Annotated in this window: 26 protein-coding genes and 1 pseudogene (1 of these 27 running past the window's edge); 19 read left to right on the forward strand and 8 right to left on the reverse strand. The window is 75.3% G+C overall.

From position 1 onward, the window contains the following. A pseudogene (locus ABZW10_RS29615) lies at nucleotides 1-767 on the reverse strand (hypothetical protein); the annotation flags it as partial. Between the two features lie 290 nt (nucleotides 768-1,057). Between ABZW10_RS29615 and ABZW10_RS29620 the strand changes: the two are divergent. The 5 genes from ABZW10_RS29620 to ABZW10_RS29640 all read left to right on the forward strand — a co-directional run bounded on the left by ABZW10_RS29620 (nucleotide 1,058) and on the right by ABZW10_RS29640 (nucleotide 13,454). Continuing rightward, entirely contained in the window at nucleotides 1,058-7,225 is a 6,168-nt protein-coding gene (locus ABZW10_RS29620) for an RHS repeat-associated core domain-containing protein (RefSeq protein ID WP_355371787.1), read from the forward strand. Continuing rightward, complete coding sequence (locus ABZW10_RS29625) at nucleotides 7,222-8,334, forward strand: hypothetical protein (RefSeq protein ID WP_355371789.1); 1,113 nt, start codon at nucleotides 7,222-7,224, stop codon at nucleotides 8,332-8,334. Before ABZW10_RS29620 ends, ABZW10_RS29625 begins: the two co-directional genes overlap by 4 nt. A 180-nt stretch (nucleotides 8,335-8,514) precedes the next feature. Continuing rightward, complete coding sequence (locus ABZW10_RS29630) at nucleotides 8,515-11,259, forward strand: LuxR family transcriptional regulator (protein WP_355371792.1); 2,745 nt, start codon at nucleotides 8,515-8,517, stop codon at nucleotides 11,257-11,259. A 116-nt stretch (nucleotides 11,260-11,375) separates the two neighbouring features. Then, nucleotides 11,376-12,344 (forward strand): helix-turn-helix domain-containing protein, encoded by a 969-nt coding sequence (locus ABZW10_RS29635; RefSeq protein WP_355371794.1) that lies wholly within the window; start codon nucleotides 11,376-11,378, stop codon nucleotides 12,342-12,344. 108 nt (nucleotides 12,345-12,452) lie between these two features. Continuing rightward, nucleotides 12,453-13,454 (forward strand): alpha/beta hydrolase, encoded by a 1,002-nt coding sequence (locus tag ABZW10_RS29640; RefSeq protein ID WP_355371796.1) that lies wholly within the window; start codon nucleotides 12,453-12,455, stop codon nucleotides 13,452-13,454. Nucleotides 13,455-13,484: 30 nt separating this feature from the next. Here ABZW10_RS29640 and ABZW10_RS29645 read toward each other — a convergent pair whose 3' ends face one another. The 7 genes from ABZW10_RS29645 to ABZW10_RS29675 all read right to left on the reverse strand — a co-directional run bounded on the left by ABZW10_RS29645 (nucleotide 13,485) and on the right by ABZW10_RS29675 (nucleotide 21,985). Continuing rightward, the gene (locus tag ABZW10_RS29645) at nucleotides 13,485-14,213 is read right to left on the reverse strand and encodes a YoaK family protein (protein WP_355371798.1); all 729 of its coding nucleotides are present in this window, start codon (nucleotides 14,211-14,213) and stop codon (nucleotides 13,485-13,487) included. Then, on the reverse strand, nucleotides 14,194-14,730 hold the full coding sequence (locus ABZW10_RS29650) for a DoxX family protein (RefSeq protein ID WP_355371800.1): 537 nt from the start codon (nucleotides 14,728-14,730) through the stop codon (nucleotides 14,194-14,196). Before ABZW10_RS29650 ends, ABZW10_RS29645 begins: the two co-directional genes overlap by 20 nt. A 79-nt stretch (nucleotides 14,731-14,809) precedes the next feature. Further along, entirely contained in the window at nucleotides 14,810-16,678 is a 1,869-nt protein-coding gene (locus tag ABZW10_RS29655; RefSeq protein ID WP_355371901.1) for an amidohydrolase, read from the reverse strand. A 278-nt stretch (nucleotides 16,679-16,956) separates the two neighbouring features. After that, entirely contained in the window at nucleotides 16,957-18,969 is a 2,013-nt protein-coding gene (locus ABZW10_RS29660) for an FAD/NAD(P)-binding protein (RefSeq protein WP_355371803.1), read from the reverse strand. Nucleotides 18,970-19,102: 133 nt separating this feature from the next. Next, nucleotides 19,103-20,074 (reverse strand): quinone oxidoreductase, encoded by a 972-nt coding sequence (locus ABZW10_RS29665; RefSeq protein WP_355371806.1) that lies wholly within the window; start codon nucleotides 20,072-20,074, stop codon nucleotides 19,103-19,105. Continuing rightward, nucleotides 20,071-21,114 carry a DMT family transporter gene (locus ABZW10_RS29670; protein ID WP_355371809.1) on the reverse strand — a complete coding sequence of 348 codons (1,044 nt, stop codon included), beginning with the start codon at nucleotides 21,112-21,114 and terminating at the stop codon, nucleotides 20,071-20,073. The genes ABZW10_RS29665 and ABZW10_RS29670 overlap by 4 nt, the downstream gene beginning before the upstream one ends. Before the next feature lie 7 nt (nucleotides 21,115-21,121). Next, a complete protein-coding gene (locus ABZW10_RS29675; protein WP_355371812.1) occupies nucleotides 21,122-21,985 on the reverse strand; it encodes an SAM-dependent chlorinase/fluorinase in 864 nt (287 codons plus the stop codon). Between the two features lie 919 nt (nucleotides 21,986-22,904). Here ABZW10_RS29675 and ABZW10_RS29680 point away from each other — a divergent pair. The 14 genes from ABZW10_RS29680 to ABZW10_RS29745 form a co-directional block, all read left to right on the forward strand. Next, nucleotides 22,905-24,548 (forward strand): alkaline phosphatase D family protein, encoded by a 1,644-nt coding sequence (locus ABZW10_RS29680; RefSeq protein WP_355371814.1) that lies wholly within the window; start codon nucleotides 22,905-22,907, stop codon nucleotides 24,546-24,548. Between the two features lie 347 nt (nucleotides 24,549-24,895). Beyond that, on the forward strand, nucleotides 24,896-26,155 hold the full coding sequence (locus ABZW10_RS29685) for a helix-turn-helix domain-containing protein (protein ID WP_355371816.1): 1,260 nt from the start codon (nucleotides 24,896-24,898) through the stop codon (nucleotides 26,153-26,155). Nucleotides 26,156-26,332: 177 nt separating this feature from the next. Next, nucleotides 26,333-26,851, forward strand: a complete 519-nt coding sequence (locus ABZW10_RS29690) for a cobalamin-dependent protein (protein ID WP_355371818.1) — start codon at nucleotides 26,333-26,335, stop codon at nucleotides 26,849-26,851. Next, entirely contained in the window at nucleotides 26,848-28,197 is a 1,350-nt protein-coding gene (locus tag ABZW10_RS29695; protein WP_355371821.1) for a methylaspartate mutase, read from the forward strand. The genes ABZW10_RS29690 and ABZW10_RS29695 overlap by 4 nt, the downstream gene beginning before the upstream one ends. Further along, nucleotides 28,194-29,204 carry an asparagine synthetase A gene (locus ABZW10_RS29700; protein WP_355371824.1) on the forward strand — a complete coding sequence of 337 codons (1,011 nt, stop codon included), beginning with the start codon at nucleotides 28,194-28,196 and terminating at the stop codon, nucleotides 29,202-29,204. The genes ABZW10_RS29695 and ABZW10_RS29700 overlap by 4 nt, the downstream gene beginning before the upstream one ends. Next, nucleotides 29,201-30,466: a glutamate synthase-related protein gene (locus tag ABZW10_RS29705; protein WP_355371827.1), complete on the forward strand. Its 1,266-nt coding sequence runs from the start codon at nucleotides 29,201-29,203 to the stop codon at nucleotides 30,464-30,466. Before ABZW10_RS29700 ends, ABZW10_RS29705 begins: the two co-directional genes overlap by 4 nt. Nucleotides 30,467-30,683: 217 nt before the next feature. Beyond that, entirely contained in the window at nucleotides 30,684-35,435 is a 4,752-nt protein-coding gene (locus ABZW10_RS29710; RefSeq protein WP_355371830.1) for an amino acid adenylation domain-containing protein, read from the forward strand. A gap of 92 nt (nucleotides 35,436-35,527) precedes the next feature. Continuing rightward, on the forward strand, nucleotides 35,528-39,994 hold the full coding sequence (locus ABZW10_RS29715) for an amino acid adenylation domain-containing protein (RefSeq protein ID WP_355371833.1): 4,467 nt from the start codon (nucleotides 35,528-35,530) through the stop codon (nucleotides 39,992-39,994). 119 nt (nucleotides 39,995-40,113) lie between these two features. Beyond that, nucleotides 40,114-41,934: a non-ribosomal peptide synthetase gene (locus ABZW10_RS29720; protein WP_355371836.1), complete on the forward strand. Its 1,821-nt coding sequence runs from the start codon at nucleotides 40,114-40,116 to the stop codon at nucleotides 41,932-41,934. Then, entirely contained in the window at nucleotides 41,931-42,818 is an 888-nt protein-coding gene (locus tag ABZW10_RS29725; RefSeq protein WP_355371839.1) for a thioesterase domain-containing protein, read from the forward strand. The genes ABZW10_RS29720 and ABZW10_RS29725 overlap by 4 nt, the downstream gene beginning before the upstream one ends. Nucleotides 42,819-42,939: 121 nt before the next feature. Beyond that, on the forward strand, nucleotides 42,940-44,124 hold the full coding sequence (locus tag ABZW10_RS29730) for a cytochrome P450 (RefSeq protein WP_355371842.1): 1,185 nt from the start codon (nucleotides 42,940-42,942) through the stop codon (nucleotides 44,122-44,124). A gap of 226 nt (nucleotides 44,125-44,350) precedes the next feature. Beyond that, on the forward strand, nucleotides 44,351-44,563 hold the full coding sequence (locus ABZW10_RS29735) for an MbtH family protein (RefSeq protein ID WP_355371845.1): 213 nt from the start codon (nucleotides 44,351-44,353) through the stop codon (nucleotides 44,561-44,563). 8 nt (nucleotides 44,564-44,571) lie between these two features. After that, entirely contained in the window at nucleotides 44,572-45,570 is a 999-nt protein-coding gene (locus ABZW10_RS29740) for a TauD/TfdA family dioxygenase (RefSeq protein WP_355371904.1), read from the forward strand. A gap of 42 nt (nucleotides 45,571-45,612) precedes the next feature. After that, nucleotides 45,613-57,671, forward strand: partial view of an amino acid adenylation domain-containing protein gene (locus tag ABZW10_RS29745; RefSeq protein ID WP_355371848.1) — the 5' portion only. Its footprint extends 1,357 nt past the window's final position; the window shows 12,059 of its 13,416 coding nt (coding positions 1-12,059); the start codon lies at nucleotides 45,613-45,615; its stop codon lies beyond the right edge, outside the window.

A 57,671-nucleotide genomic window follows, 5' to 3' on the forward strand; every position in this document is an offset into this window, starting at 1 on the left:
ATCGGCGGCGGGCTGGTGAACACCGGGCGCCCGGCGGGGTCGGTGGCCTGCACGGCGCCGGTGGCCGCGTCGGTGGCGACCGTCACACCGACCGTGGACATCGTGTACTTGAGCGTCGCCAGCTCGGGGTTGGCCGCGGCCTGGGGCGTCTTGACGACCACCAGCTGCGAGAAGCCCTCGACCTCGGCCTTCAGCTGCACGTCGACGCCCGGCAGCACCTCGGCGTAGGTGGCGACGTTGCCGGCCAGGGTGGGCTGGGGCAGCGGCTTCGGCCAGGAGAGCGAGAGGGTGCGGCCGTCCTTCACGCCGGTCAGCAACGGGCCGGCGCCGCCGCCGGAGAACGCCACGGTCACCGACGCGGCCTTCGGCTTCACCGAACCGTCCGCCGCGAACTGCAGCGTCGGGTCGGTGGCCACCCAGGCGCCACCGCGCAGTACGCGCACCGGGGTCCCGTAGTGGCGCACCGAGAACGTGCCGTCCGGGTTGGCCCAGGTGTCCGACCGCTCGGTCCGGGCGGTCACCAGCTCGGCCGGCGCGTTGGTCGACCTGGCCTCCTTCAGGGCCTTCTCCTCGGGACTGACCGAACCGTCGTCCACCGGCGTCGTACCGGCGACCGCCGGCACACCCGGGGCACCCGGGGCGCCGGGAGCGGCATGCGCGAGGGAGGGCGGCACGACGACGAGGCCGACCGCAAGCCCCCCCGCCAACGCCAGGGCTATCGCCCCGCTCGGCCGCAGACCACTGCGGCCGTTCTGGGAAGAGATCACGCTGATTCCTTCTGGATGGTGGTATTTGCGCGAAGCGGTAGGACTCTATACCGCCCGGGCGACCCTCCCGGCCGTGGTTTCCGGAACGTCCCGGGTGACCGTGACCACCACTCATGGACAGGTGCTCGTACGAAGTCTGATGTTCATTCACCGGCAATGGGGAGCGTTACTGATCAATGGTCACACAACCGGACATCTCGCCCTTCATTGCGGGTTCACAATCCGGAGAATTCGTCTGTGCCTCTTGCTAGCCTTCGTCGGCTCATTCAGAATCTTCGGAGGGGACCGGAGTGAGAAACTCTGTTATCCGCTGGTTGGCGACCGCGGTCGCCACCACGGCGTTGATAGGCGCGCTACCGGGTTCGGCCGTCGCCGCCGGTTCGCGCGACACGAGGCCGGACCTGCCGGCTTTGCAGGACGTCAAGCCGGTGCCGGTCAAGCCGGTCCGGTTCGGCGACGAGAAGCGGCCGAACCAGGCCGCGACGACCGAGGGCCCCGCGCCCGCGGTCGTCTGGCCGGGTTCCGACCGCATTTCCGCGCGGGTGCGCGGTGTGGCCGAGGGGGCGCCCGGACCGAAAGCGAATTCCCTGCGGAAGCAGTCCGACGACGTACCGGTCGGACAACTGGGCGTCACGGTCGCCGACCGGGAGAAGGCCCGGGCGGCCGGAATCGACGGCGTCCTGTTCTCGGTGGCCGGGCCCGGCGCGGGCGCGGCGGAGAAGGTGGACGTCTCCCTCGACTATTCGTCCTTCGCCAAGGCGTACGGCGGTGATTGGGCGTCACGCCTCACCCTGGTGCGGCTTCCCGAGTGTGTGCTGACCACCCCGGACAGTCCGGAGTGCCGCACGACGGAACCGCTGGCCTCGGTCAACGAGCCGGTAAAGGGCACCGTCTCGGCCTCGGTGGACGCGCCGGCCCGCCCGGCCGCCACGGCGAAGGGCGCCTTCGCGGCCGCTCCGGCCGCGGCCGACGCCGGCGCGCCGATGGTGCTCGCGGCCACGGCCGGGGCCTCGGGTCCGGCCGGTGACTACAAGGCGACCTCGCTGCAGCCCTCGGGTTCCTGGACGGCCGGCGGCGCCACCGGCGGCTTCGACTACTCCTACCCGATCAGCATCCCCTCGGTGCCCGGCGGGCTGCAGCCCACCGTGGCGCTGGGGTACTCCTCCTCGTCCGTGGACGGCCGCACCTCCGCGTCCAACAACCAGCCGGGCTGGCTGGGTGACGGCTGGTCGTACGAGCCGGGCTTCGTCGAACGCCGCTACAAGGCCTGCAACGACGACCAGTCGGGCGGCACCAACACCGCCAAGGTCGGCGACCAGTGCTGGTACAACGACAACGCCGTGCTGTCGCTCGGCGACAAGCACACCGAGCTGGTCTACGAGGCCGGAAAGGGCTGGCACCCGGCGACCGACTCGGGCGAGAAGGTCGAGAAGCTCACCGGTGCGAGCAACGGGGACAACGACGGTGAGTACTGGAAGATCACCACGGTCGACGGCACCCAGTACTTCTTCGGACTGAACCGCCTACCCGGCTACCAGCCCGGCTCGGCGGAGACCAAGTCGGCGTGGACGGTGCCGGTGTTCGGCAACCAGTCCGGCGAGCCCTGCTACAACGCGGCGTTCGCCAACGCCTGGTGCCAGCAGGCCTGGCGCTGGCAGCTGGACTACGTGGTCGACCCGCGCGGCAACGCGATGGCCTTCTACTGGAACACCGAGTCCAACAACTACGCCCGCAACTGGAGCACGACGACCGGCAAGGGCACCGCGACCCCGTACGTGCGCGGCGGCTGGCTGGACCGCGTCGAGTACGGCCTGCGCGCGGACTCCGTCTACTCGGCCAAGCCGATGGGCGTCGTCAAGTTCGACGTCGACGAGCGCTGCCTCGCCGACTGCGGCACCTTCGACGAGGCCCACGCCAAGAACTGGCCGGACGTCCCGTTCGACCAGAACTGCAAGGACGGCGACGACTGCAAGTCCAACGCCTCGCCGACGTTCTGGTCCCGCAAGCGGCTGACCGCCATCAGCACCAAGGTGCTCACCGGCGGCGCCCACCAGGACATCGACACCTGGAACCTGGTGCAGAGCTTCCCGCCCTCCGGCGACGGCATCTCCACCCCGATGTGGCTGGCCTCGATCGCCCGCACGGGCAAGAGCAACGGCAGCATCCCGCTGCCGGCGGTCACCTTCGCGGGCGAGCAGATGGCCAACCGGGTGGACCGGACCGGTGACGGCCTCGCGCCGTTCGTCCGGCTGCGCCTGAACCAGATCACCACCGAGACCGGCGGCACCATCGGGGCGTACTACTCCCCGGAGGACTGCACCCCCACCAGCCTGCCGCCCTCGGACGGCAGCAACACCACCCGCTGCTTCCCGGTGAAGTGGGCGTACGAGGGCACCACCGCCAAGCTCGACTGGTTCAACACCTACGTGGTGACCAAGGTGGTCGAGAGCGACAACATCGTGGAGACCCCGGACAAGGTCACCGAGTACTCCTACCTCGACGGCGCCGCCTGGGCGAAGAACGAGGACGAGTTCACCAAGGCCGAGGACCGCGTCCACTCCGTGTTCCGCGGCTACGGCCGGGTGCAGACCCGCACCGGCGCCGGGTACGACGCCAAGACCCTCACCGAGACCCGCTACTTCCGCGGCCTCGACGGGGCCCAGGTCGCCGACTCCACCGGGGCCGTGGTCACCGACCGCCCGCAGTTCGCCGGCCAGGCGCGCGAGAAGGCCACCTACAACGGTGACGGCGGCGCGCTGGTCGCCGCCACCTCCTACACGCCGTGGCGCTCCGCCACGGCGACCGCGACCCGCGCCAGGACCGGCCTGCCGGCCCTGGAGGCGTACGTCACCGGCGTGGAGAAGGAGCGGACCCGCACCGCGGTGACCGGCGGCGAGCGCATCACCTCGCTGTCGCGCACCTTCGACCAGTACGGCCTGGTCAGCAGCGTCTCCGACCTCGGTGACGAGGCCGACGCCAACGACGACCGGTGCACCACGACCACGTACGCCCGCAACACCGCGGCCTGGCTGCTCGACCGGGTCGCCCGGGTCGAGACCGTCGCCGCGGCGTGCGGCGGCAGCGTCAGCCGCCCGGCCGACGTCATCTCCGACCAGCAGACCTTCTACGACGGGGCGACCGCGGCGGACGCCGCTCCGGTCAAGGGCCTGGCCACCGAGACCCGCACCGTCAACGGGGCGGGCAACGGCTACGACACCGTCTCCCGCACCGGCTACGACGCCTACGGCCGGGCCGTCTCGGTCTTCGACGCCTACGGCAAGGAGACCACCACCGCGTACACCCCGGCGGCGGGCGAGGTGCCCACCCAGACCGTCGTCACCAACCCGCTCGGCCACACGAGCACCACCGCCCTGGACCGCCGGGGCCAGGAAGTGGCCATCACCGACGCCAACGGCAAGCTCACCACCACCGCGTTCGACGCGCTGGGCCGGGTCACCAAGGTGTGGCTGCCGACCCGTTCGGCGGTCACCTACCCGGACTCGCCGAACTACGCGTACGGCTACCAGGTCCGCAACGACGGCGTGAACGTCATCAGCACCACCACCCTCCAGCACGACTCCACCTTCCTCACCCGGTACGTGCTGCTGGACGGCCTGCTGCGGACCCGGCAGACCCAGGAGCCGTCGCCGAGCGGAACGGGCCGGCTGGTCTCGGAGACCTCCTACGACACCCGCGGCCTGTCCTGGCGCGACTCGGGCAAGTTCTACGCCGACGGCGCCGCCGAGGGCGTCCTGGTGCTCGGCCAGGAGCTGAAGTACCCGGACTCGACCGACACCCTCTACGACGGCGCCGGCCGCGTCACCGCCGTCATCAGCAAGCGGTTCGGCGACGAGACCAAGCGGACGACCACCACCTACCACGGCGACGCCACCACGGTGGTCCCGCCGCAGGGGGCCGTGGCCACCACCACCTACGTCGACGGCCGCGGCCGCAAGACCGAGGTGAAGGAGTACACCGACCCGGCCCGCACCATGTCGCAGTCGGTGAAGTACGCCTACGACAAGCGCGGACGGCTGACCGAGACCAGCGACCCGGCCGGCAACAAGTGGACCACCGGCTACGACGTGCGCGGCCGCGCGGTGCAGACCGACGACCCCGACAAGGGACGGACCACCACCGTCTTCGACGCGGGCGACCGGCCGGTGGAGACCACCGACGCGCGCAACATCACCCTGCACACCGACTACGACGCGCTCGGGCGGCGCACCGCGCTCAAGCAGGGCTCGGCCGTGCTCTCCGAGTGGGTCTACGACACCGTGGCCAAGGGCCAGCTGTCGAAGACCGTCCGGCACATCGACGGCTCGGACTACGTGGTGGAGGTGACGGCCTACAACAGCCTGTACAAGCCGACCGCCAACCAGGTCACCGTTCCCGCCGCCGAGGGCGCCCTGGCGAACACCTACAAGTGGACCACCTCCTACAACGCCAACACCGGCCAGCCGATGTGGACCCAGCAGCCCGCCGCCGGCGGCCTGCCCCAGGAACGGGTCACCAACGCCTACACGCCGACCATGGGCCTGGCCGCGACCGTCTACGCGGGCAGTGACGCGATCCTCTCCTCCGCGGTGTACGACCACTACGGGCGCACCACCCGCGAGGAGTTCGGCGCGTTCGGCAAGCAGCTCTGGGCGTCGTACGAGTACGACGAGCACACCGGGGCGCTGACGCGGGCGGTCACCGACCGGGAGACCGCTCCGCAGCGCATCGACGACACCGGCTACAGCTACGACCCGGCCGGGAACGTCACCGCGATCACCACCAGCAGCGGTCAGGACGCCGCCCGGGTCACCGACCGCCAGTGCTTCACGCTGGACGGGCTGCGGCGGATCACCGAGGCCTGGACGGCCCGGGACGCCTGCACGACCGGCCCGCAGAACAACGTGGCCGGTCCGGACGCCTACTGGACGTCGTACACCTACGACGCGCTGGGCAACCGGAAGACCGAGGTCCGGCACGACAGCGCCACCGGCGGCGCCGGCGACGTCAGCCGCACCTACACCACCCCGGCCGCCGGCGCCGCCCGCCCGCACGCGCTGACCTCGGTCTCCGAGACCGGGCCGGGCGGCACCCGGGTCGACCAGTACGGCTACGACGCGGCCGGCAACACCACCGCGCGGCAGACCGCGAGCGGGTCGCAGACCCTGGAGTGGGACGCCGAGGGCCACCTGGCCAAGGTCACCCAGGGCGCGTCCGTCAGCAGCTACCTGTACGACGCCGACGGCGCCCGCTTCATCCGCCGCGACTCCACCGGCACCACGCTCTACCTCCCGGGCGGCAACGAGCTGCTGCTCCCGAAGAGCGGCCCGGTGGTCGGCACGCGCTACTACTCCGTCGGCAGCAAGACGGTCGCCGTGCGGACCGGGGGCGCGCTGACCTTCCTGCTGGCGGACCGCCAGGGGACGGCGACCGTCCAGGTGGACGCGCAGACCCAGGCGGTGACGCGGCGCAAGACCACCATCTTCGGCGGTCCGCGCGGTCCGCAGGCCACCGGCTGGTCCGGCCAGCGCACCTTCGTCGGCGGCACCCAGGACACCGACACCGGACTGACCCACATCGGGGCGCGCGAGTACGACCCGGTCAGCGGCCGGTTCATCAGCGTCGACCCGCTGCTGACCACCGAGGACACCCAGCAGCTGCACGCCTACGCGTACGGCAACAACAACCCCGTCACCTTCAGCGACCCGACGGGCCGGAAGATGTGCGCGGACAGCTGCGCGTCCGGCGAGGCCTGGGTCGGCATGAACGGCGTCTACCACGAGGCGCCGGCGCCGTCGACGCCTTCGCCGACCTGGGGGGTGGACCCCGGGCGGGTCGCCGCGGACACCGCGAGCGCGTACACGTTCCTCTACACCGAGGATGCCAACCGCCGCCGCAACCAGTACCGGGCCGCCGACCGGCTCGCCAGGGACACCGCGCGCGAGATGAGCACGAACTACGGCAGCAAGGCGGCCGCCCAGTGGGTCGTCGACGAGCGCAACGCGCTGCGCAGCCACTACCGGACCCCGTTCGAGGACTGGTACCTGCCGCGCAAGCGCGGAGAACGGGACTTCCCCACCTACGACGCGCTGCGGCAGCGCAAGTCGGACGTCGAGATCATCGAGAGCGCGGGAAAGACCAACCCCCGGGCGAACCAGCTGGCCAAGGTGTCCAAGATCGGCGGCCGGGCCATGCTCGGGCTCGACATCGGCATCGGCGTCTACGAGGTGGCGACGGCCCCCGAGGGCGAGAAGGTCCGCACCGCGGCCAGGGAGGCGGGCGGCATCGGCGGCGCCATCGCCGGAGCCAAGGGCGGCGCCGTGATCGGCGCGGCCGTCGGTAGTCTCTTCCCCGGTCCCGGTACGGCCATCGGGGCCGTCGTGGGCGGCGTCGGCGGTGCGATCGTCGGCAGCGCCGTCGGCCGGAAGATCGGCGGCTGGGTGGGAGGACTGTTCAAGTGACCGAGCCGATGCGGGGCGCCGACCCGACGGTGGCACTCCGGGAGGGCGACGACCTGGTCGTCGCCGAGCTGAGCGCGGGCGCGTTCGTCCGGCAGTCCCGGCTGCCGGGGTGCCAGACCCATGAGCTCCGCCCGTACCCGGTGCGGTTGATCCGCCACGACCACGGGGTGTCCGTGGTCGCGGCGGCCGTCGACGGCGGTGCTCCCGTGCACCACGCGGACTGCGTGGGCGGGGAGTTCACCACCCTCCCGGCCTCGCCGGCCACCGATCCCCAGCCGGGCCAGTACCGCGTGCTGCGGGACGGCTCGGCCGTGTTGGTCGGTGCGACCCGCAAGGAGACGCCGCTGGGCACCGTACGCAGTGTGCACCGGCTGCCCTGGGCGGCGACGGCCTGGGAGGAGGTTCCGGTCCCGGACCGCTACCTGGTCCTGGGCGCCACCAGCACGCCGACGGAGCCGCTGGTGCTGACCGGCGGCCGACTGGAGGCTCCGGACCGATCGGGCGAGCCCGGAAGGCTGCCCGTCCTGCTCACCCCGGCGCCCGCCGGGGACGGGTGGCGCGAGCTGGACCTCACCGGATGGGGCCGGCCCTCGGTCGGCTGGCGAGAACGGCTCGGCGGCGCGGGCGTGGACCCGTGCACCGGCGCGTTCGAGACGGCGGCCGGTGCCGGGGACCTCTGGTGCGCGGTCACCGAGTTCGGCGACTGGTGGGAGCACATCCTGCTCTACGGGGCGGATGCGGCCGCGCGGTCGTGGTCGTTCCTCCGCCTGTCGCACGACGGCCTGGCAGGGCGTCCCTCGGTCGCGGCGGACGGCATCACCGCCGTCTCCGCCTCCGGGCGGCTGCTGCGCTACACACGGGGGAGCCACCGGTGGAGCTCCTCGGACCTGCGTCCGGTGCTGCGGGGGCTGCTGCCCGGTGCCCCCGGTGCGGTCGTCACCGACGCGACGGTGACGGGGGACCGGCTGCTGCTCGCGGTCGGCCCTTCCGGCACGGAGCTGCCCAAGGCCACGCTCGTCTGCTCGCTTCCGCTGGACGGGTCGGCCGCCGAGACCGTGTACGACACGGCGGCGGATCCGGACCGCGAGGTGCTGGCCCTGATGTCCTGACACCCGCCTGACCCCTCGGGCCCCGCACCTCCGTCCGGAGGTGCGGGGCCCGAGTCGCTGGAAAGGGGTGCCGGCGGCGGGCGGAGCGCCCCCGCGCCCGCGGCGGGCGGGAGGGACCCGGACAGGCGATAACCTGGGGTCCGCCCGCAGGCGGGCCGACCGACCCCAGAGGAAAGCAGCGTGGCGCACGACAGGCAGGATCCGGCCCTGGTCGGGCGGCAGCGGGAGACCGAACTGCTCGCCGCCGCCCTCGACCGGGCCGGGAAGGGCACCGGCGGCGCGACCGTGCTGCTGCGCGGCGACGCGGGTGTCGGCAAGAGCACCCTGCTCGCCTGGACCGAGCGCACCGCGCGCGACCGCGGCTTCACCGTGCTGCGCGCCGTCGGCGCCGAGGCCGAGACCGACCTCGCGTTCGGCGCCCTGCACCAGGCCCTCTGGTCGCTGCTCCAGCGCTCCGACGCGCTCTCCGCCCACCAGCGGGACGCCCTGGAGAGCGCGTTCGGCGCCCGCTCCGGCACCCCGAGCGGCTTCGCCGTCGGCGCCGCCGCCCTCGCCCTGCTCGACGAGGCCGTGCGCACCGCCCCGGTCCTGCTGCTGCTGGACGACCTGCACTGGATCGACTCCTCCAGCGCCACCGTCCTCGGTTTCCTGCACCGGCGCTGCGCCGAGCTGCCGCTGGTGATCGCCGGCGCCACCCGCCCGGACGGGACGGCCACCCGGACCTGGTCGGCCGAGCCGGTCGACGTCCGGGCGCTGCCCCGGGCGGACGCCGCCGCGCTGCTCGGCACCTGCTACCCGGAGCTGGCCGGCGGCACCCGCGACCGGGTGCTCGCCGAGGCGGCCGGCAATCCGCTGGCCCTGGTCGAGCTGCCCCGCCAGCTGGCCGCCGCCCAGCAGCGCGGGGTCGCCCCGCTGCCCGAGCGGCTGCCGCTCGGGCGCCGGCTGGAGCGGATGTTCGCCGAACGGCTGGACGCGATGACCCCGGAGGCCGGCCGCCTGCTGCTGCTCGGCGCCCTGGCCACCGGCCCGGACCTCAGCAGCGGCGTGTGGCTGCGCGCCGTCCCGGACCGCGAGGTGCGGCAGACCCTGGAGCGGATCGAGGCGGACGGCCTGGCCCGGCTCGACGCCGCCGGGCAGCTGGTGTTCCGTCACCCGCTGGCCCGTACCGCCGTGGTCTCGGCGGCCTCCGACGCCGCGCGCCGCGAGGCCCACCGGACCCTGGCGGACACCCTCGCGCCCGACGACCCCGGCCGGCTGGTCCACGAGGCCGCCGCCGCGCTGCTGCCGGACGAGGACCTCGCGGGCCGCCTGGCCGAGGCCGGCCGCGACCTCGCCCGGCGCGGCGGCGACGCCGAGGGCGCGCTGCTGCTCGAACGCGCCGCCGTGCTCAGCCCCGGCTCCGGCGACCGCGTCCGCCGGCTCAGCTGGGCCGCCGTGATGGCCGCCCGCGGCGGGCAGCTGCGCCACACCGCCGCCCTGGTGGAGGAGCTGAAGGCCGGCACCGTCCCGCCGGACGTCGCGCCGGTGTTCGCCTACGCGGTGGTCTACGCCGACCAGAGCCACCACGTCGACTTCGCGTCCTCCGCCGCCCTGCTGCCGGCCGCCCTCGACACCATGACCGCGCCGGGCGCGGACACCTTCGGCGGGCTGGTCGAGCAGGCCTTCTTCAAACTGCTGCTGGCCGCCAGCTACACCGACGACCCCTGGGCCTGGCAGGCGCTGCAGCGCCACCGGGACGCCGTCTCCGAGGTGGGCCGGCTCTGCCTGCGCGCCTGGACGGAGCCGGGCCCGGGCGTCGCCGACGCCCTGCTGGCGGTGGCCGGGGACCTCACCGCGGAGCAGGAGGCCGGCGCCGCCTGGCTGCTGCTCTGGACCACCTCGGCCCTCGACTGCCCCGAGGCCGACCTGTGGCAGCGCTTCACCCGGCTGCACGGCTACGCCGGCCAGGGCTCGGTGGCGAAGGCCAAGAGCCACCAGGACTTCCTGCTCGGCGACTGGGAGCGGGCCGACGACTGCCTGCGCGAGGCGGAGATCGCCGAGGAACTCGGCTACCGCACCAACGCCCTGCTGTTCCGCCAGTACCACGCCGCCTTCCTGGCCGGGCGCGGCGACGAGGCCGGGCTGGACGCCGTCGAGCGGGCCGTGCGGCCGACCGCCGTCCGGGCCCGGATGCGGTTCGTGCTCGACCGCCTGACGCATCTGCGCGGGCTGGCCGCGCTCGCCCACCAGCGCCACGAGGAGGCGTACGGGCACTTCTGCGGGCTCCTCCCGGCGGGGCGGCCGGCGGGCTCCCCGCCCCGGCACCACGCGCTGGTGTTCGACCTGGTGGCCGCGGCCGTGCACGCCGGCCGGCGCGAGGAGGCGCTCGCCCACCTCGCGGCCGTCCGGCGGGCCCGCTCCGCGGAGATCTCCGGCCGGCACGCCTTCCTGGTCGCGGCGGCCACCGCGGTGGCCGCCGCGGACGAGGACGCCGACGACGCCTACCGCGCCGCCTACCAGGTGCCGGGCGCCGAGCGGTGGGCCTTCGACCTCGCCCGGCTGCGGCTCGCCCACGGCTCCTGGCTGCGCCGCCGCCACCGCTCGGGGGCCCGGGAGGTGCTGCGCACGGCCCACCACGTGTTCCGCCGGCTGGAGGCCGCGCCCTGGGCGGCGCAGTGCGAGGAGGAGCTGCGGGCGGCGGGCGACGCGCTGGTCCCGCCGCAGCGCGGACCGTCCGAGGCCCCGTCCGTGCCGGCCCTGCTGACCGGCCAGGAGCTGCGGATCGCCCGGCTGGCCGCGACCGGACTGACCAACAAGGAGATCGGCCAGCGGCTGCGGCTGTCGCCGCGCACGGTCGCGGCGCACCTCTACAAGATCTTCCCCAAGCTCGGGATCACCTCCCGCGCCGCGCTCGCCCACGCCCTCGGCCACCCGGTCGCCCGCTGAGCCGACCGCCGACGCGTAGTCAGTACGACAGTCAGATGACCTAACGCGGCGTTTGCCCTTTCGGTCAGGCTGATCGTGCAGGGACTTCGACGGAAGGCGGTCAGATGGGCGTGCGGGTGACGACCACCTCGGTCCCGGACGGCGAGAAGGCGGCGTACCTGGGCGGGGCCCTGTCGCGGACGCTGGTACCGCTCGAACTGCGCCCGCTCACCGGGCGGCCGTTCGACGGGCAGCTGGTCTCGCACCGGCTCGGCCACGTGCGGCTCTCCACCCTGGAGGCGGACGCCGCCCGCTTCTCCCGCACGGCGGCCCTGATCGCCCGGGCCCCGCGCAGCGAACCGCAGGTCGGCGTCGGCGTACAGGTCTCCGGCCGGGCCGTGCTGGTGCAGGACGGCCGCCGGGCCGAGGTGGCGGCCGGCGGGCTCGTGCTGTACGACACGGCCCGCCCGTACGCCTTCGACTACCCGGAGCGCTTCCGCACCCACCTGTTCCACCTGCCGCGCCGGCTGCTGGGCGTGCCGGAGCAGGACCTGCGGCGGGCGTCGGCGACGGCCGTCGGCCCGGCGGACGGGTGCGGACCGGTGCTGCTGCCGTTCCTGGACGGCCTGGCCGCCTCCGCGCACTCCTACCCCGTGCCGGTCGGCGACCGGCTGGCCGGCAGCCTCGCCGACCTGCTGAGCGCGCTGGTCGCCCAGCTCACCCTGACCCGGGCGGCGGACGGGCCGGACACGCCCAACGCGCAGCTGGTCCGCCGGGTGCGCTGGTACATCGACCGGCACCTGGGCGACCCCGAACTCGCGCCCGAGCCGATCGCCCAGGCCCACCACATCTCCGTCCGCTACCTGCACCGGCTGTTCGAGGGCGAAGGGGTGACGGTGGGCAAGCTCATCCAGCGGCGCCGCCTGGAGGAGTGCGCCCGTGAGCTGGCCCGGCGCGGACGCACCGCGCCGACGGTCTCGGCGGTCGCCCAGCGCTGGGGGTTCGTCAATCCGGCGCACTTCAGCCGGGCCTTCCGCGCCGCCTACGGGGTGCCGCCGCGGGACTGGCGCGCCGGGCGCGGGGCGGGAGCGGACCTGCCCGGCTGACCGACCTGCCCGGCTGACGAGCCGGCGCGCCCCCGGACCGCGCCCCCCGGCCCCGCAACCCCGGGCGGCTCCGCAGCGCACGACCGACCGAAAGCCAGGAGCGAAGAGTTGCCCGACCCCATCCCCTTCCCCGACCACGGGCCGGTGCTCGACCGGGCGCTCCGGGAGTTCCTGGCCGCCCGGGCGGCCGACCGGACCGCGGCGGAACCGCCGCACCTCTTCGCGCCGCCGCCCGCCGACGCGCCCGCGGCGGCTCCCGGCGACGGGACCGAACCGGACGATCCGGGCGCCACCACCGAGGAGTGGCTCGCGCTGCCCTGCGGTCCCACCGGGCGGGTGCCCGTCCAGGTGACCAGGCCGGCCGGCGCCGCCGATCCGTGCCCCGTGGTGCTGTTCCTGCCCGGCCTCGGCTGGTCGCCCGGCGACGCCACCGGCCACCGCCGGCTGGTCCGGGAGCTCGCCCTGGGCACCGACGCCGCCGTGGTCCACGTCGACTACGCGCGGGCGCCCGGCGCGCGCTACCCGGTGGCGGTCGAGCAGTGCTACGCCGTCCTGCGGTGGATCCGGGAGCACGGCCACGAGATCGGGCTGGCGGGGGAGCGGGTCGCCGCCGTCGGCGACTCGGCGGGCGCCAACCTGGTGGCCGCCCTGACCCTGCTGGCCGGCGAGCGCGGGGACGTCCGGCTGGTCCAGCAGGTGCTGGTCTGCCCGGTCACCGACGCCGACTTCGACACCCCGTCCTACCACCGCTTCGCCCAGGGCTACTTCCTGCACCGCGACCACATGCGCCGCTACTGGGACGCCTACCTGCCCGACGAACGGCGGCGCCGGGAGGCGACCGCCGCGCCGCTGCGCGCCACCCTGGACCAGCTCGCCGGGCTGCCCCCGGCCCTGGTGGTCACCGCCGAGGCCGACGTCCTGCGCGACGAGGGCGAGGCCTACGCGGCCCGGCTCCGGGCGGCCGGCGTCCCGGTGGTGGCGACCCGCTACCAGGGGACGGTGCACGGCTTCCTGCTGCTGGCCGGGAGCTGCCCGACCGGCACCGCGCGGGCCGCGATGATCCAGGTCGTCGACACCGTGCACGTCGCCCTGCACCGCCGCCCCTGGTGAGGAGCGGCGGTGCAGGGCGACGTGCGCCGCTCAGGAGACCGGCGGCGCCCAGGGGGCGTCCGCGGCCGAGAGCCGGCGGGCGCTGACGGCGGTGGCCAGCAGCAGCAGTGCGGCCAGGGCCAGCGCGACGGACGGCTGCCCGTGCAGGACCAGGACCGCACCCACCAGGCCGCCGAGCAGCATCGCGAGCGCCGACAGGATCCGGCGGCCCGGGCGGGGCCCGGCACCGCCCGCCGCCGGGGAGTCGGCGGCCAGGCCGGTCAGGGTGAGGGTGAGCACGGTGGTGGTGAGGTCGGGCACGCCGAGCCGGCGGGCCACCGCGTTCTGCAGACCCATGGCCAGGCCCAGCAGCACGATCAGCGGGTACCGGGCGTCGTCGCCGCCGACGACCGCGGCGGTGACGGCCGCCGCGGCCGTGAGGACGGTCTGGACGCCGCCGGCCAGGGCCAGCAGCCGGCCGCGGTGCGCCGCCGACCGTCCGGCCAGCCGCCCGCCGGCGAGCGCGCCCGCCAGGAAGGCCGCCGGCGAGACGAGCGAGGCGGCGGCGGACAGGCCCGGGGCGCCCGCGAGGGCGAACCCCAGGAAGACCACGTTGCCGGTCATGTTCGCCACGAACACGTGCCCGAGGGCGAGGTAGCTCACCGCGTCGACCACGCCGGTGGTGACCGTCAGCAGCAGCATCAGCGGCGGCAGCGGGCCGTGCCGGTCGGTGCGCGGCGGGGCGAGCGTCCGCAGGGCGTCAGTCAGCAGCGCGCGCACCGGCCGCCGCTCCCGCCGTCGCCCCCGCCGTCGGGGCCGTGCGGTGCAGGACGGCCCGCGTGAGCAGGCCGCTGACCGGGCCGAACACGGCGGCGGGGACCACCAGCCAGAGCGGCCAGGCGGTCAGGCCGACGGCGTGGTCGACCGAGAGGCGCCCGGCGCCGGTGAGCGCCAGCGCGCCGGTGACCACCACCAGCACCAGCGGGTACTCGTAGCCGTCGTTCTGCACCCAGAGCCCGTGCGGCACTTTGACGGTGATCGCCACCGTCATCACGCCCATGGCGACCATGGCCGCCAGCGGGGTGAGCGCGCCCAGGGCCAGGAACAGGCCCGAGCCGATCTGCCCGGCCCCCGCGGCGAGCGCGGTGAGCGTCCCGCCCCGGAAGCCGTCGTGCGCGAACTCCGCGGTCCCGCCGGAGAGTCCGTTGCCGCCGAGGCGGTGGCTCACCTTCTGCACGCCGTGTCCGGCGATGAGCAGGCCCACCACCACCCGGATGATCAGTAGTCCGGTATCCATCGTGTCCCGTTCCTGTCCCTGGTCCTGTTCCTGTTCCCGGCCCCGTCGTCCCGGCCGGCCGCGCTCGCCCGCCGAGGGCTCAGAGCACGAAGCACGGGTCGAACGGCAGCTCCCGCTCGACGGTGTGGCCGCGGGCGACGCGCCAGTCGCGCTGCAGCGCGGACTCGGCGACGACCTCGCCGAGCAGCTCCGCCTGACGGGCGCCGGTGGACCGGTAGCCGCCGAAGCGGGCGACCGGGCTCCACGCGGGGCTGATCGGCGGGAGCTCCTCGTCCAGGCCCTCGTACTCGGCCGCGGCGTGCACGATCCGGCCGCCGACCACGGTCAGCACGGACTCGATGTCCGGGATCTCGTGCTCGGGCACCGTGAAGAAGTCGTCGGACAGCACCGCGAGGTCGCCGTAGCAGCCGGGCCGCAGCACGCCCTTGACGTCCTGCTCGCCGGTGAGGGCCGCGCCCGCGGCGGTGTACATCGCGAGCGCCGTCGCCCGGTCCACCCGGTTCTGCGCCGGGCGCATCGCCAGGCCGCCGACCGTGCGGCCGGAGACCAGCCAGTGCAGGGCGACCCACGGGTTGTAGGAGGAGACCCGGGTGGCGTCGGTTCCGGCGGCGACGTTCAGGCCGCGGTCCAGCATCGCCCGGATCGGCGGGGCCTCGGCGGCGGCGCCGGCACCGTAGCGGCGGGTGAACGTCTCGCCCTGGAAGGAGAGGCGGTTCTGCACGGAGAGCGCGCCGCCGAGCCGGGCGATCCGGTCCAGGCTCTCCCGGGACACGGTCTCCGCGTGGTCGAACAGCCAGCGGTTGCCCTGCGGGAAGAGGCCCTCGGCGGCGAGCTTCTCGAAGACGGCGAGGTCGCGCCGGATGGTCTCGTCGTAGGTGGCGTGCAGCCGGAAGCCCCAGCCGTTCTCCATGAGCAGCCGGACGGCCTTCTCGAACTCGGCTTCGTAGGAACCGAGTTCGGGGCGGGGCTCGGCGAAGTTCTCGAAGTCGGCGGCGGCCCAGGTGAGGTTCTCGCCGGCGCCGTTGAGCCGCAGCCACTCGTCGCCGTCCTCCGGGCGGACCGTCTCGATCCAGCGCCTGAGGTCGTCCAGCTCCTGCCCGCCGGTCTGCGGGAACAGGTGGTAGGCGATGCGCAGCGAGAGCAGGCCCTCCCGGGCGAGCTCGGTCACCGTCGCGTAGTTCTCCGGGAAGTTCTGGAAGCCGCCGGCGGCGTCGATCGCGGAGGTCAGGCCGAAGCGGTTCAGCTCGCGCAGGAAGTGCCGGGTGGAGGCCTTGCGGTCCTCCGGCGGCAGGGCGGGGGCCTTGGCCAGCGTGGAGTAGAGGACCAGGGCGCTGGGGGCGGCCAGCAGCATGCCGGTGGGCTCGCCGCCGCGGCCCCGGACGATCTGGCCGCCCTTGGGGTCGGGGGTGGTCGCGTCGTAGCCGACGGCCTTCAGCGCGGCGCGGTTGAGGATCGCCGACTGGTAGAGGTGCAGCACGAACACCGGGGTGTCCGGCGCGGCCTCGTTCAGCTCGGCGGGGGTCGGCAGCCGGCGCTCGGCGAACTGCTCGGCCGACCAGCCGCCGACCACGCGCACCCACTGGCCCGAGGGCGTGCGGGCGGCCTGCTCGCGCAGCATCGCCAGCGCCTGGCGCAGCGAGCGCACGCCGTCCCAGCGCAGCTCCAGCACGTAGCTGAGGCCGCCCCGGATGACGTGCAGGTGCGCGTCGTTGAGGCCGGGCACGACGCGCCGGCCGAGCGCGTCCACCACGGTGGTGGACGGTCCGACGAACGGGGCGATGTCGGCGTCGTCCCCGACGGCGGTGATCACGCCGTCCCGGACGGCGAGGGCACCGGCCTGCGGGCGGCGGGCGTCCCCGGTGTGGATCCTGGCGTTGCGGACGACGAGGTCGGCGGCGTTCCCGGCGACATCCTCCTCCGTGCGGGGGACGATCCCGCCGACCGGCATGACAGACACCTCGAAAGCCTCCTGTGCTGGGGTGCGACCGCCGCCCGGAGTGGGCGGCGGAGAGAGGGGTGCGGCGGCCGGACGGGCCCGGGGGCCGGGCCCGTTCCTCCCACCGACGCTGAGACGCTAGTTCGCTGGTCCGGTGCCGAATCGGCCCACAGCGCACGGCCGCCGTCCCGCCAGCGCACCCCCGTTCCCGGCGTCCGGCGGGGCACCGCGAAAGCCCCGGCCCCCTCCGTCCGGCGGGACGGAGGGGACCGGGGCGGCGGTGGCCGGCGTCAGCCGGGGTGGACGGGCGTGCGCGGGGCGGGGCGGCGCTGGGCGGGGACCACGGCGACGGCCGGGCGCAGCGGGCGCAGCGCGAGGACGGCGCGCGCGATGGCGTCGGAGTCGCCCAGCGTCACCGAGTTGACGCCGGGTCGGATGCCGGCCGCGGTGACCCAGTGCACCGCCTCGGTGGGGACACCGTAGGCGAAGCGGCGCGGGTGCGCCCGCCCCTTCGCGTCGAGCAGGTGGTACGGCCGCTCGCTGACCGCCAGCCCGCCCGTCTCGTACCCGGGGCCGGTCGCGTCGGGGATCCGGTAGACGCCGGCCTGGCCGTCGTCCAGCAGTCCGCGCAGCAGGCGGTCGCCGGTGCGCCGCAGGTCGGGTTCGGGCAGCCGGGCCTCGACGAGGACGGCGGCGCGCAGCGGCGGTGCGTCGATCGCGGGGGAGTGGGCGGTGAAGGCGGGCGGGGTGCCGCGCGGGTCGAGGGCGATCCGGACGTCCGGGCCGAGCAGGTCGACCACCCCGGCCTCGATCAGGGCGCGCAGCTCGTCGATCCGGGAGGCCGGCGGGCCGATCGAGAGGAAGGCGTTCAGCGGGGTGTACCAGGACTCCAGGTCGTCGCGGTAGGAGGAGCCCTCGATGCCGCCGTGGTCGACGGCCAGCCGGATCTCGTTGCGCAGGTCGCGCAGCACGTCCAGGGCGGCCTTGAGCGGGCCGCTGAGGTTGCCGGCCCGGGCCTCGCGCACGTCGCGCTCCAGGCGCTCGACGATCCAGGCGCGGTGCTCGGCGCGGGAGGCGAAGCGCAGGCCCGCGTACGGGTGGGCGAGCGTGTGCCAGTCCCAGCGCTGCGCGGCGGGGATCCCGTGGCGGTCGAGCAGCGCGGCGGTGCGGGTGGGGCCGGCGGCGGCCAGGTACTCCTCGGCGAGCCGTTCGCCGTCCTCCGGGCGGCCGGCGGCGGCGAGCAGGGTGGCGTAGTAGACGGCCTCGACCTCGCGGGCGACCAGCGGCCACAGGTCGCGTGCGAAGCGCACCGGCTTGCCGGCGGCGGCCCGTTCGCGCAGCCGGGCCGCATGGTCCTCGGTGAGCAGCCGGGGGTGGTGGCGGCCGTGCGCGCCCTTCTCGTTCTCGCCGCGCGCGTGGTAGGGGACGCCGCGCCGCGAGCCGGCCAGGATCAGCGGCTCCTGCCCGGAGGGGTGGTAGACGAGCCGGCCGTCGCGTTCGGCGAACCGGCCGCCGCGGCCGCGGGTGAGCAGGGCGAGGTGGTCGAAGAAGTTGAGGCCCAGGCCGCGGAACAGGACCGGGCGGCCGGGCAGCAGGGCGGCGAGGTCGAGGTCGGCCGGGTTGGCGGGCGGCAGGTGGACGAGGCCGTGGGTGGCGGCGGCCCGGGTCAGGGTGCGTTCCGCGCCGGTGGGGCCGGTCGCCAGGTGGCCGAGGGCCAGCACCACCGCGTCCAGGTCGGCGATCCGGCGGCCGTTGGCGAGGACCAGCACCTGGGCGGCGCCGGGCACCGGGTCGGCGTCGGTCAGCCGGACGGCGCGGGTGCGGTGCTCGACGATCCGGCAGTGCGCCGGGGCGCCGGCGCGCACCCGGCGGTGGACGTCGCGCAGGTAGCGGCCGTAGAAGGCGCGGGTCGGGTAGGCGTCGGGGGTGAGCGCGCGGGCCTCGGCCCGCACCTGGTCGTCGTACTCGCCCGGAGCGCCCTGCGGGACGGCGGACTTGGCCCAGGTGTAGAGGCTGGGGCCCTCCTCGACCGGTCCGTCGATCGCGACGCTCGGGTCGGTGTAGGCGGTGACCTGCGAGGCCACGGTGTTCATCAGCAGCAGCCGGGACTGGTTGGTGCGCCAGACCCGGCCGGCGCCGGGCGGGTAGGGGTCGACGAGGTGGACGGTGAGGGCGGCGGCCGACGGGCGGGAGCGCTCGTTGGCCAGCAGGCGTTCGAGGACGGACAGGCCGCGCGGGCCGGCGCCGACCACGGCGATCCGGCGGTGGCGGGCGGCGGTCGGGCCGGGGGAGTGGGGAGCCATGGGTGAGTGTCCTCCCGTGCTTGGGGCCGTTCGGACCGGTTGTCGGGGCAGGTGACGCCCCGCCGGGCGCGGGCGGCGTCCGGCGGGGCGTCGGTCTTGGTGCCTACGGGTGCCTACGGGTGCCTGCGGGCGCCTACGGGTGGCGCAGCAGGATCTTGCCGAGGCTCTCCCGGCGCTCCAGCCGGGCGTGCGCGGCGGGGGCGTCGGCGAAGTCGAAGGTGCGGTCGATCCGGGCCCGCAGGGTGCCGTCGAGGAGTCCGGCGAAGAGGTCGCCGGTGCGGGCGGTGAAGTCCTCGCGGGTGAGCACGTGGTGGGTGAGGCTGGGCCAGGTGAGCTTCAGCGAGCCCTTCTGCACCAGCGTGAACGGGTCGATCGGGTCGGGCGTGCCGCTGGCCCGGCCGTAGACGACGAGGGTGCCGCGCGGGCGCAGCGAGTCGAGGCCGTCGAGGAAGGTGTCCTTGCCGACCGAGTCGTAGACAGCGTCGACGCCCGCGCCGTCGGTGATCCGGTGGACGGCCTCGCGGAAGTTCTCCCGGTCGTAGCGCACGACGTGGTCGGCGCCGAGTTCGGTGACCAGCGCGGCCTTCTCGTCGGTGGAGACGGTGCCGATGACGTGCGCCCCGGCGCGCTTGGCGAACTGGACCAGGAACTGCCCGACCCCGCCGGCGGCGGCGTGCACCACGACCACCTGGCCCTTGGCGATCGGGTGCGAGTCGTGCGCCAGGTAGTGCGCCGTGAGCCCCTGGAGCATCGCGGCGGCGGCCGTCCCGGAGTCGAGGCCGTCCGGCACGGTGGTCGCCAGCCGCACCGGGACCGTGACGAACTCGGCGTAGGCGCCGGGGAGTTCACCGTAGGCGACGCGGTCGCCGACGGACAGCTCGGTGACGCCGGGGCCGACGGCGTCGACCGTGCCGACGGCGTCCATGCCCGGGACGAACGGCAGGGCGACGGGGAAGACGCCCTGGCGGTGGTAGACGTCGACGTAGTTGACGCCGATGACCTCGGTGCGGATGCGGATCTCGCCGGCGGCGGGCTCGGTCACCGGGACGTCGTCGACCCGGAGCTGCTCGGGGCCGCCGGGGGCGTGGACGCGGATCGCCTTCATGGGGTGGTACCTCGGCTGTTCTGGTAGGCGGGTCGGGTGGGAACGGGCGGCGGCGGGTCGCCGTCGCCCGGGTCGTGGGCCGGCCGGGACGCCGGTGCGGGGGTGGCTGCCGGTGCGGAGAGGGTCGCCGGCGCGGGCGTGGTCGCCGGTGCGGGGCCGCGGGTCGGTGCGGGCCGGTTGGCGAGCAGTCCGCCGCCGATCATCAGCACCCCGCCCAGCAGTTGCAGCGGCGTCGGCGCGAGCCCGAGCGCCAGCAGGGCGACGAGCACCGTGAACGCCGGCTCCAGTTGCAGCACGCTCGCCGTCTCCCAGGGGCGCAGCCGCTCCAGCGCCAGGTGCAGGGTGACGTAGGCGAGGCAGAAGTTGGTGACGGCGAGCAGGAGTTGGAGCCCGAGCGTGCCCGCCGTCGGGTGCCAGCGCAGCGGACCCGGGGTGAGCAGCAGGACCGGCAGCAGCACCACCGCCGCCGGGACCAGCCGCCACAGGCCCAGTTGCAGCGCCGGCACCTTGGCCATCAGCGTCTTGGCGGGCAGGAAGGCGAGCCCGGCCAGCACCGCGCCCGCCAGTACCAGCAGGTCGCCGGTGCCGACGGAGGTGAAGCCCGCGCCGGGGTCGCGCAGCACGACCAGGACCCCGCCGGCCAGCGTGACCGCGAGCCCGGCCGACTGCCACCCGCGCAGCCGGTCGCCGAGCAGCAGCACGGAGGCCAGGACGGCCGTCGGGCCCTGGAGCTGGATGAGGAAGCCGCCGTTGACCGGGCTGGTCCGGCTCAGTCCGCCGATCACCAGGGCCAGCGACAGGCCGGTGCCGACCACCGAGACGAAGCCCAGCCGGATCCAGTCCCGCCCGGTCAGGCCACGCGGGACCAGCGGTCGGCGCCGTACCGCCAGCTGGGTGGCCAGCAGCACGGCGCCGATCGACAGGTTGAGCCCGGTGGTGAGCAGCGGGTCGATCTCGCGGGTGACCCGGTTGGCCAGCACGGCGCCGGCGCCGAAGAAGGCGGCGGTCAGCAGCGCGAATGCGTACCCCTGCGCGCGCACGGTGGGATCAGCGCACCTTCACGCGGACCGCGTGCCCGCGCTCGACCCCGTACCGGGCGGCGAAGTCGCCCTGGTTGAGGGCGAGTCCGAGCTGGTCGCGGCTGGCGATGTAGGCGAGCGGCTCGCCCTCGCCGGTCTCGCCGAAGGTGCGGCGCAGCGGGGTGGTGAGCCGGGCGCCGCCGATCTCGATCTCCAGCTCGGTGTCGAAGTCGATGCCCCGGGTGTCCAGGAATTCCCGGGTGATGCTCGTCCAGACGTTCCCGTAGTTCTTGTCGAGAATCGCCACCTCGCCGATTATCCAGTCGCCCTCGACGACCGGTTCGGCGATCTCCAGAAGGGTGATCCCGGCGGCGTCGATTTCCTCGCCGATCTCGCTGAACGGCACTCCGTTGGCGATGTGCGCGGCGGCCGAAATGACGATGTCGCGGCCGTAGAACGTCGGGTCGATGACGGGTCGGCGAACCTTCTCGGCGGTGATCCGGCGGACCTCGGCGACGCCCGCTTCCTTGACGATCCGGGTGAGCAGTCCGTTGTCGGGGGCGAAGTAGGTGTGCCCCTGGGGCGTGCGCACGCCGATCGCGTTGTCCTGGACGCCGGTGTGCGGGAAGGTGACGCAGGCGAAGACCGCCTCGGGCGGGAAGTAGCGGAACGAGTCGCGGATGTACAGGCCGGCCTCGTAGATGTCGAACGGCGTGACGTCGTGCGTGACGTCGACGATGTTGGCGTGCGGGGCGATGCTGAGCACCATGCCCTTGCAGATGCCGACGGCGTCGTCGACGAGCCCGAAGTCGGTGAGCAGCCCGACGATCGGTCGGGGCGTGAGCAGGCCGGGGCCGGCGGGGGTGGCGGGGGTACTGGCGGGAGCGGACATGCTGAACCCTTTCAGGATTACCGAAACGGGGTGGCGTGCATGGCTGTCCAGGATTTCCGGCGGTGAATCACCCGGGTAAAGGGCGGTTCAAGCGGCGCGAGATTGAAGCGAGGCTAGCACCCGGTCGGCGGCGAAGAAAGCGTGGGCTGTTTCGGCTGTATGAAGTCGTTCTGAAAAAGCGGAACGATACCGGCCGTTTGCCGGAATATTGGCGGACCGGAAATGTGTCCGCCCGGGGATTTCACCGGGCGGACGCGGACGGGGCGGGCGGGACCGCGTCGGCGGAACCGCCGAACCCGGCTGGTGGGTCAGGTTCATGACGGTGCGTCGGCTCCTGGTGCCCGATTTGCGGCCGGGCGCCGCGGCGTGATTGGCTGCGGCTCGTTCGCGGTCGTGATCACGCTCGGGACTCCCGCCGAACTCGCCTTCCGCTCAAGGTGATTGCCCTGACACGCCGGTCGGGGAGCGCTACGGTGGGCGGGCGTGCTCGGGGCGTTCCGGGGCGCTTTCGAGCGCTGGTCACCGGAGCCCGATCGAAGACCTGCCGGTCGGCGTCCGCACAGGCCGGGAGGCCGTGTTCGCGGACGGCCACCCGCTCGCGGTGGAGGGACGGGCGGCGCCCGCCCATCCGCGAGCGGGCAGGGCCGGCAGGCCGAGTGGGGCGGGCGGGTCCGCGCCGGCCGCCCCATTCGGTTGCAGACGCCGTGTCGGCCCGACGGTGCGGCGGCGCCGACGGCCCGTCGGCGGCGAGGGGGCAATATCGTCCGATTGCCCGATTCGGCTGCCGTCATCACCTGATGATCACTTCTGCGCCGGTGCCGCGATGCTCGCCGTACCGCAGGGTCCACTCCAATACCCTCCGTACACAGCCGGTGTCACCCGCCGGTCACGCCCAGCGTACGGAAGGCAGTCCATACCCATGGCCCGCACAGACGACCAGGCCTCGCACGACCAGCAGTTCCGGGAGGCCGCGACCCGGCTGGGGATCGGCCGTCGCCGCTTCCTGACCGTCACCTCGGCCGCCGCCGCGCTCGCGTTCACCACCAACCTGCCGAGCGCGCACGCCGCCGACGCCGAGATCGCGCCCCGCGCCCTGACCGAGAACCCGTTCACCCTCGGCATCGCCTCCGGGGACCCGCTCAGCGACGCCGTCGTGCTCTGGACCCGTCTGGCCCCCCGCCCGCTGGAGCCCGGCAACGGCCTGCCGCCCACCGGCGTGGTCAAGGTCGACTGGGAGATCGCCCGCGACGAGGCCTTCCGCAAGGTCGCCCGGCGCGGCACCGCCAAGGCCTACGCCGAGTTCAACTACGCCGTGCACGTCGACGTCGACGGCCTCGACGCGGACCGCGTCTACTGGTACCGCTTCAAGGTCGGCGGCTGGGTCAGCCCGGTCGGCCGCACCCGCACCTCCCCGGCGCGCGGCCGGAAGATCGACGAGGTCCGCTTCGGCCTGGTCTCCTGCCAGGCCTACGAGGACGGCTACTTCACCGCCTACAAGCACCTGGCCGACGAGGACCTGGACGCCGTCTTCCACGTCGGCGACTACATCTACGAATACGGCATCGACGCCGTCGGCGGCGACCGCAAGTACACCGACCGCACCCTGCCGGCGCTGTTCAACCACGAGACCACCAACCTGGAGGACTACCGCCTGCGGTACGCCCTCTACAAGCTCGACCCGGACCTGCAGGCCGCGCACGCCGCGCACGCCTGGTACGTCACCTGGGACGACCACGAGGTCGAGAACAACTACGCCGCGGGCATCCCGGAGAAGAACCAGTCGGTGGAGGCCTTCGTCGCCCGCCGCGCCGCCGCCACCCGCGCCTACTGGGAGAACATGCCGCTGCGCATGCCCAAGCCCGACGCCACCGACCTCAAGCTGTACCGCCGCCACCACTACGGCAAGCTGGCGCAGTTCGACATCCTCGACACCCGCCAGTACCGCTCCGACCAGGCCAACGGCGACGGCTGGCAGTTCCCCACCCCGGAGTCGGAGGACCCGACCCGCACCCTGATGGGCGCCACCCAGGAGCGCTGGCTGCTGGACGGCTTCCGCAAGTCCAAGGCGGTGTGGAACGTCGTCCCGCAGCAGGTGGTCTTCTCCCGCCGGAAGAACACCACCGCGGCGACCTCCAAGCTGTCCATGGACGCCTGGGACGGCTACCCGGCCGCCCGTGAGCGGCTGCTGGCCGGCGTCGAGGACATCGGCGTCGAGAACCTCGTCATCCTCACCGGTGACGTGCACGTCGCCTACGCGATGGACGTCAAGCGCAACTTCGACGACCCGGACTCGCGGACCGTCGGCGTCGAGATCGTCGGCACCTCGATCGCCAGTGACGGCGACGGCGAGGAGCACCCGGGCAACTGGGGCACCCTGACGGCGGCCAACCCGCACATGAAGTTCTACGACGGGCGGCGCGGCTACACCACGATCACGCTCAACGAGGAGCACGCCCGGGCCGACTACCGGGTGATCTCGCACATCACCCGCCCGGGCGGCACCGTCAGCACCGCCGCCTCCTTCGTCACCGAGGCCTACAACCCGGGCATGCAGCGCGTCTGACGCCCCGCCCCCGATCACCGGCCCGGTCGTACCGTTCCCCGATGCGGTACGCCCGGGCCGGATCCATGCCCGCCCCCGGAACCGCCTCGGAACCGCCCGGTCCCCGCCCCGTCCCCGCCCCCGGAACCGTCGTGCCCTTCTCGGGAGGGTTCGTGGACGATGCGGAGGTGTCGTGAACCTGCGGTGATCGGCCGTTGATCGGCCGTAGAGCAGGGCCGTGGACCATCTGCGGCAGGGGAACCCCGGGTCGACGGTCACCACCGCTCGGCGCCGCCCTCGGCGCGCCGGACGGCGGACCGAGCCCCTGGTCCCCGGTAGTTGGCCAACCCACGGAAGGCGGACGGAGCATGGACGGCGTTCACACCCTGCACTCGACGGCGGGCTTCGGAGAGCTGCTCAGGATCCGGCGCGAGCGCATCGGCCTGACCCAGCAGGTGCTCGCCGATCACGCGACCCTGAGCGTCCGGGCGATCCGCGACATGGAGAGCGGACGGGTGCAGCGCCCCCGGCAGGAGACGGTCCGGCTGCTGGCCGACGCGCTGCGACTGGAGGGCCGCAGCCGCACGGTGTTCGAGGCGGCCGCGCGCCGCCAGACGCTCGCCGAGGAGCCGCGCGACGAACCGGCCGCCCCGCCGGTGGCCCGCGGCGCGATCGTCGGCCGGGAGCCGGAGGTCGACGCGCTGACCGACGCCCTCGCCGTGCACGGCGACCGGCTGGTCACGGTGACCGGCCTCGGCGGGGTCGGCAAGACCAGACTCGTCCTGGAGGCGGCCTGCCGGCTGCACCGCACGGCCCGCTGGTCGGTGCGCTGGACGGACTGGGCCAGCCGGCCCGGCATGGGCCCCGAGCGCCGTGCCGAGCTGGCCCGGGCGATCGGCACCCGCCCCACCCTGCTGGTCCTGGACGGCGCCGACACCGGCGTGGAGCCCGCCCTGCTGGACGAGCTGTTCCAGCGCTGCCCGGGCCTGCGGGTGCTGATCACCGCCCGGGTCGCGCAGCCGCTGCCCGGCGGCCAGGTGATCCCGCTCGCCCCGCTGCCCACCCCGGCGCCGGAACTCGACCACGATCCGCTGGCCCTCGCCGAGGTGGGCGCCGTCCGGCTGCTGCTGTCCCATCTGCGCCGGCTGCGCCCCGGCTACCGGCTGGAGCCCGAGGAGGCGCCGGCGGTGGCCGCGCTCTGCCGCCAGCTCGACGGCCTGCCGGGCGCGCTGGAGCTGGCCGCCGGCTGGTCGACGGTGCTCTCCCCGCGCCAGCTGGTGGCCCGGCTGGCCGAAGGGCCGTTCCAGCTCGCCCCTCCGCCGGCCGGGTTCGGCGGACGCGGTGGGGTCGGCGAGGCCCTGGACGCGGCGCTCGACCGACTGACGATGGGCCAGCGCGACCTGCTGGCGCGGCTGGCCGCCGAACCGGGGGACTGGTCGGGGGAGGACGCCGTCGAACTGAGCGGGCGGCCCCCGCAGGAGTCGCTGGCCGCCGTGCACGAGCTGCTGGCGAGCGGGCTGATCCGCAGCGTCCCCGCCCGCGACGGCGTGCGGTTCACCGTGCTGAACCTGTGCCGCCGCCTGTTCGGCGCCGCCGGGGCGTACCCGGTGCTCGCGACGGCGAGCTGACACCCGTCGTTCGAGGCGCCCCCGTACCGCGCACCCCCGTCCCGCGCGCCGCCCGGGTGCGTCCGGGTGCCCGGGTGCCGCCGATACTGCCCGTCTCTTGCCGGGTGAGCTGCCGGTCCGCCCGCCGGATCCTCCCTAGCGTTCTGTCCATCACTCACCGACACAGAGGGTTGCGCCGTGGACCAGTTGGAGCAGCAGCGCGCAGCGGCCGAACCGGCCGGGCTGGAGGTCGTCGTGTCGACCATGGCCTCGGACTCGCACACCTGGAACCTGGTCTTCCTGCAACTGCTGCTGGAGGAGCTCGGCCACCGGGTCACCAACCTGGGCGCCTGCGTACCGGACGAACTGCTGGTGGCCGAGTGCCGCCGGGCCGCGCCGGACCTCATCGTGCTCAGCAGCGTCAACGGGCACGGCCACCACGACGGCCTGCGGGTGATCCGCGCGCTGCGGGCCTGTCCCGAACTGGGCCGCACGCCCACGGTGATCGGCGGCAAGCTCTCCATCGCCGGCCCCGGTGACCCGGACCGGCAGCGGTCGCTGCTCGCCGCCGGGTTCGACGGGGTCTTCGAGGAGGGCCGGTCGGTCGCCGACTTCCGCGCCTTCGTCGGCTCGCTGCCCACCGCCGGGTCGCCCGGCCCCGTCCTGCCCCTGCCCCTGTCCCTGCCCGTGGCGAGCGTCTCCCGGGTGCTGCGGTGAGCGCCCTCGCCGCCGCCGCGCCCGGCGGCTCCCGCCCCGCCAGAGCCGGGTTCGGCGCCTTCGTCGCCCGGGCCAGGGCCGCCGGCGCGCTGGTGGTCCAGCCCCGGATGGGCATGGCCGACCCGCTGCGGATGCGCGACGGCCTGCTCGCCACCCGGGGCGCGGACGCCGTTACCGTCGGCACCATCACCCTGGACAGCTACACCCGCACCGGCGACCTCGCCGCCGCCCGCCGCGCCCTGGCCGACGGGATCGGGCTGAACGGCTACCCGATCGCCGGCCACCCGGTGGACGTCACCCGGGCGGTGCTGCGCGGGGTCGCCGGCGAGGGCTTCCCGGTGCAGGTCCGGCACGGCTCGGCGCTGCCCGAGCACATCGTCCGCGCGCTGCTCGCGGTCGGCCTGGACGCCACCGAGGGCGGCCCGGTCTCCTACTGCCTGCCCTACAGCCGCACCCCGCTGCGCGAGGCGGTGGAGAGCTGGCGACGCAGCTGCGAACTGCTCGCCTCGATCCGCGAGTTCGGCGCCGAACCGCACCTGGAGACGTTCGGCGGCTGCCTGATGGGCCAGCTCTGCCCGCCGAGCCTGCTGATCGCGACGAGCCTGCTGGAGGCGCTGTTCTTCCGGCAGCACGGACTGCGCAGCGTCTCGCTCAGCTACGCCCAGCAGCCCGACCCGCGTCAGGACGAGGAGGCGCTCACCGTGCTCGGCCGGCTCGCCGGCGAGCTGCTGCCCGACGTCGACCACCACCTCGTGCTCTACGCCTACATGGGCGTCTTCCCGCGCACGCCCGGCGGCGCCCGGCTGCTGCTGGAGGACGCCGCCCGGCTGGCGGTGCGCACCGGGGCGGCCCGGCTGATCGTGAAGACGACCGCCGAGGCGCACCGGATCCCGACCGTCGCCGAGAACGTCCGGGCGCTGGAGACGGCCGCCGTGGCCGCCAACGCCGAGCCGTCGCGCCCGCCGCTCGCCGTGCCCGACACCGGCATCGAGGCGGAGGCGCGGGCCCTGATCGGCGCCGTGCTGGAGCTGGACGCCGACATCGGCCGGGCCCTGGTGCGCGCCTTCGCGGCCGGCTACCTGGACGTGCCCTACTGCCTGCACCCCGACAACGCCGGCCGGGCCCGCAGCTCGCTCGGCCCGGACGGGCGGCTGCACTGGTCGGACGTCGGCTCGATGCCGATCGCCGGCCTGTCCGGCGGCCCGCGTCCGCCGATCCTCGGCTCCTCCGACCTGCTCGGCGCGCTCTCCCACGTCCAGTGGAGCTACGACAGCCGCGCCGCCGACACCCCGGAACCCGCCCGAACACCCGCCGCACCACGAGAGTTGGGACTCACCACGCCATGACCACCGACGGGCCCACCCCCGCGACCGCCGCCGCGACGCTCCCGGACCCCGGCCGCCACCTGACCTCTCCGACCACCCGCGCCGCGCTCCGGCTCCAGCACCACCTGCTCTCCGCCGCCCGCGAGTACCTGCGCGGCCGGGGCTTCACCGAACTGCTCCCGCCGATCATCGGCCCGGTCACCGACCCCGGTTCGCGCGGCTCCAAGCAGGTCGACGTCGACTTCTACGGCCACCGCTACAAGCTGATGACCAGCGCGATCCTCTACAAGCAGGCCTCGCTGCTGGCCTTCGACAAGATCTTCTGCATCGCGCCGAACGTCCGGCTGGAGCCGCTGGAGACCGCCGGGACCAGCCGCCACCTGGCCGAGTTCCACCAGCTGGACGTCGAGATGGCCGGGGCGAGCCGGGACGACGCCGTCCAGCTGGTGGAGGAGCTGGTGGTGCACATGGTCGGCAGCGCGGTGCGCGAGCTGCCCAAGGAGTTCGCCGAACTCGGCCGCGACACCGGCGCGTTCGCCGAGCTGCTGAAGGGCTCCTTCGGCCGGATGCGGCACGCCGAGGCGGTCACCGAGCTGCGCGGCCTGGGCCACCCGCAGAGCCCGGACGCCGAACTCGACTGGGCCGGCGAGGCGTTGCTCTCGGCGCGGCGGGACCGGCCGTTCTTCGTCACCGACTACCCCAAGGGCTCGCGCGGCTTCTACGACCGTGAGAACCCCGAGGACCCGGGCCTGCTGCGGAACTTCGACCTCATCGCGGCCGAGGGCTACGGCGAGCTGTGCAGCGGCAGCCAGCGCACCAACGACTACGCCGAGATCGTCACCCGGATGCGTGAGACGGGGGAGAACCCGCAGAAGTACCGCTGGTACCTGGACCTGGTCCGCGAGGGCGTGCCCGGCAGCGCCGGCTTCGGCATCGGCGTCGAGCGGCTGACCCGCTACGTCGCCGGGCTGGACGCGGTCTGGCAGGCCAGCGCCTTCCCCAAGGTGGCCGGGGTGGTGTCGCCGTGAGCGACCTGAGCGCACCCGGCTTCCCGGAGGAGGAGGTCCGGCAGCGGGCCCGGGCCGGGACGGCGGCGGCCTTCCCGCCGCCCGGCAGCTACGGGCAGGTGCTGTTCGGCGCCGAGCGCCCGGCCGGCGGCGCCGGCTCGGCGGACGCGCCGGACGCCCTGGACGCGCTGCGGATCGTGCCGCCGGTGTTCGTGCCGCAGCGGCTGGCCAAGCTGATCGACCTGGGCCGCGAACCCGACTACCGGGACGTCGAACTCACCACCGCCATCGGCGGGTTCACCTCAGCCCTGCCGGTCTACGTGTCCGCGACCGGTTCCACCCGGGCGGCCGGCGGGGACCTCGGTCTGGCGCTCAGCCGGCAGGCGGGCGCGCTCGGCCTGCCGATGGTGATCGGCGAGAACGTCGTCCCGGTGAACGGCTACGGCCGGCTCGGCGAGGCCGCCGACCGGGCGCTGCTCGGCCGGCTGCGCGCCTATGCGGAGCAACTCCCCGACGGGCTGGGCGGGGTGGCCGTCCAGCAGTCCACCGAGGACGCCGATGCCGAGGTGTGGAACCTCCTCTACAGCGACCCGGCGGCCCTGCCGCTGCTCGAATCCGGGCGCCTGGCCTTCGAGTTGAAGGTCGGACAGGGCGCGAAGCCGGGACTCGGCGGGATGACCGTGCTGGACGCCGAGGCCGCCGCCCGGCTCGGCGACCGCTACGGCCTCGACCCGGTCTTCGGCGAGGACGGCCGGGTGCTGCGGGCCAGTACGCCGGGCACCTTCACGGCCGAGATCCTGCGCCAGCAGGTCCGGCTGATGCGCAACAACTTCCCCCGGGCCCGGGTCTGGGTGAAGCTCCACCCCGGCCGGGACGTCGCCGAGGCCGCCCGGGTGGCCGCCGAGGCGGGCGCGGACGCCGTCACCGTGGACGGCGCGGAGGGCGGCACCGGCTGGGCGCCGGGCGCCTTCCCGGCGCAGGTCGGGCTGCCGCTGGCGGAGTGCCTGCGCCGGCTGGCGGCCGCCGGGCCGCCGCCCTGCCTGCTGGTCTCGGGGCGGATGTGGGAGGGCGGCCGGGCGGTCAAGAGCCTGGCGCTGGGCGCCCGTGCGGTGGGCCTGGGCCGGGCGGCCCTGCTGGCCGCCGCCGAGGACCCGGAGGCGGGACTGATCCGCTTCACCGACTGCCTCGCGCTCGAACTGCGGCTGCTGATCAGCGCGCTCGGGAAGTACTCGCCGGCCGCGGTGGACCGCGCCGACGTGTGGTCCCCGGAATTCCCCGGATAGTTCCGGGCCGCCCGAAAACCGAAGAGAGCGAATTCCCGCAGAGCCCGCCGAGGCGCCCCCGTGCGCCCCGGCGGGCCCGTCGCGTTGCGCCAACTCCCGTGTGGAAAGCGGCAGTTGAAACTGCCGATGGTCTTCCGGAAGTTCTGCCGATCGGCGCCGGAAAGCCGCCCTATCGTCGAGATCACTGCCCGCAGCGTCGTCAATTCATCGGGGTTGGATGATGGAATCTAGCGGTTTCCCCTTCATATCCGTCGCGCGCCGGTTCCCGGACCGGCCGGCCGTACGGCTCGGCGACCGGACCGTCCGCTACCGCGAACTGGACGAACTGAGCGGCGCCCTCGCCGCCCGGATCGCCCCCGGGCGGACGGTGGCCGTCACCGGCCGCGACCGGCTGGACCACCTGGTCGGCCTGCTCGCCGCCCTGCGCGCCGGGGCCACCTGCCTGCCGCTGGACCGGGAGGCCCCGGAGGAGCGCAACCGCTGGATCCGCGAGGACGCCGGCGCCACCCTCGCCCTGGTCGACGGCGAACTGACCGAGCTCGCACCGTCCGGCGACGCACCGTCCGGCGACGCACCGTCCGGCGACGCACCGTCCGGCGACGCCGCGGCCGTACCCGCCCCCGGCTACCTCATCTACACCTCCGGCACCACCGGCCGCCCCAAGGGCGTGCACGTGCCGCTCGCCGCGCTGACCGGGCACCTGGCCGCGGCCGTCGACCGCTTCGGCCTGACCGCCGACGACATCGTGCTGCACCTCGCCCGCCCCACCGTCGACGTGGCCGTGGAACAGACACTCACCGCCCTGTCCGCCGGCGCCTGCCTGCTCGTGCCCGAGCAGCAGCTGCTCGGCCCGGACGCCCTGCTGGACCTGCTGGACGCCGAGGGCGTCACCGTGGCCAACCTCGCCGCCGGCTACTTCCAGGAGGTGGTGACGGCGCTGCGCGCCCGGGGCCGCGCCCCGCGCACCCTGCGCCTGATGATCTCCGGCAGCGACCGGCTCTACCCGGACACCGCCGCCGGCTGGTGGGCCGCCACCGGCGTGCCGCTGCTCAACGCCTACGGGCCCACCGAGACCGTGATCACCGCCACTGTCCACGAGCTCTCCGGTGCCACCCGGGCCGCGGACACCACCGACGTCGTCCCGATCGGTACCCCGCTCGGCGAGCGCCGCGCCTATGTGCTGGACGACCGGCTGCGCCCGGTCACCGCCCCCGGCGAGGCCGGCGAGCTGTACCTCGGCGGGCCGCTGCTCGCCTCCGGCTACCACGGCCGCCCGGGCCTGACGGCGGGCCGGTTCGTCGCCGACCCGTTCGCGCCCGAGCCGGGCGCCCGGATGTACCGCACCGGCGACGTCGTGCGCCGTGAGGGCCCGGACGCCCCGCTGGAGTTCGTCGGCCGGGCCGACCACCAGCTGAAGATCCGCGGCTTCCGGGTCGAGCCCGGCGAGATCGAGCAGCTGCTCGCCGCCCACCCCGGCGTCGCCGCCGCCGTGGTCGTCGCCCACGAGGGCCGGCTCGCCGGCTACGTCACCGGCGGCGCCCCGGACCCCGCCGCGCTCCGCGCCCACCTGGCCGAGCGGCTGCCCGAGCACATGGTCCCCGCCACCGTCACGGTGCTGGACGCCTTCCCGCTGACCGCCGGGGGCAAGATCGACCGCGCCGCCCTGCCCGAACCGCGCTCCACGCCCGCCGCCGCCCCGGCCGGCCGCCCGCTGCGCACTCCCGCCGAGCAGCTGATCGCCGCCGTCTGGGCGGACGTGCTGGGTGTGCCCGAGGTCGGCGCCGACGACAACTTCTTCCACCTGGGCGGCGATTCGCTCACCGCCGTGCGCGTGGTCGGCCGGGTCTTCGACGTCTTCGGCATGATCTCCCCGTACACCATCTTCGACGCGCCGACGCTGGCCGAGTTCGCCGCCGCCGTCACCGCCTCCGCCGGTGGCGAGCGCCCGCCGCTGACCCGGGCCGGGGCCGTCTCGGCGCCGCTGTCCCCGTACCAGCGCGGCCTCTGGTTCCTCGACCAGTGGAACCCGGAGGCGCCGACCTACATCGTGCCCTGGGTGTTCCGCTTCGCCGGCCCGGTCGACCCGGAGCTGCTGCGGCGGGCGCTGGACGGCGTGGTGGCGCGGCACGAGGCGCTGCGCACCACCTTCGAGTTGGCCGACGACGGCCCGCGCCAGCTGATCCACCCCGCCGTGGAGGTGCCGTTCACGGTGACCGACACCGAGGCCGGACGGGTCGACGCCCTGGTCGCCGAGGCCGCCCTGGTCCCCTTCGACCTGGAGCGCGGACCGCTGCTGCGCGCCCACCTCTACCGCACCGGTGCCACCGCCACCCTGCTGCTGCTCTGCCACCACATCGTCTGGGACGAGGGCTCGCTGCCCGTCCTGGAGGGCGAACTCGCCGCCCTGTACGAGGCACTGGCCGCCGGCCGCCCGGCCGAGCTGCCCGGGCCCGCCGTCCAGTACGCCGACTACAGCGCCTGGCTGTACGAGGACCCGGAGCACGCCGAACGCCAACTCGCCCACTGGCGCGAGCACCTGGCCGACGCCCCGACCGATCCCGCGCTGCCCACCGACCACCCCCGGCCCGAAGTGCAGGGCTTCCGCGGCGACTTCCACCGCTTCGCGATGCCGCGCCCGGTCGCCGAGGCCGTCCGCGCGCTGGCCCGCAGCGAGGACGCCACCCCGTTCATGGTGCTGCTGGCCGGCCTCGCACTCACCCTGCACCGCCGCACCGGGCAGCGCGACCTGGTGCTCGGCTCCCCGGTGAGCGTCCGCGGCCGGGCCGAACTCGACGCCCTGGTCGGCTACTTCGTCAACCTGCTGCCGCTGCGGGTGCGGATCGACGAGTCCATGGACTTCCGCGAGCTGGTCCGGCACGTCCGCGAGGTGGCGATCGCCGGCTACCGCCACCAGGAGGCGCCGTTCGACGACATCGCGGCGAGCGTCCTGGAAGGCCGCGAGGACGACCGCGCCGAGAACCGCAACCCGCTCTGCCAGGTGCTGCTGGAGCTGCACCCGCTGGACACCCGCCCGCTGACCGTCGGCGGCTTTGAGGTGACCCGGGAGCTGTACTCCAACCCGGTCTCCCGCTTCGACCTGTCGATCTCCGTCGACGACCGGGGCACCGACTTCACCGGCCGCTTCGAGTACGACTCCGACCTGTTCGATCCCGCCACCATGGCCGAGCTGTGCGAGGCCTGGCTCGGCACCCTGGCCACCGCCGTCGAGTCGCCCGTGCACGCCCTGTTCGAGGCCCGGGCCGCCGCCGCCCCGGACGCGCTCGCCCTCGTCTCCGGCGACGAGCGGCTCGGCTACGGCGAGCTGAACACCCGGGCCAACCGGCTCGCCCACCACCTGGCCGAGGCCGGGACCGGCCGCGGCGACACCGTCGCCGTGCTGGTCGAGCGCGGACCGGACCTGGTGGTCGCGCTGCTCGCCGCGCTCAAGACCGGCGCCGCCTACACGCTGCTCGACCCGGACTTCCCGGCCGAGCGGCTGGCCGGCGCGGTCGCCGACTGCGGGGCCTCGCTGCTGGTCACCCACCGCCGCGCGAGCCCGCCGTTCCCCATCGCCCGCCACCTCGACCTGGACGCCGAGGCCGCCGCCGTCGCGGCCCGTCCCGGCCACGACCCGGGCGTGCCGGTCACCGGCGACGACCTCGCCTGCGTGATGTTCACCTCCGGCTCCACCGGCCGCCCCAAGGGCGCCGCCGTGCCGCACCGCGCGCTCACCACCACCTACCTCGGCCAGGACTACGCCCGCTTCGGCCCCGACGAGGTCTGGCTGCAGTGCTCCCCGGTCTCCTGGGACGCCTTCGCCCTGGAGCTGTACGGCGCGCTCGCCTTCGGCGGCGTCTGCGTGCTGCAGCCCGGCCAGCGGCCCGACCCGCAGGCCATCGCCGAGCTGACCCGGCGCCACGGCGTCACCCAGCTCCAGCTCTCCGCCAGCCTGTTCAACTTCCTGCTGGAGGAGTTCCCGGAGACCTACGACGACCTCAAGGTGGCCTTCACGGCCGGCGAGCGGGCCTCCGTCACCCACGTCGGCAAGGCGCTCGGCCAGTACCCGGACCTGGTGGTCGCCAACGGCTACGGCCCGGTGGAGAGCCTGGGCCTGACCACCTGCCACCGGGCCACCGCCGAGGACGCCGCCGGCGCCGCCATCCCGATCGGCCGCCCGCTGCACGGAAAGGGCGTGCACGTCCTGGACGAGCGGCTGGAGCCCGTCCCCGACGGCACCACCGGCGAGCTCTACGCGGCCGGCGGCGGCCTCGCCCACGGCTACGTCGGCCGGCCCGGGCTGACCGCCCAGCGCTTCGTCGCCTCCCCGTTCGGCGTCCCCGGCGAGCGGCTCTACCGCACCGGCGACCTCGGCCACCGGCGCCCGGACGGGCTGCTGGAGATCACCGGCCGGATCGACGACCAGGTCAAGGTCCGCGGCTTCCGGGTCGAGCCCGGCGAGATCGAGGACGCGCTGACCCGCCACCCCGCCGTCCGGGAGGCCGCCGTCACCGTGCACGAGCCCGCCCCCGGCGACCACCGGCTCGCCGCCTACGTCACGCTCGACCCGGGCGCCGGCGGGGCCGGTCCGGAGGCGCTGCTGGACCACCTGGCCGGGCTGCTGCCCGAGCACATGGTGCCCGCCACCCTCGACGTGCTGGACGCGCTGCCGCTCAACCCCAACGGCAAGGTCGACCGCAGGGCCCTGCCGGCCCCCGCCGAGCGCCGCGCCGCCGCCCCGGCCGACCCGCTCACCCCGCACCAGCGGCTGGTCGCCGACGCCGTCCGGGCCGTCCTGGACCTGCCGGAGGACCTCGGGCCGGACGCCAACTTCTTCCGCATCGGCGGCAATTCGCTGGCCGCCGTGCGGGTCGCGATGAAGCTCTCGCAGCAGACCGGGACCCGGGTCCCGCCGCAGGTGGTGTTCCGCGGCCGCACCGTGGGCGCCATCGCCGAACGGCTGGCCTCGTGATGACGGCCCGCCCCGACACCCGCCCCCCGACCGTCCCCGGCACCCGTCCCGATACCCGCCCCGACACCCGTCCGACCGGAAGGAGCGAGGCCGTGAGCCCGTCCGCCGACCCCGGGACCGCGCCGGCCCGCACCGCGCCCGTCTCGGGCCTCCAGCGCGGCCTCTGGTTCCTCGACCGCCTCAACCCGCGGGCCGTCACCTACACCACCCCCTGGACGTACGACGTCACCGGTCCGCTCGACCTCGGCCTGCTCGCCCGGGCCCTGGACGCCGTCACGGCCCGCCAGGAGGTGCTGCGCACCACCTTCGCCCTGCACCCCGACGGGCCGCGCCAGACCGTCCACGACACCCTCGCCGTGCCGCTCGCCGTCTCCGATCTGCGGTCCCTCCCCGAGGCCGAACGGGCCGCCCGAGCCGAGGAGTTGATCGCCGAACGGGCCGCCGAGCCGTTCGACCTCACGGCCGGCCCGCTGCTGCGCGCCGAGGCGGTCCGGCTGGCCGACGAGCGCACCACCCTGCTGTTCGTCGTCCACCACATCATCTGGGACGGCTGGTCCGCCGAGCTCTTCGAGCGCGAACTCGCCGAGTCCTACCGGGCGTTGGCCGAGCAGCGGACCCCGGACCTGCCGGCTCTCACCACCGGGTACGCCGACTGGGCCGAGGAGGAGCGGCACACCTCCTACGAGGAGCACCTCGCCTACTGGAAGGACCGCCTCGACGGCGCCCCCGCCCTGCTCGACCTGCCCGGCGACCGCCCCCGGCCCGCCCAGCGCGGCGAGCGCGGCGCCACCGAGCACTTCGGCGTCGCCCCCGGCACCGCCGCCCGCGTCCGGGCGCTGGCCGAACAGGAGGGAGCCACCCCGTTCACCGTCCAGCTGGCCGCCTTCGCGCTGCTGCTGAACCGCTGGACCGGCGCCGACGACCTGCTCGTCGGCACCCCGGTCACCACCCGCAACCGCCCCGAACTCGCCGACCTTCTCGGCTACTTCGTCAACCTGCTGCCACTGCGCATCCGGCTCGCCCCGGACGCCACCTTCCGTACGCTGGTCACCGACCTCCAGGACGGCGCCTTCGACGCCTTCGGCTACCTCGACGTGCCGTTCGACCAGCTGGTCGACCATCTCGGCATCGCCCGCACCCCGCAGCACCCGCCGCTGGTCCAGGTGGTGTTCGGCGCCCACGGCGAGGACGACGCCCCGCTCGCCCTCGGCGCCGCCACCGCCCGGCGCACCGTCCGCTCCAACGGCACCAGCAAGTTCGACCTGACCTGGTCCGTCTTCGAACCCGCCGAGGAGGGCGGCGGCGGGCTGCGCGGCGAGGCCGAGTACAGCACCGACCTCTTCGACGCCGCCACCGTCCGCCGCCTCGCCGCCGACTACGCGGCCCTGCTGGACGCCGCCCTCGCCGACCCCGACGCCACCGTGCTGCGGCTCACCGCCGCCCCCGCGGCCGGGCAGCGGCCCCGCCCCGCCCGGCTCGACCCCGGCCACTGCCTGCACCACCTCTTCGAGCGGGCCGTCGACGAGCACGGTACGCGGCCGGCCGTCGACGACGGCGACGAGAGCCTGGACTACGCCGAACTCGACCGCCGCGCCAACCGGTTGGCGCACACCCTGCGCGCCCTGGGGGTGCGCCCCGGCGACCGGGTCGGCCTGCTGCTGGAACGCACCGTCGCCGTCCCCGTGGCGATCCTCGCCGTCCTCAAGACCGGCGCCGCCTACGTGCCCGTGGACCTCGCCGCCCCCGCCGACCGGGCCGCCCTGGTCTTCGGCGACACCGCCGTCACCGCCGTCCTCACCGACCGCCCCGACCGCGCCCCCGACGGCCCCTGGCAGACCCTCGACCTCACCGCGCGGGCCGCCGAGATCGCCGCCCACCCCGACACCCGTCCGCCCGCCGCCGGCCGACCCGGCGACCTCGCCTACCTGATCTTCACCTCCGGCTCCACCGGCCGCCCCAAGGGCGTCGGCGTCGCCCACGAGCACGTCAGCCGCCTGCTCGACTCCGGCCGCGACCACTTCGGCTTCGGCCCCGCCACCACCTGGACGCTCTTCCACAGCTACGCCTTCGACTGGACCGTCTGGGAGCTGTGGGGCGCGCTGCTGCACGGCGCCCGCCTGGTCGTCGTGCCCTACCTGACCAGCCGCTCGCCCGAGGAGTTCGCCGCACTCCTCGACGAGCGGAGCGTCACCCACCTGTGCCTCACCCCGTCCGCGCTGCGCCAGCTCGAACCGGCCCTGCGCCGCCGCCCCCGCGAACTGCCCGCACTGCGCTGGATCATGCTCGGCGGCGAGGCCCTGGACCCCGGCGTCGTCCAGCGCTGGCACGACCTCGACCCGCTGCCGCCCGCCCGGCTCTGCAACCTCTACGGCATCACCGAGACCACCGTCCACGTCACGATCCACGACGTCGCCGAGGGCGGCGCGGGCTTCGAACGCAGCCTCATCGGCGAGCCCATGCCGCACCTCACCGCGGCCGTCCTGGACGACTGGCTGCGCCCCTGCCCGCCCGGCGTCCCCGGCGAGCTGTACATCGGCGGCGGCAGCCTCGCCCACGGCTACTGGGGCCGCCCCGGCCTCACCGCCGGCCGCTTCGTCGCCGACCCCACCGGCCCGCCCGGCGCCCGCCTCTACCGCACCGGCGACGTCGCCAAGCGGCTGCCGGACGGCGGCCTGGAGTACGTCGGCCGCGCCGACTTCCAGGTCAAGCTGCGCGGCTTCCGGATCGAGCTCGGCGAGATCGAGAGCGCCCTCGCCGCCCACCCCGACGTCGACGCCTGCGTGGTGACCGTCCACGACGACCGGCTCGCCGCCTACGTCACCGGCCGCGCCCCCGAGGACCTGCGCGGCTTCCTCGGCCGCTCGCTGCCCGCGTACATGGTCCCGGCGAGCGTCACCGTGCTGGACGCGCTGCCGCTCACCGTCAACGGCAAGGTCGACCGGGCCGCGCTGCCCGCCCCCGGCCGCACCGCCCCCGGCCGCGCCGGCCGGCACGTCGAACCGCGCACCCCCGAGGAGGAGCTGTTCGCCGCGGTCTGGACGGAGGTGCTCGGGGTGCCCGGGATCGGCGTCCACGACGACTTCTTCCACCTCGGCGGCGACTCCATCCGCGCCGTCCAGCTGGCCGGCGCCCTGCACGACCGCGGCTGGCAGCTCTCGCTGCGCGACGTCTTCAACGCGCCGACCGTCGCCGCCCTGCTGCCGCTCGCCCGGCCCGTCGAGGCCGACCCCGACGCCGACCGGCCGTTCGCCCTGATCGACGAGGACGACCGCGCCGAGCTGCCGCCCGGCATCGTCGACGCCTACCCGATGGTCTCCATGCAGCTGTCGATGGTCTTCCACATGGAGGTCGCCGGCGGCACCGACAGCTACCACAACGTCAACTCCTACCGCTTCGGCGGCGAACTCGACGAGACCGCGCTGCGCCGCTCCGTCAACGAGGCGATGGCCCGGCACGCCGTGCTGCGCACCGGACTCGACCTCTCCGGCTACGGCGAACCGCTCCAGCTGGTGCACGGCACCCTGCCCGCCCCGGTGGAGTTCGCCGACCTGCGCGGGCGCAGCGAGCAGGAGCAGGACGCCGCGATCCGGGCCGTCTTCGCGCACCACCGCGACCGGCCGTTCGACCTCACCGCGCCCCCGCTGTTCCGGATCACCGTGCAGCGCCTGGCCGCCGACGCCTTCCAGCTCACCATCTCCGAGCACCACGCGATCCTCGACGGCTGGAGCTTCACCTCCCTGCTGACCGAGATCCTCGAACGGCACGCCGCGCTCGCCGCCGACCCGGTCTCCGCGCCCACCCCGCCGCCGCGCACCGCCTTCCGCGACTTCGTGGCCGTCGAACGGGCCGCGGCGGCCGACCGGGACTCGCTCGCCTACTGGCACCAGCGGCTCGACGGCGCCACCGGCCAGCTCTGGCCGGGCAGCGAGGACGTCCACGAGCTGCCGCGCACCGTCGAGCGGGTGCTGCCGGACGCGCCCGGGCAGCTGCGGGCCGTCGCCGACGCGCTGGCCGTCCCGGTCAAGTCCGTCGCGCTCGCCGCCCATCTGCACGCCCTCGCCCGCATCACCGGACGGCGCCGGGTCACCACCGGGCTGGCGATGAACGGCCGCCTCGAACGGCTCGGCGGCACCGAGGTGTACGGGCTCTTCCTCAACACCGTCCCGCTGGTCGCCGAACCGGGGGAGGACCTGGCCGCGCTGGTGCGCCACGTGCACCGCGAAGAGCTGGACATGATGCCGCACCGCCGGGTGCCGTTCGCCCGGCTGGCCCGGATGATGGCCGACACCGCGCTCGACAGCCAGTTCGGCTACCTGCGCTTCCACGCCCTCGGCCGGCTCAGCTCGGCCCGGATCGAGGACGGCCGGATCGGCACCGAACCCACCTACCGGCACGAGCCCAACAGCTTCACCTTCGGCGCCTCGCTGATCCAGGACCCGGTCACCCAACGGGTGCTGCTCGCCGTGGACCACCAGCGGGCGCTGGTCGACGACGCCACGGCGGAGGAGTTCATGGACGCCTACGCGGCGGCCCTGGCCGGCCTGGCCGCCGGGATCTGACGGGGCGGCGCCGGGCCCGATCGCGGGCAGGCTTCCGGGCCCGGCCGCCCCTCCCACCCCCCGACGTCGAGCACCGCCGTTCCCCCTTCCTTCCGCCCTTCACCGAGGAGTACCCCGCCATGACCACGTTCGCGGAGCCGGCCACCGTCGCCCCGTCCACCGTCACCGTTACCGCCACCGCCACCGTCGCCGCCACCGACCTGCTGAGCCGGCTGCGGGCCGCCGTCGCCGCCCACCCCGGCCGCCCCGCCGTGCACGCCGCCGACGGCAGCCTCGACTTCGCCGCCCTGGACCGCCGTACGGCCGGCCTGGCCGCCGCCCTGCGCGCCGCCGGTGTCCGGCGCGGCGACCGGGTCGGCGTCCACCTCGCCCGCACCCTCGACCTGCCGGTCGCGCTGCTCGCCGTCTGGCGGGCCGGCGCCGCGTACGTCCCGCTGGACCCGGCCTACCCGGCCGAGCGGATCGCCTTCATGGCCGCCGACGCCCGGCTCACCGCCGTGGTCAGCGCCGACGCGGCGCCGCCGGTCCCGGCCGGGGTGGCGGTGCTGCGCCCGGACGCCGAGGCACCCGCCGTCGCGCTGGACGCCCCGCACCCGCTGGACCCCGCCTACGTCATCTACACCTCCGGCTCCACCGGCCGCCCCAAGGGCGTCGAGGTGCCGCACGCCGCCGTCGCCGACCTCGCCGCCGGCCTGGAGGGGATCGGCGCCTACCGGCCCGAGCCGTCCGTCGTCGCCTGGAACGCCAGCGTCTCCTTCGACGCCTCCGTCCAGCAGTGGATCCGGATCTGCCGGGGCGACACCCTGGTCGTCGTCGACGACGCCCGGCGCGCCGACCCGGCCCGGCTGGCCGAGCTGCTCGCCGAGCACGCCGTCACGGACCTCGACCTGACCCCGTCCCACTGGCAGCTGCTGCGCGAGCCGCTGCTCGGCGGCGACGCGGCCGTCCCGCGCCTGTTCATGGGCGGCGAGCCCGTCCCCGAGCGCACCTGGCGCGAGCTGGCCGACGGCGGCGTCGAGGCGTTCAACCTGTACGGGCCCACCGAGTGCACCGTCGACGCGATCGCGGCCCGGATCACCGGCCCCGGCCCGCACCTGGGCGAGCCGCTGCCCGGCGTCCGGGTGCACCTGCTGGACGAGCGGCTGCTGCCGGTCACCGAGCCCGGCGCGGTCGGCGAGCTGTACCTCGGCGGGCCCGGCCTGGCGCACGGCTACGCCGGGCAGCCGGGGCTGACCGCCGGACGCTTCGTCGCCGACCCGTTCGCCCCCGGCGAGCGCGTGTACCGCACCGGCGACCAGGCCCGCCGCTCCGCCGACGGCCTGCTGGAGTACGTCGGCCGGGTGGACCGGCAGGTCAAGCTGCGCGGCTTCCGGATCGAACTCGGTGAGGTCGAGCACGCGGTCGCGGCGCTGGACGGCGTCACCGCCGCCGCCGTCACCGTGCACGAGCCCGCGCCCGGGGACACCCGCCTCGCCGCCTACGTCACCGGCCCGTCGGCGGAACCCGCCGCCCTGCTCGCCGCGCTGCGCGCCGCCCTGCCCGCGCACCTGGTGCCGGCCACCGTGACCGTGCTCGACGCGCTGCCGCTCACCCCGAACGGCAAGGTCGACCACCGCGCCCTGCCCGCGCCCGTCGCCGAGCCGGCCGCGGCGAGTTCCGGCGGGGGAGTGGCGGAGCAGGTCGCCGAGGTGTGGCGCACCGTGCTCGGCGTCCCCGAGGTGCTGCCGACCGACGACTTCCTCACCCTCGGCGGCCACTCGCTCGCCGCGCTGCGCGTCGTCCACCTGCTGCGCCGCAAGCTCAACGTCGAGCTCCAGCTGCGGCACCTGCTGGACGCCGCCGACCTGGCCGCCTTCACCGCCGCCGTCCAGCACGCCACCACCGCGGCCCCGGCCCCCGCCCGCCCCACCCTCACCCCCCGCCGCCCGGCCGTCCGATGACCACCCCGACCACCGACCCCGCCTCCCGTCCGCCCGTCGCGGCCCGGCCGCCGATCAGGCCCCGGCCGCGGCCGGACACCGGTGCCGTGCCGTACCGGCCGGCCCCGGCGCGTGCCCGGGCCGTGCCCGCCACGCGGCCCCGGACCGAGGGGGACTGGTTCCTCCTTCCCGCCCCCCAACCCGCTGGCCCCGTACGGCTGTTCTGCTTCCCGCACGCCGGCGGGGACGCCACCGCCTTCACCCCGCTGGCCCGGGCGCTCGCGCCCGCCGCCGAGGTCTGGGCGCTGCGCCCGCCGGCGCGCGGTGGCCGGAGCCGTGATCCGATGCCCGCCGACTTCGCCGCCCTGGTCGAGGCCGTCGCCGGGGCCCTCGCCCCGCACCTCGGGTCCGGTCGCCGGGCCGCCTTCTACGGGCAGAGCTTCGGTGCCCTGCTCGCCTACGAGGTGGCCCGGGCGCTGCCCGCCGACCGCCGCCCCGAACTGGTGGTGGTGGCCGGGGCGCCCAGCCCCGCCGAGTGGACCGAACGCGAGTCCAAGGACCTCGACGCCGCCGAACTCCTGCGCCTGACCGGCCTGGAGGAGCTGGTCCGGGCCGATCCGGAGCTGGTCGAGCTCGCCCTCGGCGGCATCCGCACCGACCTCGCGGTCAGCGCCACCTACCGGTACCGGCCGCACCCGCCGATCGGCTCCGCGCTGTACGCGCTGGCCGGCGCGGACGACCCGATGCTCGCCACCACCGGCCTCACCGGCTGGGCCGCCCACACCGGGGGCGCCTTCGGTCACCGGGTCCTGCCCGGCGGACACCTGCTCGCCACCGTCGACCGGCCCGGCCCGGTCGATCTCCTGGCCTCCCTGCTGGCCTCCGGGCCGGGGCCGTCGTGGTGACCACCGTCTCCGCCGGTCCCCTCCCGATCCCGCTCTCCGCTTCCCTCCCGACCTCCCTCCCGACCTCCCTCCCGAACGGCCGCCGCCCGGCCGACCCCACCACCACCGAGGAGCAGCCGTCATGGTGACCACCACTTCCGTCGACCTCACCGACCCCGCGCTCTGGGCCCGCCCCGACACCCCGGAGCTGGTCGCCGAACTGCGCGCCGCGGCGCCCGTGCACCGCACCGACACCGTCGACGACGGGCCGATCTGGTCGGTGATGACCTACCGGGAGTCGGCCGAGGTGCTGCGCAACGCGGCCGTGTTCAGCTCGGAGTCGGGTTCGCTGCTCGGCGCGGGCGTCGGCAACGTCCCGGTCGGCTCGGGCCGGATGATGGCCCTCACCGACCCGCCCCGGCACCGTGAACTGCGGGCCCCCGCGAACCCGTTCTTCTCCAAGGGCGGGGTGCGCGGCGCCTCCCGCTCGATCGCCGACCGGGCCGCCGAGCTCTTCGACCGGGCGGTCGAGCAGGGCGAGGCGGACCTCGTCGACGTGGTCTCCGCGCTGCCGCTGGCCGTCATGTGCGACCTGCTGGACGTCCCCGAGGAGGACCGCGACATGGTGGTCCGGGTCTGCGACGTGGCGTTCCTCGGCGCCACCCCGGAGGAACGCCGGGCCGGGCACCAGCAGTTGATCCCCTACCTGCTGCACCAGGTGATGCTGCGCCGCAGCGACCCGCGCGACGACCTCATCTCGATGATGGCCACCTACAAGGTGAAGGGCCGGCTGCTGCCGGTCGAGGACGTCGTGCTCAACCTGGACAACATCGTGGTCGGCGGCGTCCAGACGGTCCGCCACACCGCCGCGATGGGGCTGCACACCCTGGTCAACCGCCCCGATCTGTGGCGGCGGCTGCAGCGCGGCGAGGTGTCCATGGACTCCGCCGTCGACGAGCTGCTGCGCTGGACCTCGGTCGGGCTGCACACGCTGCGCACCGCCACCCGGGACATCGAGCTGGCCGGGCGGCAGATCCGCCGCGGCGACCGGGTCGCGGTCTGGGTGTGGTCGGCCAACCGCGACCCGGAGGCCTTCGAGGCGCCCGAGGAGATCCGGCTGGACCGCTCGCCCAACAAGCACCTGGCGCTGGGCCTGGGCGCCCACTACTGCATCGGCGCGCCGCTGGCGAAGACCGAGCTGAGCGCGCTGTTCACGGCGGCGCTGGAGAAGGCGTCGGCGATCGAGCCGGCCGGTCCGGCGGAGTTCAACCGCTCGATCATCAACTTCGGCCTGGACCGCTTCCCGGTCCGGCTCACCCCGCGCTGAAGCCCCCGCCGAAGTCCCGCCCGCAGCCCGCGCCGAAGCCCGCGCCGAAGCCCCCGCCGAAGCCCCACCCGCCCCCGGTTCGACCCCTGCATCGAGGCCCGCGCAGGAGGACGGCAGTCCCGTAACTGCCGCTCTCCTGCCGGGCCTCGTGCCGCTTCCGGGCCCGCCGCGCCCCTACCTTCGAATCACCGCACCACGACCGCCACACCTCACCGAGGAGACCACCGTGAGCAACCCGTTCGAGGACGACAACGCCGGCTACCTCGTCCTGGTCAACGACGAGAACCAGCACTCGCTCTGGCCGGTCTGGATCGACGTGCCGGCCGGCTGGACCACCGTCCACGGCGAGGCCCCCCGCCAGGAGTGCCTGGACTGGATCGAGGCCAACTGGACCGACATCCGCCCGGCCTCGCTGGTCGCAAGCCTCGACGGCCGGTGAGCGCCGCCATGGTCACCTGGGAGCTGAACCCCGGCCGTCCGGCGCTCGCCCACCTGCCGGCCGTCGCCGACCTCGCCGAGGGCACCGCCTGGCTGCGCGCGCACGAGGCCGAGCTGACCGCCGCGCTGCACGAGCACGGCACGATCTTCCTGCGCGGCCTGCCGGTCGCCGCCACCGAGGACGTCGCCGCCGTGCGCGACGTGCTGATCCCCGAGCCCACCCCGTACCGCGAGAAGGCCACCCCGCGCAGCGACTTCGGCAACGGCGTCTTCTCGTCCACCGACCTGCCGCCCGCGCTGCCGATCCGGATGCACAACGAGAACAGCTACACGCTGACCTTCCCCGGCCGGCTGCTGTTCGCCTGCCTGGTCGCCCCGGAGGCCGGCGGCGCCACCCCGACGGCGGACGTCCGCAAGGTGCTCGCCGCGCTGCCGCCGCACCTGGCCGAGCGCGGCCGGACCTCCGGCTGGACGCTGAACCGCAGCTACTCGGACTACGTCTCGCTCGGCTGGCGGACCGCCTTCGCCACCGAGGACCGCGCCGAGGTCGAGCGCTACTGCCGGGAGAACGGCATCTCCTGGGAGTGGACGGCGGACGGCAACCTGCGCACCAGCCAGCTGCGGCCGGCCACCATCCACCACCCGCACACCGGCGAGGAGGCCTGGTTCAACCACCTGGCCTTCTGGAGCGAGTGGTCGCTGGACCCGGACATCCGGGAGGCCATGGTCGAGGAGTTCGGCCCGGACGGCCTGCCGTTCAACACCGGTTTCGGGGACGGCGAGCCGCTCACCCGCGAGGACGTCGACGCGCTGAACGCCGCCTACGAGGCCGCCACCGTGCGCGAGACCTGGCAGGTCGGCGACGTGATGCTGGTCGACAACGTGCTCTGCGCGCACGGCCGCGACCCGTACCGCGGCGACCGGAGGATCGCCGTCGCGATGGGCCGCCCGGTCGACGTCCTCGACTGCCGCCCCTCGGTCCTGCCGACCACCGCCGTCGCCGCGTGACGGCGCCCTCCACCCGCCCGTGACGTGAGCAGAGGAAGCACCGTGATCCCGGTTTCGTACGCACAACAGCGTCTGTGGCTGATCGACCAGATCGAAGGGCCGACCGCGCTCTACAACCTGCCGTTCGCGGTCCGCCTGCGCGGCCCGCTCGACACCGCCGCGCTGCGCGCCGCGACGGCGGACGTGGTCGCCCGGCACGAGGCCCTGCGCACGGTGTTCCCGGTGGACGGGGAGGGCGTGCCGGTGCAGCACATCCTGCCGTCGGCGGAGGCGGAGATCGCCTTCGCGACGGTGGAGTGCGCACCGGCCGACTACCCGGCCCTGCGGGACGCGGAAGCCGCCCACACCTTCGACCTGAGCACCGAACTCCCCATCCGGGTCACGGTCTTCTCGCTCACCCCGTCCGACGGTCCGGCCCCCGAGCACGTGCTGCTCGTGGTGCTGCACCACATCGCCGGCGACGGCTGGTCGCTCGGCCCGCTGCTGCGCGACCTCGCCGCCGGCTACACCGCCCGGCTCGCGGCCACCGAGCCGCTGTGGGAGCCGCTGCCGGTCCAGTACGCCGACTACGCCCTGTGGCAGCGCGAGCTGCTCGGCGACGAGTCCGACCCCTACAGCCTGATGAGCCGTCAGCTCGACCACTGGAGAGGCGTGCTGTCCGGCCTGCCGGAGGAGCTGGAGCTCCCGGCGGACCGCCCCCGCCCGCCGGTGCCGACCGGCGCCGCCGACGCCGTCCCGTTCACCCTCGCCCCCGAGCTGCACGCCGCGCTCGCCGAGCTGGCCCGCGGCCACCGCGCCACCCTGTTCGCCGTCCTCCAGGCCGGCCTGGCCGCGCTGTTCACCCGGCTCGGCGCCGGCACCGACATCCCGCTCGGCACCGGTGTGGCCGGCCGCTCCGACGAGGCGCTGAGCGACCTGGTCGGCTTTTTCGTCAACACCCTGGTGCTGCGCACCGACACGTCCGGCGACCCGTCCTTCAGCGAACTCCTGGGCCGCGTCCGGGAGTCCCAGCTGGACGCCTTCGCCCACCAGGACGTGCCGTTCGAGCGGCTGGTCGAGGAGGTCAACCCGGCCCGCGCGCTCGGCCGCCACCCGCTGTTCCAGACCCTGCTGGTGCTGCAGAACCACGAGGAGGGCGAACTCGGCCTGCCCGGCGTCGAGTCGGCGCCCGAGCCGCTCGGCCTGCGGGTCGCCAAGTTCGACCTCAACATCGGCGTCACCGAACGCCGCGGCCCCGACGGCGCCCCGGCCGGCCTGGAGGGCTCGGTCGAGTACGCGGCCGACCTCTACGACCGCGCCACCGTCAGCACCCTGTTCGCGCGCTTCGGCCGGCTGCTCGCCGCCGCCGCCGCCGACCCGCTGGCCCCGATCGGCACCCTGGACATCCTCGCCCCCGCGGAGCGCGCCCGCCTCGCCGAGGAGTGGAACGCCACCGCCGCGCCCGTCCGCACCGGCTCGCTGCCCGCCCTGTTCGCGGCCCAGGCGGCCCGCACCCCGGACGCGGTCGCCCTCGCCCACGACGGCGGCGAGGTCGGCTACGCCGAGCTCGACGCCCGCGCCAACCGGCTCGCCCACCACCTGATCGGCATGGGCGTCGGCCCCGAGTCCCCGGTCGCCCTGCTGATGGAGCGCTCGGTGGACCTGGTGGTCGCCACCCTCGCCGTGCTCAAGGCCGGCGGCTGCTACGTGCCGATGCACGCCGGCCTGCCGCCCGAGCGGATGACGGCGCTGCTCGCCGACACCGCCGCGCCCGTCCTGCTCACCGACCGCGCCGAGCCCGGCTTCGCGCACACCGCCACCGTCGTGCGCCCCGGCGACGAGGCCGACGCGCCCGCCCACGACCCCGCGCTGCCCGTCCACCCGGACCGGCTGGCCTACATGATGTTCACCTCCGGCTCGACCGGCACCCCCAAGGGCGTCGCGGTGCGCCACCGCGACGTCGTCGACCTCGCCGACGACCGCCGCTGGCGCGACGGCCGGCACGGGCGGATCCTGCTGCACTCCCCGCACGCCTTCGACGCCGCCACCTACGAGCTGTGGGCGCCGCTGCTGCACGGCGGCACGGTCGTCGTCGCCCCGCCCGGCACCCTGGACGCCGCCGCCCTGCACGCCCTCGCCGTCCGCCACCGGGTCAGCGCGGTCTTCCTCACCAAGGCCCTGTTCGACCTGGTCGCCGAGCAGGCCCCGGAGACCTTCCGCGCCCTGCGCACGGTCTGCACCGGCGGCGAGGCGGCGTCCGGCACCCTGCTGCGCCGGGTCCTGGACCACTGCCCCGACCTGCTGCTCGCCCACGTCTACGGCCCCACCGAGGCCACCACCTTCGCCACCCACCACCACCTGCTGCCCGCCGACCTGGACGGCGCCCGGGCACCGATCGGCCTGCCGCTGGACAACATGCGCGCCCACGTCCTGGACGCCCGCCTTCAGCCGGTGCCGCCCGGGGTCCCCGGCGAGCTGTACATCGCCGGGGCGGGCCTGGCCCGCGGCTACTGGCGCCGGGCCGCGCTGACCGCGGAGCGCTTCGTCGCCGACCCGTACGACAAGGGCGGCCGGATGTACCGCACCGGCGACCTGGTGCGCCGCCGGGCCGACGGCGCGATCGAGTTCCTCGGCCGCATCGACGGCCAGGTCAAGCTGCGCGGCTTCCGGATCGAGCTCGGCGAGATCGAGGCCGCGCTCTCCCGCCACCCCGCCGTCCGCCAGGTGATCGTCGTCCCCCGCGAGGACCGCCCCGGCGACACCCGGCTGGTCGGCTACTGCGCCGTCCTCGACCCCGCCGACGGGCCCGAACTCGCCGCCGATCTCAAGCGGTTCGCCGCCGACACGCTGCCCGGCTACATGGTGCCGTCCGCCGTCGTGGTGCTGCCCGCCCTGCCGCTGAACGCCAACGGCAAGGTCGACCGCCGCGCCCTGCCCGCCCCCGACCTCGGCGCCGACGCCGACGGCCGCGCCCCGCGCGACGAGCGCGAGCGGGCCCTGTGCACGCTGTTCGGCGAGATCCTCGGCCTCGACGGCCTCACCATCGACGACGACTTCTTCGCCCTCGGCGGCCACTCCCTGCTCGCCACCCGCCTGGTCGGCCGGGTGCGCGCCGAGCTGGGCGCCGAACTCGCCATCGGCGACCTCTTCCAGGCCCCGACCGTCGCCGCGCTCGCCGCCCGGATCGCCGGCGCCCCGGCCCGCCCCGCGCTGCGCCCCGAGCCGCGCCCCGCGCACCTGCCGGTCTCCTTCGCCCAGCGCCGCCTCTGGTTCCTCGGCAAGGCCGAGGGCCCCGGCGCCACCTACAACGTCACCCTCGCGCTGCGGCTGACCGGCCCGCTGGACACCGCCGCCCTGGACGCCGCCCTCGGCGACGTCGCCGCCCGCCACGAGTCGCTGCGCACCGTCTTCACCGAACGCGACGGCGTGCCCCACCAGCGGGTGCTGGCCGCGCCGCCCGCGCCGCTGCTCACCGTCACCGACCGCCCCGCGCAGGACCTCGTCCACCACACCTTCGACCTGGCGACGGACGTCCCGCTGCACGCCTACCTGCGCCCCGAGGGCCCGCAGGAGCACGTCCTCACCCTGGTGATGCACCACATCGCCAGCGACGGCTGGTCGCTGCGCCCGCTGTTCCGCGACCTCGCCGAGGCGTACACCGCCCGGCTCGCCGGCACCGCGCCGTCCTGGCAGCCGCTGCCGGTCCAGTACGCCGACTACACCCTCTGGCAGTACCGGCTGCTCGGCGCGGACAGCGACCCGCACTCGCTGCTCGCCGACCAGCTCGCCCACTGGCGCGAGGCCCTGGCCGGCCTGCCCGACGAGCTGCCGCTGCCGCTGGACCGCCCGCGCCCGCCGGTGCCCACCCACCGCGGCGACGTCGTCGAGCTGGAACTCGACGCCGCCCTGCACGCCCGGCTCGCCGCCCTGGCCGCCGAGCACGGCGCCACCCTGTTCATGGTGCTCCAGGCCGCCTACGCCACCCTGCTGCACCGCTTCGGGGCCGGCGACGACCTGCCGATCGGCACCCCGCTGGCCGGCCGCCTGGACACCGCCCTGGACGAGCTGGTCGGGTTCTTCGCCAACACCCTGGTGCTGCGCACCGACCTCGGCGGCGCGCCCACCTTCGCCGAGCTGCTGGGCCGGGTCCGGGAGGCCGACCTGGCCGCCTACGCCCACCAGGACGTGCCGTTCGAGCGGCTGGTCGAGGAGCTGAACCCGGCCCGCTCACTGGCCCGGCACCCGCTGTTCCAGGTGATGATCGCCTTCGACAACACCGCCGGCGGCGGCCCCGCCTTCCCCGGCACCCGCGCCGCCTACGAGCCGCTCGGCCTGCCCACCACCGCCTTCGACCTCACCCTCAACCTCTCCGAGCGCCACCACCCGGACGGCAGCCCGGCCGGGCTCTCCGGCGGCCTGGAGTTCGCCGTCGACCTGTTCGACCGCGCCACCGCCGAACGGCTCGCCGCCGCCCTGGTCCACCTGCTCGCCCAGGCCGCCGAGCAGCCGCACCGCCCGGTCGCCGAGCTGGACGTGCTCGGCGCGGCGGGCCACGCGGCGCTCGCCCGCTGGCACGACACCGCCCGCCCCGGCGGCGACGTGCTCGTCCCGGCCGCCTTCGCCGCGCAGGCCGCCGCCACCCCCGGGGCCACCGCGCTGACCTTCGGCGACGTCCGGCTGAGCTACGCCGAACTGGACGCCCGCGCCAACCGGCTCGCCCGGGGCCTGGCCGGCGCCGGGGTCGGACCCGAGTCGCTGGTCGCGCTCGCGCTGCCCCGCTCGGCCGAGTCCGTCGTCGCCGTGCTGGCCGTGCTCAAGGCCGGCGCCGCCTTCCTGCCGCTGGACGCCGAGTACCCGCGCGACCGGCTCGCCCACATGCTCGCCGACGCCCGCCCGGCCGCGGTGCTCAGCACGGACGCCTGGCCGCTGCCCGAGGTGCTGGACGGCCTGACCGTGCTGCCCGCCGACGCCGCCGTCTGGGCCGGGCTGCCCGCCGACGCGCCGCTCCCGCCGATCGGCCCGGAGAACGCCGCCTACGTCATCTACACCTCCGGCTCCACCGGCCGCCCCAAGGGCGTCGTGGTCCGCCACGGCGGCCTCGCCAACCTGCTCGCCTTCCACCGCACCGGCACCGTCGCCGCCGCCGAACAGGCCCACCCCGGGCGGCGGTTCACCTTCGCCCAGACCGGCTCGCTGTCCTTCGACACCGCCCTGGAGTCGCTCCTCTGGATGGTCGCCGGCCATCAGCTCCACCTCGTCGGCGACGAACTGCGCCGCGACACCGCCGCGCTGGTGCACCACCTCGCCCGCACCGGCGCCGACGTGCTCGACGTCACCCCCGGCCACGCCGAGCGGCTGATCGAGGAGGGCCTGCTCGACACCTGCCCGCCCGCCCTGATGATGGTCGGCGGCGAGGCCCTCGGCCAGCAGCTGTGGAGCGCGCTGGACGCCGCGCCCGGCACCGTCGTGCTCAACATGTACGGACCCACCGAGTGCACCGTCGACGCGCTGCACCACCGCCTCGACGGCACCGCGCCCCGCCCGCTGATCGGCCGCCCGCTGCCCAACCTGCGCGCCCACCTGCTGGACGCGCGGCTGCGCCCGGTGCCCGCCGGGGTCCCCGGCGAGCTGTACCTGAGCGGCGCCGGCCTGGCCCGCGGCTACCTCGGCCGCCCGGCGCTGACCGCCGAGCGCTTCGTCGCCGACCCGTCCGCGGACGGCGCCCGGATGTACCGCACCGGCGACCTCGCCCGCCGCCGCCCCGACGGCTCGGTGGAGTTCCTCGGCCGCACCGACCATCAGGTCAAGGTCCGCGGCTTCCGGATCGAACCCGGCGAGATCGAGGCCGTCCTGGCCGCCCACCCCGCCGTGCGGCAGGCCGCCGTGCTGCCGCACCGGGACGACACGGCCGGCACCCGGCTGGTCGCCTACCTGGCCACCGACCCCGGCGCCGACCCGGCCGAGCTGCGCGCCCACGCGGCCGCCGCGCTGCCCGACTACATGGTCCCGGCCGCCTTCGTCACCCTGGAGGCGCTGCCGCTCAACGTCAACGGCAAGCTCGACCGGGCCGCCCTGCCCGCCCCAGACTTCACCGCGAGCACCGGCGGCCGGGCCCCCCGTTCACCCCGCGAGGAGATCCTCTGCGGCCTGTTCGCCGACGTCCTCGGCCTGACCGGCGCCGTCACCGTCGACGACGACTTCTTCGCCCTCGGCGGCCACTCGCTGCTCGCCACCAGGCTGCTCAGCCGGGTCCGCGCCACCCTCGGCGCCGAACTCGGCATCCGGGACGTCTTCGAGGCGCCGACCGTCGCCGGCCTCGCCGAACGCCTGGACGGCGCCGCGGCCCGGCCCGCCCTCGTCGCGGCCCGCCGCCCCGAGCGGCTGCCGCTCTCCTCCGCCCAGCGGCGGCTCTGGCTGATCGACCGGATGGAGGGCCCCAGCGCCCTCTACAACATGCCGCTCGCGCTGCGCCTGACCGGCGAACTCGACCACGCCGCGCTCGGCGCCGCGCTGGCCGACCTCGCCGCCCGGCACGAGAGCCTGCGCACCGTCATCGCCGAGCACGACGGCGAGCCCTACCAGCACATCCTCGCCGAGGCCGCCGTCCCGGTCGAACTCCTCGACTGCGCACCGGAGTCCGTCGAGGCCGAGGTCGACCGCGCGGCCCGCCGCCCGTTCGACCTGGCCGCCGAGCCGCCGGTGCGGGCCACCCTGCTCCGGGTCGCCGAGCACGAGCACGTCCTGGTCCTCGCGCTGCACCACATCGCCGGCGACGGCTGGTCGATGGGCCCGCTGCTGCGCGACCTCGCCGAGGCCTACACCCTGCGCCTCGGCGGCGAGCGGCCGGTGCGCGCCCCGCTCGCCGTCCAGTACGCCGACTACGCGCTCTGGCAGCGCGAGCTGCTCGGCGACGAGACCGACCCGCAGAGCCTGCTCTCCCGCCAACTCGCCTACTGGCGCGACACCCTGGCCGACCTCCCGGAGGAGATCGCGCTGCCCGCCGACCGCCCGCGCGGCGCCCGGGCGGGCCACCGCGGCGAGCGCGTCGCCCTGCCGATCGACGCCGAGCTGCACCGCTCGCTGGTCGCGCTCTCCCGCGAGCACCGGGTCACCCTCTTCATGACCTGCCAGGCCGCGTTGGCCGCGCTGCTCACCCGGCTCGGCGCCGGCACCGACGTGCCGATCGGTTCGGTGGTCGCCGGCCGCTCGGACGAGGCGCTGGACGACCTGGTCGGCTTCTTCGTCAACACCCTGGTGCTGCGCACCGACACCTCGGGCGACCCCTCCTTCGCCGAACTCCTCGGCCGGGTACGGGAGACCGGCCTCGGCGCCTACGCCCACCAGGACGTGCCGTTCGAGCGGCTGGTCGAGGAGCTCAACCCGGCCCGCTCGCTGGCCCGCCACCCGCTCTTCCAGGTCGCGCTGGTCCTCCAGTCCACCGGTGAGGGCGAGCTGACGCTGCCCGGCCTGGGCGTCGAGGCGCTGCCCTCGGACACCGGGGTCGCCAAGTTCGACCTGAACGTCACCCTGGAGGAGTTCCTCGGCCCCGACGGCGCGCCCGCCGGCATGGACTGCGCGCTCGACTACGCCACCGACCTGTTCGACCGGGAGACCGCGCAGGCGATCGCCGCCCGCTTCGGCCGCCTGCTGGCCGCCGTGGTGGCGCGGCCGGATCGGCCGATCGGCCGGGCCGACCTGCTGGACGGGCACGAGCGCTCCCAACTCCTGGGCGGCCACCGCCCGTTGCCCGAGAACCTGCCGCTCGTCCCGGCCGCCTTCGCCGAGCGGGTCGCGGCCGACCCGGAGCTCACCGCCCTGGTCCACGGTGACCTCCGGCTCAGCTACGCCGAACTGGACGCCCGCGCCAACCGGCTCGCCCACGGCCTGCTGGCCGCCGGCATCGGTCCCGAGTCGGTCGTCGCGCTCGCGCTGCCCCGCTCGGTGGAGACGGTGGTCTCCCAGCTCGCCGTGCTCAAGGCCGGCGCCGCCTTCCTGCCGCTGGACGCCGAGTACCCGCTGGAGCGCACCGCCCACATGCTGGCCGACGCCCGGCCGGCCGCCGTGCTCAGCACCGCCGGCTGGCCGCTGCCCGAGGCGCTGGACGGCCTGACCGTGCTGCCCGCCGAGGCCGCCGCCTGGGCCGGGCTGCCCGCCGAGGCGCCGGCCGTCCGGACCGACCCGGCCCACGCCGCGTACGTGATCTACACCTCCGGCTCCACCGGCCGCCCCAAGGGCGTGCTGGTGAGCCACGGTTCGATCGCCGGCCTGCTGGCCGCCCACCGGGCGGAGACCTTCGGCGAGCCCGAGCGCGTCCACGGCCGGCTGCGCGCCGCGCTGACCGCCTCGCTCTGCTTCGACGCTTCCTGGAACAGCCTGCTCTGGATGGTCGCCGGCCATGAACTCCACCTGATCGGCGACGAGTTGCGCCGCGACCCGGCCGCCCTCGTCCGGCACCTGCGCACCACCGGCATCGACGCCCTCAACCTCACCCCCAGCTACGCCGAACAGCTCATCGCCGAAGGGCTGTTGGACGACGCCTCCCGCGAGGGAACGGCGCCCAGGGTGGTCCTGCTCGGCGGCGAGCCGATCGGCCGGGCGCTGTGGACCAGGCTGCGCGAGGCCGCCCCGCACACCACCGGCCACAACCTCTACGGCCCCACCGAGGCCACCGTCGACACCCTGCTCCAGTCCTACGCCGGCTCCGAGCGCCCCTCGATGGGCCACACCGTGCTCGGCACTCGCGCCTACGTGCTCGACGAGCACCTGACCCCGGTCCCGGCCGGCGTCCCCGGCGAGCTGTACCTCGCCGGCCACAGCCTGGCCCGCGGCTACCTCGGCCGCCCGGCGCTGACCGCCGAGCGCTTCGTCGCCGACCCCTTCACGCCCGGCGAGCGCATGTACCGCACCGGCGACCTGGTCCGGCGCACCCGCGACGGCGGCGTCGACTACCTCGGCCGCACCGACCACCAGGTCAAGGTCCGCGGCTTCCGGATCGAACTCGGCGAGATCGAGCAGGTACTGGCCCGCCACGAGGCCGTCCGGCAGGCCGTGGTCACCCTGCACGAGAGCGCCGACGGGGACCGCCGACTGGTCGCCCACTGCGCCACCGCCGTCGACCCGAGCCCCGAACTCGCGCTGGAACTGCGCCGGTTCGCCGCCGAGACGCTGCCCGGCTACATGCTCCCGGCCGCCGTCGTCCCGCTCGCGGCGCTGCCGCTGACCGGCAGCGGCAAGGTCGACCGGCGCGCCCTGCCCGCCCCCGACTTCACCCTCTTCGCCGGCGGCCGGGCACCCCGCACGGCCCGCGAGGAACTGCTCTGCGGACTGTTCGGCGAAGTCCTCGGCCTCGACCGGGTCTCCATCGACGACGACTTCTTCGCCCTCGGCGGCCACTCGCTGCTCGCCATGAAGCTGGCCGGCCGGGTCCGCTCGGTGCTGGGCACCGAACTCGGCATCCGGGACGTCTTCGAGGCGCCGACCGTCGCCGGCCTCGCCCAGCGGCTGGACGGCGGTGCCGAGGCCCGGCTCGCCCTCACCGCCGGCCCGCGCCCCGAGCGGCTGCCGCTCTCCTTCGCCCAGCGGCGGCTCTGGCTGATCGACCGGATGGAGGGCCCCAGCGCCCTCTACAACCTGCCGCTCGCCCTGCGTCTCGGTGGCCGGCTCGACCCCGCCGTGCTGGAGGCCGCCCTCGGCGATCTGGTCGCCCGGCACGAGAGCCTGCGCACCGTGATCACCGTGCAGGACGGCGAGCCCCACCAGCGGATCGTCCCGGCCGACCGGGCCCGCGTCCCGCTCGACCACCGTACGACGGCCCCGGCCGACCCCGCCGCCGCGGTCGCCGCCTGCGCGGCCGTCCCCTTCGACCTCGCCGCCGACCTGCCGATCCGCGCCCACCTCCTCCCGGCGGGCGAGGGCACCGGGGAGCAGCTGCTGGTCCTCGTCCTGCACCACATCGCCGGCGACGGCTGGTCGATGGACCCGCTGCTGCGCGACCTCGCCGCCGCCTACGCCGCCCGCCGCGACGGCACCGCCCCCGAGTGGCGCGAACTTCCCGTCCAGTACGCCGACTACGCGCTCTGGCAGCGCGAGCTGCTCGGCGACGAGGCCGACCCGCAGAGCCAGGCCGCCCGTCAACTCGCCTTCTGGCGCGAGACCCTGGCCGGCCTGCCGGAGGAACTGTCGCTGCCCGTCGACCGCCCCCGGCGCGCCGACACCGGCCACCGCGGCGACCGCGTCGTGCTGCCGTTCGGCGCCGAACTGCACCGCGAACTCGTCGCATTGGCCCGCGAGCACCGGGTGACGATGTTCATGACCCTGCAGGCCGGGCTGGCCGCGCTGCTCACCCGGCTCGGCGCCGGCACCGACGTGCCGATCGGTTCGGTGGTCGCCGGCCGCTCGGACGAGGCGCTGGACGACCTGGTCGGCTTCTTCGTCAACACCCTGGTGCTGCGCACCGACACTTCCGGCGCCCCCTCCTTCGCCGAACTCCTCGGCCGGGTCCGGGAGACCCAGCTGGACGCCCACGCCCACCAGGACGTGCCGTTCGAGCGGCTGGTCGAGGAGCTCAACCCGGCCCGCTCGCTGGCCCGCCACCCGCTCTTCCAGGTGATGCTGCTGCTCCAGGGCGGCACCCCGGGGGCCGCGCCCGGCGACGCACCGCTCGACCTCGCCGGGCTGCCGGCCGCCGTCGAGCCGGTCGGCGGGTACGCGGCCAAGTTCGACCTCTCCGTCGCGATGGGGGAGTCCTTCGACGCCGACGGCGCCCCCGCCGGTCTGGAGTGCGCGATCGACTACGCCACCGACCTGTTCGACCGCGAGACCGTCGAGGCGATCGCCGCCCGCTTCGGCCGCCTGCTGGCCGCCGTCGCGGCGCAGCCCGGTCGGCCGATCGGCCGGGCCGAGCTGCTGACCGGGCCCGAGCGCGCCGAACTCCTCGCCCCCGCGGACCCGTTGCCCGCCGAGGTGCCGCTGCTGCCGGCCGCCTTCGCCGCGCAGACGGCCCGCACCCCGGAGGCGACCGCGCTGGTCTTCGGCGCCACCCGGCTGACCTACGCCGAACTGGACGCCCGCGCCGAGCACCTCGCCGCCCGGCTGCGCGCGGCCGGCGCCGGACCGGACACGGTGGTCGCCCTGGCCCTGCCGCGCTCGGCCGCGACGGTGGTCGCCCTGCTCGCCGTCCTCAGGTCCGGGGCCGCCTCGCTCCCGCTGGACGCCGAGTACCCGGCCGACCGCACGGCGGCGATGCTCGCCGACGCCGCGCCCGCCCTGGTCGTCACCGACGAGGGCTGGCCGCTGCCGGACCTGCTCGCCGGTCTGCCCACCCTGCCGGTGCACTCCGACGAGCCCCTCGTCCCGAACCCGAACCCGGCACCCGTCGCCGCTCCCGACCCGGCCCACGCCGCCTATGTGATCTACACCTCCGGCTCCACCGGCCGTCCCAAGGGCGTGGTGGTGACCCACGGTTCGATCGCCGCGCTGCTGGCCCACCACCGGGCCGAGACCTTCGACGAGCCCCACCCCGGGCGCCCGCACGGCCGCCTGCGGGTCGCGCTGACCGCCTCGCTCTGCTTCGACGCCTCCTGGGACAGCCTGCTCTGGATGATCGCCGGCCATGAGCTGCACCTGATCGGCGACGAGCTGCGCCGCGACGCCGGCGCGCTCGTCCGGCACCTGCGCACCACCGGCGTCGACGCCCTCGGCATCACCCCCAGCTATGCCGAACTGCTGCTCACCGAGGGCCTGCTGGACGGCGAGGCCGCCCCGCGTCTGCTGCTCCTCGGCGGCGAGGCGGTCGGCCAGGCGCTGTGGAGCAGGCTGCGCGAGGCCGCCCCGCGCACCGCCGCCCGCAACCTCTACGGCCCGACCGAGTCCACCGTCGACGCCCTCACCCAGCCCTTCACCGCCACCGACCGCCCCTCGCTCGGCCGCACCGTGCGCGGCACCCGCGGCTATGTGCTCGACAAGCACCTCGCCCCCGTGCCGCCCGGCGTCCCCGGCGAGCTGTACCTCGCCGGCGCGGGCCTGGCCCGCGGCTACCTCGGCCGCGCGGCGCTGACCGCCGAGCGCTTCGTCGCCGACCCCTTCACGCCCGGCGAGCGCATGTACCGCACCGGCGACCTGGT

Source organism: Kitasatospora sp. NPDC004723 (genome assembly GCF_040609255.1).
Lineage (GTDB): Bacteria > Actinomycetota > Actinomycetes > Streptomycetales > Streptomycetaceae > Kitasatospora.

Coding starts and splice junctions, on each gene's coding strand:
- ABZW10_RS29650 (WP_355371800.1), bottom strand. CDS start 14,730: ATGGATACCGGACTACTGATCATCCGGGTGGTGGTGGGCCTGCTCATC.
- ABZW10_RS29655 (WP_355371901.1), bottom strand. CDS start 16,678: ATGCCGGTCGGCGGGATCGTCCCCCGCACGGAGGAGGATGTCGCCGGG.
- ABZW10_RS29660 (WP_355371803.1), bottom strand. CDS start 18,969: ATGGCTCCCCACTCCCCCGGCCCGACCGCCGCCCGCCACCGCCGGATC.
- ABZW10_RS29665 (WP_355371806.1), bottom strand. CDS start 20,074: ATGAAGGCGATCCGCGTCCACGCCCCCGGCGGCCCCGAGCAGCTCCGG.
- ABZW10_RS29675 (WP_355371812.1), bottom strand. CDS start 21,985: ATGTCCGCTCCCGCCAGTACCCCCGCCACCCCCGCCGGCCCCGGCCTG.
- ABZW10_RS29680 (WP_355371814.1), top strand. CDS start 22,905: ATGGCCCGCACAGACGACCAGGCCTCGCACGACCAGCAGTTCCGGGAG.
- ABZW10_RS29685 (WP_355371816.1), top strand. CDS start 24,896: ATGGACGGCGTTCACACCCTGCACTCGACGGCGGGCTTCGGAGAGCTG.
- ABZW10_RS29700 (WP_355371824.1), top strand. CDS start 28,194: ATGACCACCGACGGGCCCACCCCCGCGACCGCCGCCGCGACGCTCCCG.
- ABZW10_RS29710 (WP_355371830.1), top strand. CDS start 30,684: ATGATGGAATCTAGCGGTTTCCCCTTCATATCCGTCGCGCGCCGGTTC.
- ABZW10_RS29720 (WP_355371836.1), top strand. CDS start 40,114: ATGACCACGTTCGCGGAGCCGGCCACCGTCGCCCCGTCCACCGTCACC.
- ABZW10_RS29725 (WP_355371839.1), top strand. CDS start 41,931: ATGACCACCCCGACCACCGACCCCGCCTCCCGTCCGCCCGTCGCGGCC.
- ABZW10_RS29730 (WP_355371842.1), top strand. CDS start 42,940: ATGGTGACCACCACTTCCGTCGACCTCACCGACCCCGCGCTCTGGGCC.
- ABZW10_RS29740 (WP_355371904.1), top strand. CDS start 44,572: ATGGTCACCTGGGAGCTGAACCCCGGCCGTCCGGCGCTCGCCCACCTG.